45 protein-coding genes, 1 tRNA gene and 1 pseudogene (1 of these 47 running past the window's edge) are annotated in these 57,671 nt (G+C 67.6%); 14 read left to right on the top strand and 33 right to left on the bottom strand.

Annotation, left to right across the window (positions count from 1 at the left end; genetic code table 11):
- The 6 genes from MF609_RS09420 to MF609_RS09395 all read right to left on the bottom strand — a co-directional run.
- Positions 1-1,106 carry the 5' portion of a TonB-dependent siderophore receptor gene (locus tag MF609_RS09420; protein ID WP_242416063.1) on the bottom strand. 1,009 nt of this gene lie to the left of the window's left edge, so the window shows 1,106 of its 2,115 coding nt (coding positions 1-1,106); its start codon is at positions 1,104-1,106; the stop codon falls past the left edge of the window.
- 86 nt (positions 1,107-1,192) lie between these two features.
- On the bottom strand, positions 1,193-1,636 hold the full coding sequence (locus MF609_RS09415) for a GNAT family acetyltransferase (RefSeq protein ID WP_242416062.1): 444 nt from the start codon (positions 1,634-1,636) through the stop codon (positions 1,193-1,195).
- Complete coding sequence (locus MF609_RS09410) at positions 1,606-2,490, bottom strand: hypothetical protein (RefSeq protein WP_242416061.1); 885 nt, start codon at positions 2,488-2,490, stop codon at positions 1,606-1,608. Before MF609_RS09410 ends, MF609_RS09415 begins: the two co-directional genes overlap by 31 nt.
- Positions 2,491-2,564: 74 nt before the next feature.
- Complete coding sequence (locus tag MF609_RS09405) at positions 2,565-3,194, bottom strand: hypothetical protein (RefSeq protein WP_242416060.1); 630 nt, start codon at positions 3,192-3,194, stop codon at positions 2,565-2,567.
- A gap of 73 nt (positions 3,195-3,267) precedes the next feature.
- Positions 3,268-3,552 carry a hypothetical protein gene (locus MF609_RS09400; protein WP_242416059.1) on the bottom strand — a complete coding sequence of 95 codons (285 nt, stop codon included), beginning with the start codon at positions 3,550-3,552 and terminating at the stop codon, positions 3,268-3,270.
- Between the two features lie 115 nt (positions 3,553-3,667).
- Positions 3,668-4,408, bottom strand: a complete 741-nt coding sequence (locus tag MF609_RS09395) for a Bax inhibitor-1/YccA family protein (protein WP_242416058.1) — start codon at positions 4,406-4,408, stop codon at positions 3,668-3,670.
- Positions 4,409-4,525: 117 nt separating this feature from the next.
- Between MF609_RS09395 and thpR the strand changes: the two genes are divergently transcribed.
- From thpR to MF609_RS09375, 4 genes are all read left to right on the top strand, one after another.
- Complete coding sequence (gene thpR / locus MF609_RS09390) at positions 4,526-5,059, top strand: RNA 2',3'-cyclic phosphodiesterase (RefSeq protein WP_242416057.1); 534 nt, start codon at positions 4,526-4,528, stop codon at positions 5,057-5,059.
- 106 nt (positions 5,060-5,165) lie between these two features.
- Complete coding sequence (locus MF609_RS09385; protein WP_242416056.1) at positions 5,166-5,498, top strand: glycine zipper 2TM domain-containing protein; 333 nt, start codon at positions 5,166-5,168, stop codon at positions 5,496-5,498.
- Between the two features lie 78 nt (positions 5,499-5,576).
- Positions 5,577-6,002, top strand: coding sequence for an OsmC family protein (locus tag MF609_RS09380; protein ID WP_242416055.1), 426 nt, complete (start codon positions 5,577-5,579; stop codon positions 6,000-6,002).
- A gap of 152 nt (positions 6,003-6,154) precedes the next feature.
- A complete protein-coding gene (locus MF609_RS09375; protein ID WP_242416054.1) occupies positions 6,155-7,330 on the top strand; it encodes a glycosyltransferase in 1,176 nt (391 codons plus the stop codon).
- Between the two features lie 211 nt (positions 7,331-7,541).
- On the opposite strand, the gene MF609_RS09370 is transcribed toward MF609_RS09375, so the two are convergent.
- From MF609_RS09370 to yajC, 4 genes are read right to left on the bottom strand one after another with little or no spacing between them, the layout of a single operon-like run.
- Positions 7,542-7,907 (bottom strand): MTH938/NDUFAF3 family protein, encoded by a 366-nt coding sequence (locus MF609_RS09370; protein WP_242416053.1) that lies wholly within the window; start codon positions 7,905-7,907, stop codon positions 7,542-7,544.
- Positions 7,904-8,866: a protein translocase subunit SecF gene (gene secF, locus MF609_RS09365; protein ID WP_242416052.1), complete on the bottom strand. Its 963-nt coding sequence runs from the start codon at positions 8,864-8,866 to the stop codon at positions 7,904-7,906. The genes MF609_RS09370 and secF overlap by 4 nt, the downstream gene beginning before the upstream one ends.
- A 12-nt stretch (positions 8,867-8,878) precedes the next feature.
- Positions 8,879-10,471 carry a protein translocase subunit SecD gene (secD, locus tag MF609_RS09360; RefSeq protein WP_242416051.1) on the bottom strand — a complete coding sequence of 531 codons (1,593 nt, stop codon included), beginning with the start codon at positions 10,469-10,471 and terminating at the stop codon, positions 8,879-8,881.
- Positions 10,471-10,815, bottom strand: a complete 345-nt coding sequence (gene yajC, locus MF609_RS09355; RefSeq protein ID WP_242416050.1) for a preprotein translocase subunit YajC — start codon at positions 10,813-10,815, stop codon at positions 10,471-10,473. The genes secD and yajC overlap by 1 nt, the downstream gene beginning before the upstream one ends.
- Positions 10,816-10,975: 160 nt before the next feature.
- On the opposite strand from yajC, the gene MF609_RS09350 reads away from it, so the two are divergent.
- Positions 10,976-11,052 (top strand) — tRNA-Pro (locus tag MF609_RS09350).
- A 239-nt stretch (positions 11,053-11,291) separates the two neighbouring features.
- On the opposite strand, the gene MF609_RS09345 is transcribed toward MF609_RS09350, so the two are convergent.
- From MF609_RS09345 to MF609_RS09305, 9 genes are all read right to left on the bottom strand, one after another.
- Positions 11,292-12,308: an AAA family ATPase gene (locus tag MF609_RS09345; protein WP_242416049.1), complete on the bottom strand. Its 1,017-nt coding sequence runs from the start codon at positions 12,306-12,308 to the stop codon at positions 11,292-11,294.
- A gap of 70 nt (positions 12,309-12,378) precedes the next feature.
- On the bottom strand, positions 12,379-13,053 hold the full coding sequence (locus MF609_RS09340) for a response regulator transcription factor (protein ID WP_242416048.1): 675 nt from the start codon (positions 13,051-13,053) through the stop codon (positions 12,379-12,381).
- Positions 13,054-13,124: 71 nt separating this feature from the next.
- Positions 13,125-16,181, bottom strand: coding sequence for a TonB-dependent receptor domain-containing protein (locus tag MF609_RS09335; protein WP_242416047.1), 3,057 nt, complete (start codon positions 16,179-16,181; stop codon positions 13,125-13,127).
- A 244-nt stretch (positions 16,182-16,425) separates the two neighbouring features.
- Complete coding sequence (locus MF609_RS09330; RefSeq protein ID WP_242416046.1) at positions 16,426-17,793, bottom strand: sensor histidine kinase; 1,368 nt, start codon at positions 17,791-17,793, stop codon at positions 16,426-16,428.
- A gap of 62 nt (positions 17,794-17,855) precedes the next feature.
- A complete protein-coding gene (locus MF609_RS09325; RefSeq protein WP_242416045.1) occupies positions 17,856-23,150 on the bottom strand; it encodes a hypothetical protein in 5,295 nt (1,764 codons plus the stop codon).
- The gene (locus MF609_RS09320) at positions 23,147-25,588 is read right to left on the bottom strand and encodes a VWA domain-containing protein (RefSeq protein WP_242416044.1); all 2,442 of its coding nucleotides are present in this window, start codon (positions 25,586-25,588) and stop codon (positions 23,147-23,149) included. The genes MF609_RS09325 and MF609_RS09320 overlap by 4 nt, the downstream gene beginning before the upstream one ends.
- Positions 25,585-27,114 carry a BatA domain-containing protein gene (locus tag MF609_RS09315; protein WP_242416043.1) on the bottom strand — a complete coding sequence of 510 codons (1,530 nt, stop codon included), beginning with the start codon at positions 27,112-27,114 and terminating at the stop codon, positions 25,585-25,587. Before MF609_RS09315 ends, MF609_RS09320 begins: the two co-directional genes overlap by 4 nt.
- The gene (locus MF609_RS09310; RefSeq protein WP_242416042.1) at positions 27,111-28,022 is read right to left on the bottom strand and encodes a DUF58 domain-containing protein; all 912 of its coding nucleotides are present in this window, start codon (positions 28,020-28,022) and stop codon (positions 27,111-27,113) included. The genes MF609_RS09315 and MF609_RS09310 overlap by 4 nt, the downstream gene beginning before the upstream one ends.
- Positions 28,019-29,467: a hypothetical protein gene (locus MF609_RS09305; protein ID WP_242416041.1), complete on the bottom strand. Its 1,449-nt coding sequence runs from the start codon at positions 29,465-29,467 to the stop codon at positions 28,019-28,021. The genes MF609_RS09310 and MF609_RS09305 overlap by 4 nt, the downstream gene beginning before the upstream one ends.
- A gap of 77 nt (positions 29,468-29,544) precedes the next feature.
- Between MF609_RS09305 and MF609_RS09300 the strand changes: the two genes are divergently transcribed.
- Both MF609_RS09300 and MF609_RS09295 read left to right on the top strand, forming a co-directional pair.
- A complete protein-coding gene (locus MF609_RS09300; RefSeq protein ID WP_242416040.1) occupies positions 29,545-32,406 on the top strand; it encodes a M16 family metallopeptidase in 2,862 nt (953 codons plus the stop codon).
- An 11-nt stretch (positions 32,407-32,417) separates the two neighbouring features.
- Positions 32,418-33,272, top strand: a complete 855-nt coding sequence (locus MF609_RS09295) for an aspartyl protease family protein (protein WP_242416039.1) — start codon at positions 32,418-32,420, stop codon at positions 33,270-33,272.
- Between the two features lie 70 nt (positions 33,273-33,342).
- On the opposite strand, the gene MF609_RS09290 is transcribed toward MF609_RS09295, so the two are convergent.
- From MF609_RS09290 to MF609_RS09280, 3 genes are all read right to left on the bottom strand, one after another.
- Positions 33,343-33,987, bottom strand: a complete 645-nt coding sequence (locus MF609_RS09290) for a glutathione S-transferase family protein (RefSeq protein WP_242416038.1) — start codon at positions 33,985-33,987, stop codon at positions 33,343-33,345.
- 217 nt (positions 33,988-34,204) lie between these two features.
- On the bottom strand, positions 34,205-35,299 hold the full coding sequence (gene recA / locus MF609_RS09285; protein WP_198158514.1) for a recombinase RecA: 1,095 nt from the start codon (positions 35,297-35,299) through the stop codon (positions 34,205-34,207).
- A gap of 117 nt (positions 35,300-35,416) precedes the next feature.
- The gene (locus MF609_RS09280; protein ID WP_242416037.1) at positions 35,417-36,010 is read right to left on the bottom strand and encodes a hypothetical protein; all 594 of its coding nucleotides are present in this window, start codon (positions 36,008-36,010) and stop codon (positions 35,417-35,419) included.
- A 120-nt stretch (positions 36,011-36,130) separates the two neighbouring features.
- Between MF609_RS09280 and MF609_RS09275 the strand changes: the two genes are divergently transcribed.
- A complete protein-coding gene (locus MF609_RS09275) occupies positions 36,131-36,505 on the top strand; it encodes an STAS/SEC14 domain-containing protein (protein ID WP_242416036.1) in 375 nt (124 codons plus the stop codon).
- 38 nt (positions 36,506-36,543) lie between these two features.
- Here MF609_RS09275 and MF609_RS09270 read toward each other — a convergent pair whose 3' ends face one another.
- The 8 genes from MF609_RS09270 to dapA all read right to left on the bottom strand — a co-directional run bounded on the left by MF609_RS09270 (position 36,544) and on the right by dapA (position 47,947).
- Positions 36,544-37,692 (bottom strand): hypothetical protein, encoded by a 1,149-nt coding sequence (locus MF609_RS09270; RefSeq protein WP_242416035.1) that lies wholly within the window; start codon positions 37,690-37,692, stop codon positions 36,544-36,546.
- Between the two features lie 69 nt (positions 37,693-37,761).
- Entirely contained in the window at positions 37,762-38,115 is a 354-nt protein-coding gene (locus MF609_RS09265) for a response regulator (protein WP_242416034.1), read from the bottom strand.
- Between the two features lie 56 nt (positions 38,116-38,171).
- Entirely contained in the window at positions 38,172-40,559 is a 2,388-nt protein-coding gene (locus MF609_RS09260) for a hybrid sensor histidine kinase/response regulator (RefSeq protein ID WP_242416033.1), read from the bottom strand.
- A 290-nt stretch (positions 40,560-40,849) separates the two neighbouring features.
- Positions 40,850-42,916, bottom strand: a complete 2,067-nt coding sequence (locus MF609_RS09255; RefSeq protein WP_242416032.1) for a M13 family metallopeptidase — start codon at positions 42,914-42,916, stop codon at positions 40,850-40,852.
- Between the two features lie 240 nt (positions 42,917-43,156).
- On the bottom strand, positions 43,157-43,666 hold the full coding sequence (locus MF609_RS09250; RefSeq protein WP_242416311.1) for a DUF2062 domain-containing protein: 510 nt from the start codon (positions 43,664-43,666) through the stop codon (positions 43,157-43,159).
- A 61-nt stretch (positions 43,667-43,727) separates the two neighbouring features.
- Positions 43,728-44,210 (bottom strand): SsrA-binding protein SmpB, encoded by a 483-nt coding sequence (gene smpB / locus MF609_RS09245; RefSeq protein ID WP_242416031.1) that lies wholly within the window; start codon positions 44,208-44,210, stop codon positions 43,728-43,730.
- A 186-nt stretch (positions 44,211-44,396) separates the two neighbouring features.
- Positions 44,397-47,009: an ATP-binding protein gene (locus MF609_RS09240; protein ID WP_242416030.1), complete on the bottom strand. Its 2,613-nt coding sequence runs from the start codon at positions 47,007-47,009 to the stop codon at positions 44,397-44,399.
- Between the two features lie 53 nt (positions 47,010-47,062).
- A complete protein-coding gene (dapA, locus tag MF609_RS09235) occupies positions 47,063-47,947 on the bottom strand; it encodes a 4-hydroxy-tetrahydrodipicolinate synthase (RefSeq protein ID WP_242416029.1) in 885 nt (294 codons plus the stop codon).
- A gap of 78 nt (positions 47,948-48,025) precedes the next feature.
- Between dapA and MF609_RS09230 the strand changes: the two genes are divergently transcribed.
- From MF609_RS09230 to MF609_RS09210, 5 genes are all read left to right on the top strand, one after another.
- On the top strand, positions 48,026-50,065 hold the full coding sequence (locus MF609_RS09230; RefSeq protein ID WP_419723093.1) for a lytic transglycosylase domain-containing protein: 2,040 nt from the start codon (positions 48,026-48,028) through the stop codon (positions 50,063-50,065).
- Positions 50,062-50,544, top strand: a complete 483-nt coding sequence (gene greB / locus MF609_RS09225; RefSeq protein ID WP_242416027.1) for a transcription elongation factor GreB — start codon at positions 50,062-50,064, stop codon at positions 50,542-50,544. Before MF609_RS09230 ends, greB begins: the two co-directional genes overlap by 4 nt.
- A 23-nt stretch (positions 50,545-50,567) precedes the next feature.
- Entirely contained in the window at positions 50,568-50,921 is a 354-nt protein-coding gene (locus MF609_RS09220) for a hypothetical protein (protein ID WP_242416026.1), read from the top strand.
- A 105-nt stretch (positions 50,922-51,026) separates the two neighbouring features.
- Complete coding sequence (locus MF609_RS09215) at positions 51,027-52,673, top strand: cation:proton antiporter domain-containing protein (RefSeq protein WP_242416025.1); 1,647 nt, start codon at positions 51,027-51,029, stop codon at positions 52,671-52,673.
- A 32-nt stretch (positions 52,674-52,705) separates the two neighbouring features.
- Complete coding sequence (locus MF609_RS09210; protein WP_242416024.1) at positions 52,706-53,482, top strand: NYN domain-containing protein; 777 nt, start codon at positions 52,706-52,708, stop codon at positions 53,480-53,482.
- 163 nt (positions 53,483-53,645) lie between these two features.
- Here the strand turns inward: MF609_RS09210 and MF609_RS09205 are convergent, their stop codons facing one another.
- Together MF609_RS09205 and ettA are read right to left on the bottom strand one after the other, a co-directional pair.
- Positions 53,646-54,827: a sensor histidine kinase gene (locus MF609_RS09205; protein ID WP_242416023.1), complete on the bottom strand. Its 1,182-nt coding sequence runs from the start codon at positions 54,825-54,827 to the stop codon at positions 53,646-53,648.
- Positions 54,828-54,831: 4 nt separating this feature from the next.
- Positions 54,832-56,511, bottom strand: a complete 1,680-nt coding sequence (gene ettA / locus MF609_RS09200; RefSeq protein ID WP_242416022.1) for an energy-dependent translational throttle protein EttA — start codon at positions 56,509-56,511, stop codon at positions 54,832-54,834.
- 433 nt (positions 56,512-56,944) lie between these two features.
- Here ettA and MF609_RS09195 point away from each other — a divergent pair, with 433 nt between their 5' ends.
- Positions 56,945-57,190, top strand: coding sequence for a putative periplasmic lipoprotein (locus MF609_RS09195; RefSeq protein WP_055759905.1), 246 nt, complete (start codon positions 56,945-56,947; stop codon positions 57,188-57,190).
- A gap of 299 nt (positions 57,191-57,489) precedes the next feature.
- Here the strand turns inward: MF609_RS09195 and MF609_RS09190 are convergent.
- Positions 57,490-57,671: pseudogene (locus tag MF609_RS09190) on the bottom strand (sugar kinase); the annotation flags it as partial.

The raw sequence follows: 57,671 nt of genomic DNA, 5'->3' as shown, positions 1-57,671 counted from the left end.
CCGAACATCACGTCATGGGCGCGTCCGAACAGCGATACCGTGCCGGTGATGTTCGCATCGATCGTCAGGTTGCGGGCGAACGACTGGAACGCGCCGGGATAGCTGGCCATGCCGATGCCGGTCGCGCGGTCGGGATTGCCATAGACATAGAATAGCCGGTCATCCTCGTCGATCGCGCGGCGCTGCACGGTCAGCTTGGCGGTCCAGTTGCCGAAACGATGGGTGATATCGCCGAAGATCTGGCGATCGGTCACGTCGAAGCTCGACCATTCGGGGGCGGGATTGCTCGACCGGGCGAGATCGATGCGGGTGCCGTCGGTGTAATAAAGCGGGATAGCCCCCCACATCGCGCCACGGCTGCGATGGTTCTGATAGCCATAACCGGCGCTGACGACCGTGTCCGGGCCGATATCCGCCTCGACGATGCCATAGCCGGTCCAGCGGCGCAGGCCATAGCGGTCGAGATAGCTGTCGCCGTCGAGATAGGAACCGACCGCGCGGGCGCGGATGCCGCCGCCGCTGGTCACCGGCACGCTGACATCGCCGTCGAGGCGAAGCGTGTCGAACGAGCCGTACTGCGCGCTGGCCGAGGCGGCGAGGTCGCGGGTCGGACGCTTGCGGATGAAGTTGATGACGGCCGAAGGGTTGCCGGTCGACGACAACAGGCCCGGCGCGCCGCGCACCACCTCGATCCGGTCGTACATCGCGGTGTCGACCGATCCGTTCTGGATCTGGAAGGGAAATGGCAGGCCGACGCCATCGATCTGGAAGGTCTGGATGTCGAAGCCGCGCGCGGAATAGTAGAAGCGGTCGGTTTCCTGCGCCTGCACGTTCACGCCGGGCACGGTCGCCAGCAGCGCGTTGATGTCGTTGAGCTGGAAATCCTCGATCTGTGCGCGGGTCACGACACTGACCGACTGCGGCGTCTCGCGCAGCGACAGCGGCAGGCGCGTCGCGGTGCTTTGCGCCTTTACCGCATAATCGTCGCTCCCCTCGGTCCGGGTGCCGGTGACGACGATCTCCTCGGCCCGCTGTTGCGTGTCGTCCGAAACGGTCGGCGCCGGGGTCATGGCGGTGGCGGCGAGGAGAAGAGCGAAAGACGTCATCGAAACGGTCCCCAATTGGTATCGGGGTGCCGCTACGCCGGCTTTATCGCTTTTGCAAGTGACTATCAGTAACGTGAATGTTGCGATTACGTCGCAATGTCGAGAAACCGGCCGAGAACAACGACCTCCTGTCGTCCTAGCCCCAGCCGGTGATAGAAGCGGATCGCAGCGTCATTATCCGTTCGGACCATCAGTTGCAGCTTGGGCACCGACCGGTCGCGCAACCAGTGCTCGGCGGCGGCGAACAGCGCTGTGCCGATGCCCTGCCCCTGCAGATCCGGCCGGACGGCGAGATAGTAGAGCCAGCCGCGATGGCCATCATGGCCGACCATGACGCTGCCGACCGGCACGGCGGCGCGCCGGGCGACGAGAATGGTCGAGCCGGCACCGGCAAGGGCACGCGCAAAATCGGCGTCGGGGTCGTTCCACGGCCGGGTCAGGCCGCAGGCGTGCCACAGCGCGACGACCGCCGCCGCATCCGCCGACGTCGCGTCGGCGATCACCGGGCGATACAGGTGCTGCCGGCCCATAGCGCGGTCACCGCATCCTTCGCATCGTACAGCCCCGACAGGCCGCCGCTGGTGAATTCGCGACCGAGGCTGGTTTCCTCCACCGGGGCGTCGATCACACCATCGACATCGGCCTTTTTCGATCCGATCCCGACCCCGGCCATTGTCGTCAGCCCGCGCCCGCGTGCCGACCAGCCGACGAAGCGCCCGTCCTGGAAATAGACCGCGACCCGCGGATAGGTGGCGATGTCGAGCGGCCCTTCGCCGCATTCGGCGTTGCGCGAACGCTGGGGCAAGGCCTGGGTCGCGGCCTCGACCACGCGCAGCACGACCTCCGCCGGCGTGCCGAACGCCAAGGTCCGGCTGCTGGCTCCGGCCACCGTCTGCAACCCGTCTGGTGCAAGGTTGAGCGCGATCGCGTTGCGCGCGGCCGCTTCCGCCCCCGCAGGCGCATCGCAACGGACGAGGCGGACGGGACCGTCGACACCGGTCAGTTCCAGACTGCCGCCGCTGCCCAGCGCCAGGCGGTAGCGGCGCTGTTCGGTGATGCCGCTGCGGTCGCCGATCACGTCGACATCGACCGCGCCGGCATCGGCGGCGGTGATCGCACGGGTCGGCAGGTCACGGTCGCCCATGCGTACCGCGTTCGCGGCGATGACGACGCGACCGGTCCCGGCCGGGTTGGCCGCACAGGCCGTGCCGTCGCTGTCCCAGCTACCGACGAAGCGGGTCGGGATCGTTACCAGCGCTTCCGGCGTCGGCGTGGGCGCCGGCAGGACCGACTCTTCCTGGGTCATATTCGCGGGTGCCGGTGTCTCATCCGCCTGTCCGCACCCGGCCAGCAGCGCCAGTGCGCCGATCGTCCAACGCCGCATCCCGTTTCTCCCGCTAGAACTTCGGCGGCACGACTGCCGCAATCGCGACTTGGTGGGAAGAGGCAACGCGCCGGTCAGTGCGGCGCGGTCGCCGCATTGCCGACCGGCGTGTCGTCATTCGCGGCGGCCGGCGGCGGCAAGGTTGCGAAATAGGTCTTGGCCGGCAGTTCGATCACCGTCACCCGTCCGGCATTGGCATGTTCGACCGACTGGATGAAGGAGCGCGGCTTCTTCATCAGTTTCCTGTCCTCGACCACACTCAGCCCCGAACGGCGCGCCGCTTCGGCGACGAAGTGGACGCAGTTGCGCCGGTTGAGATTATAGTGCGAATCGCCGTTCGCGCCCCATTCTTCGATCAATGCCCGGACCGACGCATATTGCGCATCGCTCAGCACGACCGAGAAATGCGCGTTGCTCTTCGCGATATAGGATGGCTTGGGCCGATCGATCATCCCGCCGACCGATCCCATCAACAGTGCCGGCGTGATCGCCTTCGCCGTGAAGCCGTAGCTTTCGTTGATCGCCGGGCCGCCGGCATCGGGCGCGCCGGAAAAGGTGAAGAAGGCATGCGGGAAATTCTGGCCGAACTCCTGCGACCAGAAGGTGATGGTCACCGCCGCCTGTGCTGGTACGACGCTGCCCAGTGCCAGCAGCAACAGCGCGAGCGCGCGCAGGATCGGGCGGAGCAGGCGGTCGGTCGTCATGCTTCCCACATACCCAGCGCGGCGCGCCGGGACCACCCGACGCGCCGCGCAAAACCGTACAGATGGCGAAGGATCAGCCGTTCGTGCCCTGCCCGGTCCGCTTCGCTTCCTGTTCGGCGTCATATCCCGACGACGGTGCCGGACCGTCACTGCCGGGCTGCGTCGCCGAAATCGGGTCGGATGCGTCCATCGATTCGTCCAGTCCGCGATCGAGCCGCGCATCGGCGTCCGCCAGATCACCGGTCACCGCTCCGGCATCGCCCTGTGCCGGGGTCTTGGCTTCGCTCTCGTTGCCGTTCGGAGCCACCGACAGCGAATCCAGCGCCTTGTCGTCGATACCGTTGGTTTCGTTGGTCATATTCCCTCACTCCTTCCCAACCCAAACGAAACGACCGCGCCGCGCGTTCCGCCCAAACGAAAAGGCCCGGCAGTCGCCTGCCGGGCCTTCCTGGTCAGCTTGATGAACCGTCGGATCAGTCGCGGTTGCCGAGGAACGACAGCAGGAACTGGAACATGTTCACGAAGTCGAGATAGAGCGACAGCGCGCCGAGGATGACGGCCTTGCCCGCGAAATCGGTGCCGGCGACCTGGAAATACATCGCCTTGATCCGCTGCGTGTCATAGGCGGTCAGGCCGGCGAACAGCAGCACACCGATCGCGCTGATGACGAGGCTAAACATGCCCGACTGGAAGAACAGGTTCAGCAGCGACGCGACGATCAGGCCGACCAGACCCATGATCAGGAACGTGCCGAAGCCGGTCAGGTCACGCTTGGTCGTGTAGCCATAGAGGCTGAGCGCCAGGAACGCGGTCGCGGTCGAGAAGAAGGTCAGTGCGATCGACGCGCCGGTATAGCGCAGGAAGATCGTCGACATCGACAGACCCATCACCGCCGCAAAGGCCCAGAACAGCCCCTGTGCCGCGCCGGTCGACAGACGGTTGATGCCGAAGCTCATGACCATCACGAAGATCAGGGGCGAGAACATGATGAGGTATTTCAGCGCGCCGGGCTGGTAGAACACCTGTGCGGCCGGCGAAGCGTCGCCGCCCCACGAGAACAACAGCGCGACGATGCCGGTCAACAGCACGCCCGAAGCCATGTAGTTGTACACCGAGAGCATATAGGACCGCAGCCCCGCATCCCGCGCCATGTCGGTCGTGCGATTGCGCGTGATCGGTGCGGCCGTCGTCCGGGGATCGGACCAGTTCGCCATTGTAAACTCCTCTTCCCGGCACACATGCCGGATGTTCGAAATATCGTCCGCACGGGGTGCGATTTCAAGGCAAACGCGGGTAGCAACATTTTGTTACGCTACCGGGAGGATCGACGCATGCACCGCCTGTTCATCGCCCTGCGCCCGCCGCCAGCCATGCGTCGGAAATTGCTGGACATCATGGACGGCGTCGACGGGGCGCGGTGGCAGGATGACGAACAGCTGCACCTTACCATCCGCTATGTCGGCGCGGTCGAGCGGCCCATCGCCGAAGATATCGCCGTCGCGTTGCAGGCGGTGCATGCCCCTGCCCTCGACCTCGCGCTGGCCGGCGTAGGGCGGTTCGATACCGGGTCGCGTGGCCGCGCATTGTGGGCCGGGGTGACGCCGCACGACGCGGTCGCGGCGCTGCATCGGAAGGTCGATCATGCGCTGGTCCGTGCCGGGCTTCCCCCCGAAGGCCGCGCGTTCCTGCCGCACATCACCCTTGCCCGACTCAAGCGGTCGTCGGGGCCGGTCGAGAGCTTCCTTGCCGCGCACGCCGCGCTGACGTCAGCGGCGATGCGGTTCGACCATCTGGTCCTGTACGAAAGCCATCTCGGCCCGGACGGCGCATGGTATGAACCGGTCGCACGCTACACGCTCGCCTGAACGGCGTCCCGAACCTGAACGAATGCCTGTCGTTTCGTTCATGAAACCGTCATGGCGGGGATGCGTTAAGGGGCCACATCAGGATTACGGACGAAAGGAACATTCCATGCGCAATATCATGATGGCGCTGGCCGCCGCCTCGCTGCTGGCCCCGGTCGGACCGACCTTCTCGAAGCACGGCATTTCGGTCGGCAAGACCGAAGCCGAAGCGCAGCGTCGCTACAAGTATCGCGAATGGCGCGGTCGGGATGGCCGTCGTTACTGCCGCAAGGAAAACGGCACCACCGGCCTGGTCGTCGGCGGCGTCGCCGGTGCGCTGGTCGGCCGCACGATCGACACGCGTGGCGACCGCACGCTCGGCACGCTGCTGGGCGCCGGTGCGGGCGCGCTGGCCGGTCGCGAGATCGAGCGCAGCGGCAGCCGTGGCCGTTGCCGTTGAACCATATACGGTTTGACGAATTCTGAGGGGCGGGTCCGGCGACGGGCCCGCCCCTTCTTCATTCGCAAAGGTTTCGCCATGATCCGCAGTGCATCCGCCCGTTACGAAGGCCTCGGCAAGGACGGCAAGGGCCATGTATCGACCCAGTCGGGCGTGCTGTCCGAACAGCAATATGGCTTCAACACCCGGTTCGAGGATGGCAAGGGCACCAATCCCGAGGAACTCATCGCCGCCGCCCATGCCAGCTGCTTCACCATGGCGCTGAGCTTTGCGCTGGCCGGCGCCGGTTTCAGCGACGGTACGCTGGAGACGACGGCCAAGGTGACGCTCGACAAGGATGGCGACGGGTTCAAGGTGACGAAGTCGGCCCTGACGCTGACCGCCAATGTCCCCGGCATCGATCAGGCGAAGTTCGAGGAAATCGCGGCGGGTGCCAAGGCCGGCTGCCCGATTTCCAAGCTGCTGAATGCAGAGATTACGCTGGAGCATACGCTGACAGTCTAAGGCGATTCGTATCCCCGCGCAGGCGGGATTCCAGGGTTACCGGACGCGACGGTTACGTTGCTGGCTCTGGATCCCCGCCTGCGCGGGGATACGTCGGAGCGCTTACGTCTTTTCGCGAAGCCTTCACCCTTTCGCGCTACACCGGTCCCACGATGTTGCGCGTCCTGACCCTCGCCACCCTGTTCCCCGATGCCGTGCGGCCCAATTTCGGCGTGTTCGTCGAACGCCAGACGCTGGGGCTGGCCGCGCTGGACGATGTCGAGGTGCGGGTGGTCGCACCACTGGGTATCCCGCCCTTCCCGCTGTCGCTGCACCCCGGCTATCGCACGCTGTCCGGTCTGCCGCAGCAGGAGGTTTGGAAGGGCCTTGCGGTCGACCGACCACGATTCCTGAACCTGCCCGCGACCCAGGGACGCTTCCACGTCGCGGCACTGGTCCGGCGACTGGTTCCGCACCTGACCCGGCTGCGCGCGCGCTTCGCGTTCGACGTGATCGATGCGGAGTTCTTCTTTCCCGACGGCCCGGCCGCGATCGAACTGGGCAAACGATTGGGCGTACCGGTATCGATCAAGGCGCGCGGGGCAGACATTCATCATTGGGGCTATGCGCCCGCCACCGCCCGACAGGTTCGCGCCGCCGGCAACGCCGCCGACGGATTGCTGGCGGTATCGCAGTCGATGGCCGACGATATCGCCGCGGCCGGAATCGATCGGCCGGTCCGTGTCCATCGCACCGGCATCGATCGCACCCGCTTCGGCGGTATCGATCGCGCCACCGCCCGGCAACGGCTCGGGATCACCGGCCCACTGGTCGTGTCGCTGGGCGCGTTGATCCCGCGCAAGGGGCATCGGATCGTGCTGGACGCGGTGGCGGCGCTACCGGGGGTCGGGCTGTGGATCGTCGGCGGCGGGCCGGATCACGCCGCGCTGGAGGCGCGGATCGCGGAGCTGGGCTTGGGCGACCGGGTGAAGCTCACCGGACCGATAGCGCATGGTGACCTGCCCGATCTGCTGGCGGCGGCAGACGTCATGGCGCTGGCGTCGTCGTCGGAAGGGTTGGCGAACGCCTGGGTCGAGGCGCTGGCCAGTGGCACGCCGATCGTGATTCCCGATGCGGGTGCCGCGCGGGAGGTCGTGACGCTACCGGCGGCCGGCCGAATCGTGGCGCGTGAAGCGAGCACCTTCGCGCAAGGGATCGCGGCTGTCCTGTCGCAGACGGTCGACCCGTCAGCGACGAAGGACGTGGTCGATGCGTTCAGCTGGGAACGCAATGCGGTGGAGTTGCGCGAGCATTTACGGGGGCTGGTCGCGGCTCGGCGGTCAGTTTAACCGGCCCCGTTCGCTCGCCAATCAACAGCATCTGCCCCTTCGTCACCCCGGGCTTGACCCGGGGTCCCGCTTTTTTGCGGCGCCAAGAAGAAGAATAAGAAGCGGGACCCCGGATCAAGTCCGGGGTGACGGTTGTGGTTGACGGGCGCACCGATCCATCAGCTTGCGTGCGACCGGGCTGCCGGACTGCCGCGGCTCCCTATCGCCACCCTCAAAGCGGATAGAAGGCCGCCGCGATCTGCCGGCCTTCGTCGCGGAGCACGCCCCACGCGCGTGCCGCCGCGCGGCTGTCCATCGCCTCGATCCCCAAGCCAAGCGCGTCGAGCTGGCGGACCAGCGCGCGCGGCGGCTGACGTAGCGTCGCGCCGGTGCCGAGCAGCAGGAACTCCGGCTGCATCGCGAGCACCGATGCCAGCGCGTCGGCGTCAAGGTCCTCGAACGCCGGCGGCTCCCACAGATCGGCGCGCTGCGGGGTCATCAGCAGCGCGGGATAGATACCGTCGTCGACCCGGAACCCGGCGGCGGTCAGCCCGGAGACGACCGGGCCGTCGCCCTTGCGGACCCGGTCGATCTTCACCGCGACGCCTTGCCCGGTGCGATGTCCTTGACCGTGCCCTCACCCACCGGCGCACCGGGCTTCAGCCCCAGCGTGATGAGCAGCGACGACGACACATAGATCGACGAATAGGTACCGACGATCACGCCCAGAATCATCGCGGCGGTGAAGCCGCGCAGCACATGGCCGCCGAACACGATCAGCGCGGTCAGCGCGAGCAGGATGGTCAGCGAGGTCATGACGGTTCGCGGCAGCGTTTCGTTGACCGACAGATCGATCAGCTCGCGCATCTCCATCTTGCGGAACTTGCGCATATTCTCGCGGATACGATCGTCGATCACCATCTTGTCGTTGATCGAATAGCCGATGATGGTCAGCACGGCGGCAACGATGGTCAGGTCGAACGCGAACTGGTCGCGGAACAGCGCGAAGAAACCGAGCGTCATCAGCACGTCGTGGACGATCGCGACCGCCGTCGACACGCCGAACTGCCATTCGTAGCGGAACCACGAAAAGATCGCGATGCCGACGATCGCCAGGACGACCGCGAGGATACCGTTCGTCACCAGCTCGCCGGACACCTTGCCCGACACGGTCGAATAGTTGCTGAAGGTCGCACCCGGAAATTCGGTCGACAGGGCGGTCTTCACCCGTTCGACCAGTCGGTCGGTCGCGCCTGAATCCCCCTCTGGCACCGGCAGGCGGATCGACACGACATTCGGGTCGCCGAACTGCTGGATCGCGGGTTCGCCCACTCCCAGCCGCTCGATCGTTGCCCGCACCTTGTCGATGGCGGGCGGCGAGGCGAATTTTTCCTCGATCGCGACACCGCCCATGAAGTCGACGCCGAAGTTGAGGCCCCGCACGAACACCAGCCCGACCGCCAGGATGCTGAGGATCAGCGTCACGGTGAACGCGATCTTGCGCACCGCGACGAAGCGGATGTTGGTGTTGTCGGGAACCAGCTTGATGAGACGCATGACGGCTGGGCCTTAAATGGTGATGTCGGTCGGACGGTGGCGGCGCATCCATCCGGCGACCAGCATCCGCGTGAAGGTGACGGCGGTGAACACCGAGCTGGCGATGCCGAGCAGCAGCACGACCGCGAAGCCGCGGATCGGACCGGAGCCGAGGATCAGCATGATCCCGCCGGCGATAGCGTGGGTCACGTTCGCCTCGAAGATCGTGCGGCTGGCTTCCTTGTAGCCCAGTTCCAGCGATTGCAGCACGCTGCGCCCGCGTCGCCGCTCTTCGCGGATGCGTTCGTTGATGAGGACGTTCGCATCGACCGCCGTACCGATGGTCAGCACGAAGCCGGCGATGCCGGGCAGCGTCAGCGTGGCGTTCAGGAACGCCATCACCGCGATGATCATCAGGATGTTCAGCACGACCGCGATGGTCGAATAGATGCCGAACCGGCCATAGGTCATTACCATGAAGACGATGACGGCGATGGTCGCGATGATCGCGGCGGTCACGCCCGCCTTGATCGAATCGGCACCCAGTTCGGGGCTGACGGTGCTTTCCTGCACGACGGTCAGGTCGACCGGCAGCTTGCCCGAGCGCAGCGCGATCGAGAGCTGGTTAGCCGAATCGACGGTGAAGCCGCCGCTGATCGTGGCGCTGCCACCCAGGATCGGTTCGTTGATGTTCGGCGCGGAAATGACCGAATTGTCGACGATGATCGCGAACGGCTTGCCGGTGTTTTCCTGCGTCACCTTCGCGAAGCGGCGACCGCCCTCCGCATTGAAGTTGATCGTGACATTGGGCTGGCCGTTCTGGTCATAGGTCTGGCGCGCATCGGCCAGCTGGTCGCCCGAGATGATCGTGGTGCGCTTGACCGCGATGCCGCCGCCCTGCGCCGGATAGGGCAGGATCTGGCTGCCCGCCGGGGCCTGTCCACGCGCGACGGCGGCGGGATCGGCGGTCAGGTCGACGAGCTTGAATTCCAGCCGTGCCGTCTTGCCGAGCAGGTCCTTCAGCGCCTTCGGATCGGAAAGGCCGGGCACCTGCACGACGATGCGGTTGCTGCCCTGCTGGATGATGGTCGGTTCGCGGGTGCCCAGTTCGTCGATGCGGCGGCGCACGACCTCGGTCGCGTCCTTCATCGCATTTTCGACGGCGAACTTCAGGCCCGCCTGGGTCGGGGTCAGCACGAAGCGCGTGGTGTCGCGCACCTCAATGTCCCATTCGCGCTGGCCGGTCATCCCCGCCCCGCCGCCGGTCAGGCCCAGCAGCTTTTCACGCGCGGCATCGACCTGCGCCGCGTCGCGGACCATGAAGCTGATCTGCCCGCCGCGCGTCGAAATGTCGCCGACCGCGACGCGCGGGTTGCGGCGCATTTCGGTCGCGATCATCTCGCGCATCGCTTCGACCCGCGTCGCGGCGACGTCCTGCGTCTGCGCTTCCAGCAGGATGTAGCTGCCGCCGGCCAGATCGAGACCGAAGTTGATCGTCGGCGTCGGCACCCAGCCGGGCAGCTTCGCGCGCGTCGCTTCGGGCAGCAGGCTCGGCACCGCGAACAGCGCCAACAGGATCACGGATGCCCAGATGGCGATCCGTTTCCAGCGGGGAAAGTCGAGCATCAGTCGTTCGCGGGCTTGGCGCCGGCGGGCGGCGTGACTTCGGCGATGGTCGCCTTCACCACGCGGACGCGGGTGTTCGCGGCGATCTCGACCTCGACGAACGCGTCCTCGACCTTGGTCACGCGACCGATGATGCCGCCGGCGGTGACGACCTGATCGCCGCGCTTCACGGCGGCAATCGAGGCCTGCAGCGTCTTCATCCGCTTCGACTGCGGACGGATCAGCAGGAAGTAGAAGGCGACGAAGATCAGCAGCAGCGGCGCGATGCCGACGAGCGTGCCGAGGAAACCACCCGATGCCGCGGGGGCGGCAGCGGTCTGGGCGAAGGCGGAAGGTACGAGCATTGCTGGCCTGAATGTCCGAGATAGCGGACGCCGCGGACACGGCATCCTGATTAACTGCGGGCAGCTATCATCTGCACGGGTCCCACGCAACATTTGCCCGTGCCGACGCTTCGGGCTTGCATGGCGCGCAAAGCCGCCCTAAAGGCACGCCCTCTCTGATCGGGGCGTAGCGCAGCCTGGTAGCGCATCACACTGGGGGTGTGGGGGTCGCAGGTTCGAATCCTGTCGCCCCGACCAGAGAGATTGGCGATTTCGATATCGCCCGCAGCCGGCCCGTAGAGGCCGAGCGATACCCCCGATATCATCCTGGCCCGACGCAGCACGCGAATCGCCGGCCGAACGAGCACACCGCTCCGCCAAGGGCGCGCGCCCTCGACATTACGGACCGGCACCTTGCAGCGCAGGTTTAGGCTGTTCTCACCACCGAAAATCAGGGCGCGGACCGATCGACGATCACGACCGGGACCGCCGGTCGATCAAGCCGGTATTACCGGTCGCGATACCGTTCGCAGTATGTCGTCGATCAGCTGTTCGGTCCCGTCGCCGCGCGCCATCGCCTGATAATTGACGAGGACCCTGTGGCGCAGCACCGGGCGGGCGATCGCGGCGATGTCGTCGCAACTGACGGCGAAGCGGTTGTCGAGCAGGCACTGCACCTTGGCCGCGAGGATCAGCCCCTGCACGCCACGCGGCGATGCGCCGAGCGCGACGCCGTGCGTCACCGATTCCGGCGCATAGGCACTCCCCGGCTGCGTCGCCATGACGAGGCGGATGGCATAGCTCTTCGCAACCTGCGGCACCGGCACCTGCCGGACGACGTCGCGAAGCGCACACAGCGCAGCGGCGTCGGTGACCGGATCGATCGCCACCGGGTCGCCGCCGGTCGTCCGGTCGATGATGGCGTGATATTCGGCCTCGGTTGGATAGCCCACCAGCAGCTTGAAGAGAAAGCGGTCGAGCTGCGCCTCGGGCAGCGGATAGGTACCTTCCTGATCGACCGGGTTCTGCGTCGCCATGACGCAGAACGGCTCGGGCATCCGGATCGTGCGGCGCCCGACGGTCACCTGCCGCTCCTGCATGACCTCGAGCAGGGCCGACTGCGTCTTAGGCGTCGCGCGGTTGATCTCGTCCGCCAGCACCAGATTGGCGACGATCGGCCCCTGCTCGAACGTCAGTTCGTGCCCGCCGCCATCGGTCTCGGTCAGCATGGTCGTGCCGATAATGTCGGCCGGCATCATGTCAGGGGTGAACTGGATACGCGAGAACGGCAGGGCGACCGCGCGGCTGATCGAATTGACCAGCATCGTCTTGCCCAGCCCAGGCACCCCTTCGAGCAGGACGTGCCCCCCGGCCATCAGCGCGGTCAGCACGCCATCGATGACGTCCTCCTGCCCGACCATCATCCGCCGTACCTGATCGCGGATCGCGCGGAAGGTGGTCCGAAAGGCTTCGGCCCGTTCACGCGCCAACGGGGCCTGATCGATCATCTGCATGGATTAGCGGCCTTGGAAAAAGGGAAGACGCGCCGGTCGTGCCACGCCCGGCTTGCAGGGGCCTTGCACGTCAGCCGCCCTTGGTCAGTTGATAGCCGACACCGCGCACCGACAGGATCTTCACCGCTTCGGTCTTGGTCGCCAGCACCTTGCGCAGGCGCGAGATGATCGATTCGAGCGAGTTGCCGTTGACGAACTTGTCATAGCCATAGACCCGCGTCTCCAGCGCCTCGCGCCGGACCAGCGCGCCGTCGCGCGCCATCAGCGCGGCCAGCACCAGCGCCTCGGTCCGGCGCAGCGACATCGGCGCGTCGTTGACGAAGAAGCCGCCCCCTTCGACATCGTGCAGGATCGGGCCGAACCGGCGCGTCTCGCGCGTCTTGCGCAGATCGTGGCGCAATGCGGCGCGGATGCGGGCGACCAGTTCGCGCGGCTCGAACGGCTTGGCGATATAGTCGTGGGCGCCCAGTTCTAGCCCGGTGACCTTGTCGTCGATCCCGGCCAGCGCCGACAGCAGCAGAAAACGCTGCGGCCGGCGCTGCGCCGTGGCATAGCCGATCAGGGACACGCCATCGCCATCGGGCAGCAGCCGGTCGAGCAGCACCAGGTCGAATTCGTTGCCGAGCAGCGCGTCCTGCGCGATCGCGAGCGTTTCCGCCCGGTCGACGACAAAGCCCTGTCGTTCCAGATAGGCGGTCAGCGTTTCGGCGACGTCGCCATCGTCCTCGACAAAAAGCAGTCGCATCCCGGCAGCCTACAGACGCTGGCCAGCGAAGGCGAGGTCGGCAACGTGCCGCAGCGGTTGCCGACCCGGCATCAGAAGTTCGCCCGCGCCGTCAGGACGACGCTTCGCCCTTCGATATTGTAGCGCGCCGTGTCGTAGGGAAGCGAATCGACGACGGTGAACGGCGCATCGGCCTTCAGGATGTTGCGTCCGGCCAGTTGCAGGTTGAGCCGGTCCGACACTACCCACGACACCGACAGGTCGACCGTCGTCAGCGGCTTTACCCGGGTGATGAGTTCCGGGTTCCGCTGCTGTCCGGCCGCGAAGAACGACATATAGTCGTTCAGATAGCTGGGCGTGTGATAAACGAACAGGTTCGTGCTGACCTTGTCGATGTTCCACTGCAGCGAGCCGACGACCTTGTACCTGTCGACGCCGAGGATACGGCCGCGCTGATCGATCTTCTGATCCTCACGCAACGCGATGGTTTCGGCGACCATGTTGTCGACATAGACGATCTTGGGCTGGAACGACCCGACGTCGGTATTGAACAGGTAGCTCGCCTCGTAGGTCATCGATTCATAGTTCGACCCGATGATGTTGTAGCGGACGAAGTTGAACTGCGTGACCTTGCCGTTTGCCGCACGCGGATAGAAGAGCGGCATCTTCAGAATTTCGACCTGCGGCAGGAAGGTCCCCAGATCCTGGATCGTTCCGAACTGATCGCGGATGCGATTGCGATTATAGGTCACCGCGACGTTCAGGCCCGACAGCGCGCCGCTGGGCAGCCACGATATGCTGTAGATTTGCTGCCGCGACCGTTCCGGGCGCAGATCGGGGTTCGCGGCGTTCACCTGCGGAACGGCATAGGACCGCCCGTTGGAGAAGCGCAGGCAATCGGTGGTGCATTTATAATAGGGGTCGTCGGTGATCGTGGTCTGCGTGATCCGCCCGCCATTGACCGAATAGAGCTGGGTGGGCGGCGGTGCCTTGAACCCGCGGGTGAACTTGGCGCGCACGTCGATCGTGTTCGTCGGCGACCACAGCAGGCCCCATGCCGGGGTCGTTCGGCTGAATTCGTTCTTGCCATAGATGATCTGCCCCCCGTTATCGACGGGGACGTTGTTCACGGTGCCGATCGCGCCATTGCTGCTGGTGATGTCGCGGCGCAGCGCCATGTTGAAGATCAACCGCTTGGCCAGTGGCAGGTCGTAACCGCGTCCCAGGATGGGCAGGTTCACCTCGGCAAAGGCCGCGCGCCGTTCGGTGACCGGATCGGGTCCGGCAAGGTTGCTGACGGCGGTATTCTTCAGCCCGTTGCGCGAATATTCGGCACCGGCGGCATAGGTGACCGTCCCGCCCGGCAACGCGAGCAGCTGGCCGGTCAGCCGTGCCTCGATATTGTCCAGCTTGCTGCCGAGATCGTCGACGACATAGGGATAGAGGAACGTGCGGATGTCCGCCCCGCCCCCGGTCGCGCCCCGCCGCCACGGATTGAACGCCACGTTCGGATCGGTGCTGGTCAGCGCCCGGCACTGACGATCGAACGCCGCCTGATAGGCGTCGCGCTGGTTCGCCGGAATCCGGTTGTTCGCCAGCAGGAAGCTGTAGCAGGAATAACCGGTGGGTGACTTGGCATCGGTGCTGAAGCCGACGATCGATCCGATCTCGTCGCCCGACCCCTGCGTCGAGCTTTCGGATTTGGTATAGACCAGCTGGAGCTTGGCCGCCTTGCCGAAATCATAGCTGATGCCGCCATTGACGTTCCAGCTGGCCGAGGTGTTGGCGATTTCGGCCGGGACCAGCGATCCGTCTTCGATTTCGCTCTTCGGGAAGTAGTTTACCTGACTGGCCCACGAGAAGGAACTGAGACCGAAGGCGGCGAAGGGGTTGTAGTATTGGCCGGGGGCCAAGCTGACACTAAGCCCGCGGAACAGCCCGCTCGCCTGCGTATTCTTCGACCGCGAATACAGGCCGGTCGCAAAGATGCTGAGCCGGTCGGTGATCTTCTGATCGAAGGTCAGCGTACCGCTCACCGTACGCGTGCGGGGACCGGCGAATTCGGGGACGAAATCGCGGCTGGAATTCAATCCGACCTGGATCAGGTCGGATCGTTTCGGTGCGCCCGTGAAGCCGGCCGGCACGGTAAGCCCGGTCTGCGGCGAAACCTGCTGACCGGTACGCGGGTCGAACACGGCGGGCTGAATGGCCGTGCCCGGTTCGGTCCCCGAGGAAAAGCTCCGCTTGTCATAGTTGCTGTCACCGCCGAACCGGGGCGCGTAGTTGTTGGTGACATAGCCGGTCCTGGCGTTGACGACCGGTTCGATCGCACCGAACTCGACGCTTGCCGACAGGTTGCCGCTGCCCCATCCCCGCCCGGTGTACACGCTGATCCGGGTATCGCGGGCACCCGAACTGGTTTCCTTGCGCGACGCCGAAATGGTCGTGCCGACGTAATTCTTCTTCAGGATGAAGTTGATGACGCCGCCCATCGCATCGGCACCATAGATTGCCGACTGGCCGCCATTGCTGATCTCGACCCGTTCGATCGCCGTCAGCGGAATGCCGTTCAGGTTGACGAAACCCTGCTCGATCCCGGCCGCCCCCGCGATGCGGCGACCATTGACCAGCACCAGCGTATTGCCCGCGCCCACCCCGCCCAGATTGGCGGCGGACACGCCCAGCGCGCCGACCGGCGACACCACCGGCCGTCCGCTCATGCTGGTCAACTGCCCGCGCGAACGATCATTGGTGACCGCCCCGATGGTCGCCACGTTCTGCGGCAGGGTACGGATCAGTTCCTCGACGGTGGTGACGCCGCGGTCGCGGATTTCCTTGGCATCGATGACGGTCAGGCGCTGGGTCTTGTCACCGTCGCGCAGGCGGCTGCCGGTGACGAGGATATCGTCGCTGCCCTTGGTCTGTACGATCACCGGGGTTTCGAAACGGCGCAGTTCGTTGGTCGCGCCCGGCTGTTCGGTCGCGGCGGCCTGCGCCTCGGCATTGCGGCGCGCCTCTTCCTCGTCGGCGGCGTCGCTGTTCTGCGGAACCGGAACCACTCCCTTCAGGCTTTCCGCCTGATTGGACGACGGCGCCGATGCCGATGTCTGCGCGACGGCCACCCCGCCCGTGGCCAGATAGGCAACCACCGAACACGCGTGCAACAAACCCCATTTCTGCATGACCGTACCCCCCGAGATACCGGACCGATCGCGCCGAAGGACGGTTTCGCGGTTCTTCCGCTGAAATGCCTGCGCTCGTCGATCCTGATGCAGCGAACCTGCGCGCCCTGCCTTGCACCAACCTTGCACCCGGGGATTTGTTTATGTCGCTATCGGGTGCAAGTGCGAAACGGAATGGCGATTGGTCCGGTCATCGCAGGCCGGATGATGCTCAAATGCGAAAGGCAATCGTGAAAACCGCGCCGCCGCTGTGCGCGTTGCAGGCGCGAACGGTTCCGCCATGCAGGCGGACGATCGCCGCCACGATCGCCAGGCCCAAACCATAGCCGCGCCGGCTGGCGACCGGACGGACAAAGGGTTCGAACAGGGTGTCGGGATCGACCAGGCCGATGCCGTGCCCATGATCGCGCACGATCACCTGCCCTCGCGCATCCACGCTCACCTCGACCGCGGTGCCCGCCGGCGCGAAGGACACCGCATTGTCGATCAGGTTCGCGATCGCCGATTCCACCAACGTCGCGTCACCGGGAATTTCCAGCGTTTCGACCGCGTGTTCGAACGCCAGCGTGACGCCAGCCCCTTCGGCGACAGGCGACCGGCCTCTCAACACCTTGCGCGCCGATGCGACCAGATCGACGAAGCCGGTCACGTCGCGACGATTTTCGATGCTCATCAAGGTCAGCAGCTGATCGACGAGCCGGGTCAGGCGACGGACATCGCCGATCAGCTTTTCCTTCAGCTGCCCCTCCTCCATCAACTCCAGCCGGGTCCGCAGCACGGTCAACGGCGTGCGCATCTCATGCGCGGCGGCGGACAGGAAGAAGGTCGCCTGGCCCTGTGCCGCATTCACCTGCCGAATCAGATCGTTGACCGCGCGGACCAGTGGCAGCATCTCCGTCACCACCCCCTTTTCGGGGAGGCTGGTGTCCAGCCGCTGCGGGTCGATCGACCGCGCGAGCCTGGCGACGCGGCGGATCGACAGCATGTGCAGGGTGAACGTCAGCGCGAAGATCAGGAACACGCCCCCCGCCGCGAGGAGGAAGTTGCCGCTGAACGCCCAGAGCCATTTCAAGCGGATTTCCTGCGGTCTCCGTTCCGGCAGGGGGACCGGGTGGCGCAGCCCGCGATATTCGTAATAGGATAGGGTATCGCACATCCGGAATGTCGCGAAATCCTCGGCCCCATCGTTGCGAACGATCCGTTCGCCCTGACTGCACATCCCGGGATCGCGCATCCGTAGATGTACCTGTTCCAGTGTGGCATAGCCGAACCGGGTGAAATAGGCGGGCGGCGCGTTGCCGAAGGACCGGTCGCCGGCCCGGATATGGTAGCGGAAGCCGGGGTTACGCGCCTCGACCTGACGCAGGAATGGGTCATCCGCGATCGGCGGGGTGGCGGCGGGATCGTCCCGGGTGGCGAGGATGAAGTTGTTCAACGTGCGACGGAGCTGTTCCCGCGTCGCGTCGAGGGGGGCCGGACGCTGCCCCTCGGGTGGAATGTCGCCGAGCGGGCGGACGACGAAGGTATAAGCGCCCCAGCCGAGGAAGATCGCGGTCAGCACCACCATCTGCGCGAACATCGACTGTCGCCATGCCAATATCCGCCCCAGCACTACGCATTCCCCCGTACCGGCGGCGATGGCTAGCCCGTCTTGCAGCCCTCCAACGACGGCAAGCCGGGCAGATCGCCCCCATTGGGTCCCAGTTTCCGCTTTTCGAACCGATGTGCAAGGTCCGCGTGTATACGGCACGCTGCCATGCGATCGGGCCAGGCATCGAGGATCGCGACCGTCCGTGCCATCGCCTTCACCAGATCGTCGACATTGTCGAGCGGGCCGGCGGGATAGAGCATCTGGAGGAAGGCGGCGGTCAGCCATGCCTGCGCACGCGGCAGGTCGCCGGCGAGCGCATAGAGCCGCGCCATCGCGAGCCGGTCGTCGGTCGCCAGCACCGGCATCCGCCGCAGCCGGGCGTCGAGTGCCGCCAGATCCCCTTGGTCGAGCGGTACCTGCAGGCGATCCGCCAGTGCCACCAGACGGCGGATCACATCGGCATCGCCCCGACCGCTGCGGAGATCGGCGAGCAAGGTGGCAAGCGCCGCTGCGCCCTGCCCCTGTCGTACCGGACCATAGGCGCCGACCGCATAGAGCAGTTGCTGCCGCGCCTGATCGGCAGGTGCCATGACGCGGGGATAGCGTTGCAGTTCGGCCGTCATGTCCGGTCGGGCCAGCAAAGCCGCTGCCGCGCCATTGCCCATCGTCCCGGCCGCGAGCGTCTGGACCAGCGCCCGGCGTCCGCGCGCGGTATCGCCGTCCGCCGCCAACGGGAGCGACTGCCGCCACAGCGCCCGCAGCTTTTCGGGGGGCGTAGCGGGATCGTGCGCATCTACCTGCAACAGCGGCGCGAGCTGCCGGTCGTCACCGGCCATACCGCTGATATCCGGTCGCCCCTCACGCCGCAGGAGCGCGACGACCGCCGGCTGTGCGGGGAATTTGCGGGCATAGGCGTCATACACCTTGCCGAACAGGCCGGCAGGACGGGTACTGCGCCCTTGTAGCATGCGGGAACGGTTGAGCAGCTGCGCGAGGGCGTCGGGATCGTCGGGGTCGACCCCGGCGGCGTTGGCGACCGCCGTTGCGCGTTCGCCCTCATCGAGCAGCCGATACACCAGTGCCAGCATCGTCGCCGCCGTCCGGTCGTCCGGTTCGGCCTGCACCTGTGCCTCAAGCAGCGGTGCGAGCGCCGCCCAGTCGGCGCGTTCGACCTGCAGCGCGAGCAGCCGTTCGCGATAGGTGGGATTGGCCGGGTCGAGCGCGATCATGCGCCGCGTCAGCGCCAGACGCTGCTCAATCCCGATCTTCGCATCGCCGGCGACGAACCGGCGGTAAACGGTCGCGGCTGCCTGTGACGTGGGGTGGGGATCGGTGAGGAACGCATCGACTTGCTGGCGTTCGATATCGGGAAAGCGGGTTTCGATCGCGCGGTCGATCCGGGCAACCTGTTGCCCGTTCGCGCGCGCACCGTCCGCCAGCGTCGCCAGCGCGACGAACGCCCCCTGCCGGTCTCCGGCATACCAGCGTTCCAACACCGTCGGGAGCAGCGCACTGTCGCGATAGGCGGCCGCAACGCCCCGTGCCGCGTCGAGGACGGTGGCCCGGTTGGCCGGGGGCGTGTCGAACAGCAGCAGGCGACCGACCAGCGGCATCCCGCTGCGTGCCTGCGGATCGCGCACGATGGCGATATCGCGCGCCAGGATCGCCGACAGTCGCCGCTGCTGCGCATCGTCGAGCGGTCGACGCAACACCGCGTCGAGCGCGAGATCGCCGAGCTGCGAATCGCCCTCGCCCCGCGCCAGGCGCACGACCATGCCGTCATAGAGCGCGATCAGCTGGTCGGACGAGAAGCGGTCGATCCATTCGCTGCCACCGCTCGTGGCATTGCGCGACGCGCGCAGGCTGATACCCAGCGGTCGGTTGTTCTGGCGAATGGTCAGCTCGACCAGCTCGTCGGGGGCCAGCAGTTTCGCCCCGGCGATCCGTTCCAGCCGCTCGAACCGGTCGGGAGCGGCGCGGAACAGGTCGAACAGGATCGCGTCACGGGCCGTCGAGCGTTGCAGCGGGGCGAGGATCAGCTCGCGCGAGCGCTCAGGCGGCAACCGGTCCATCGCGTCCGCCACCAGCAGCAGATAGAGCGGCTGACGGAACGAGGACGCTTCCGCGCCCGGTGCCCGCGCCGCTTCCTCTTCAGCCAGTGCCGCCGCCAGCATCGTGGTTGCCGCGGCCTCATCGTTCCGCGACAGGGCAAGAATGAACGCCAGCTCGCCGTTGCCGGTATCGTCCGCCTGCACGCCGAGCGCGGCAAGCGGCCAGTCGGCGGCGTCCGGCAATGCCGTTGCCGCGCGCCCGGTCAGATGGGCGTGCAGCGTCGCTGCCCGTCGATACGCGGAGTCTGCGGCGAAGCGGCGGTCGAGCGCTGTGTCCCATCCGGCGAGCGCGGCATTGCCCTGCCCGGCATCGACGATACGCTGCCCCAGATCGGCCAGCAGGGCGAGCCGCGGATAGTCCGCCAGGATCGCCGGCGATGCCGTCCCGACCCGCGCCAACTCCGTTTCGAACCGGCGGTTCAGGTCGGTCAGCAGCGTGTCGTCGCCGGCCATCGCGTCCGGCGCATTCAGTAACAGCCCCTCGACCAATGTCGGATAATAGCGCCGCACGTCCAACCCGCGTTCGTCGCGCGCGCCAAGCGGCACGGCAGGCTGACGCGCCAGCAACGTCCGCAGCCCGCGCCCATACCAGTTGCGGGCAAGCGCCGTCTGTCCCGCGCGTTCGTGCAGAATCGCGGTCTTGACCAGCAAATCGAAATTCGCCTGATCCTGCAACAGCGCCCGGGCATAGTTGGCCAGCGCCTGGCGCGGGCGACCGGCGGCGGCATAGGCATCGCCCTTCGCCTCGTCGACATTCACCAGCCCGCCCATGCCGCTCATCATCGCAAAGGCGCGTTCGGCACCGGCCTCGTCGCCCTGCGCCAGCAACGTGCGCGCCAGATCGGCGTAGAGGTCGGGTGGAAAGGACTTGCCGAGCGCCAGCAAGCGACGGGCATAGACCAGCTTGCGATGCGGATCGCCGATCATCGCCACGCTGCCGCCGTCACGGACGCCGCCGCCGCTGAGCGTCGCCAGCTCGCGCAGCACATAGCCGCGCCGTTCGCCCGCACCGGCGACGCCCGCTTCCGTCGCGCGAAGCTGCAGGTCGATATCGGCGTCGGTCGCGGCGATGTCGGCAAGCAGCCCGGTCAGCCGCGGCATCGCACCGTCCGTGGCGATGCGTTCCAGCACGCGCCGCTTCGCCCAGGGGACGACCGGCAGGACGGCGGCATCGTCGGGATCGGCGGCGGCGACCGTATCGATCAGCCCGTCGATCGCCGCGACGAAGGCCGGCCCATCGCCGCTCCGCTCGGCCGCATATTGCAGCAGCGCGATCGCCTCGCCCCGCCGGTTCTGGCGCGCCAGTTCGGCGGCGAGCCGGCCCAGCGCCTCGCCATCCTGCGGTGCCGCCGTCCATGCGCGGCGCAATTGCTCGATCGCCTGCGGCTTCAGGTCGGCTTGCGCATAGACCGTCGCGCGGAACGCCGGGCTGTCGCTGGCGGTCAGCTGCGCCATCAGCGCGTCGAGTTCCGCCTGCCGTTCGGCCGTGGGGATCGCACCGGCATCGTGCCGTAGCCGCGTCAGGATCAGCTGCCGGACATGCGCGTCGCGATTGGCCGGATCGACCGCGATCAGCCGTTCGAGCGTCGTGGCGAGGCGGTCATAGTCGTGCATCCGCGCATAGAGTTGCGCCATCCTGTCGAGGCCCGCCGCCTCCCCCGCGCCACTGCGCGCGGCGAAGCGGCGGATCGCATCGGCCGCCGCCTGCCGGTCGTCCTGCGCCAGCCGCAACGCGACCAGCAGGTCGATCTCGCCCGTGCGCAACCTTCCCGCGTCCAGCCGCGTCGACAGGGCACGGGCCATCGGTTCGAGCTGTCCGGTCCGCTTCGCCAGCGCCACGATCTGCCGCTCGATCGCGCTGCGCCGGGCGGGCAGCGTGGTATCCGCCCACAATGCCTGCCATCGCCGAAGCGCATCGGCATCGTCGCCGGTGGCCGCCGCCAGCTGCGCCAGGCGCGTGCGAAGGTCATAGCCCGTAGCACCGCCCCGTCCCTCGACCTGTCGCAGCAGCGCCAGCGCCTCCGCCGGGCGCCCGAGCCGATCATAGCCATCGGCAATATCGAGCAGGAGCAGCCCGCGCGGATCGGCGCGGCGGACCGCCTCCAGCTCGGCCAGCGCCTGTGCCGTGTCGCCGCGGTCGAGCTGGGTTTCGAACAGGAACAGGTGCGTCGCGGCGGCGACCGCCGGATCGGTGGCGATGCCCGCCAGCATCGCCACCGCCTGATCCTGCAATCCCATCGCGATCATCGCCTTCGCCCCGGCGGTCAGCACGTCGACGCGCCCGCGATTGGCGACAAAGAACCGGCGATAGGTCGCGACGGCCTCCGCCTCGCGTCCCTGCACCAGATAGGATGCGGCCAGCCGGGCGGTCAGATCGCTCTGGCGCGGATCGGCGGCGATCAGGCGGCGATATTCGGCCTGCGCCGCCGCCGGATCGCCCGACTGGTCGAGCAGGCCGCCCAATCGTGCTCGGAGCGCCGGGTCGGTCGAGCGGGCGATGCGCGCGATCGCGGGCGCGGTCCGCCCGAGTTCGAGCAGCACATCCACCATGGCCTGGGCGACCGCCGGCCCTTGCGGACGCTGCGCGAGGAACGGCAGCACCGCCGCCAGATCGCCACCGGTCCGGTACGCCTCCACCAGCAGCGCCAGCGCATAGCGTTGGTCGTCCACGGTCGTCGCCATCGCCAGCGCGCCCTGTGCCGCCTGTTTCGCTGCGGTCGCGTCGCCCGCCGCCAACGCCCATTGCGCCGCAGTCAGTCGCGCGGCCAGCGTCGTGCCCTCTCCCGCGAGCGCCAATGCCGCTTTGGGGCGTCCGAGGAGCGCGAGCAGTTCGGCCAGCCGCTGTTGCGCGTCGCGCGGCTGCTGCGCGGCATAGGCGGTCAGGCTGTCGGGACGGCGTAGCGCGGCGATGATGGCGAGGCGCAGTTCGATCCGTCGCCGCAGCGCCGGATCGGCGGTCGGCAGCACCTGCCGGTACAGCGCGCCGGCATCGGCGACGCGCCCCGCCGCGTCGAGCAGCTCGGCCTTGAGCAGCGATGCCGCCGGATCGGTCCGCGTCGCCAGTGCGGCCAGTGCGCCCGCCGGATCGCCAGCGCGCCACGACGCCTCTGCTGCGACGACGTCGGACCGGGCAGCGGGCACCGCGGTCCGTGCCGCCGCGAGAGTGGGGCCGGTCAGGCTGGTCGACAGCGCGAAGGCGAACAGCGCGCGCCTGCGAAAGCGGGAAGCGTTCATCGGGCACCTGTTGGGTGGCGCGCGGGCCAGCGGCGATAGCCGACCTCGGCAAGATAGAGGAGAAGCGCCAGCAGCGTAAGCCAGGGCCAAAGGTCCGTCGCGCGCCACCCGGCAACGGGTCGGGCCGGGCCGGGATCGGCGGCGGGGTCGGTGCGGTGCCAGCCACCCGTCCGCTGCGACAGCTGGGCGAGCGGTAGTGCCATCGTGCTGGCCATCGCTTCCTCGGCGCGGATGTCGGACGCGGCGGCATCGGCGGCGCGGACGACCGTCGCACCGTCGCGGACCTCGATCCGGGCAGGCTGGCGGTTCGGCAGGGCGAGTTCCGCCTCGAACAGGCCCGGAGTGCGCGCCTCGACACCCTCGATCCGGCGCAGCGGTCGCCCGGCCGCATCGACCAGCCACATCGCCGGCACCGGCCCCGCCGTGTTACGCTGCGCCGTAATCCGCAACCGGTCGAACCGGCGGCTGACGGCGACCGTCATGTCCGACCGGGTGCGCGCGGTCATCGCGACGACGCGCGCGAGCCAGCGACCATAATCGCCCCAGTTGCGCCAGCTTGCCGTGCCGCTGCCCAGCGGTTCGGTCATCAGCGCGGTCACGCGACCGCTGCCGACCTGCCATGTCGCGAGGACCGGATCGCCGTCGCCGGTCTGCAGCAAGGTCGTCGCCTCGGGCCGGGCGCGGGTGCGGACATAGGCCGATAGCGGCGGTGGTGCGGTGAGCCCCTGCCCGTCCCACCAGCCCGCCGGCCCCACCGCCCGCAATTCCACGCTGCCGCTGCGATAGGCGGGTTCGGGCGTCGTCTGAGGCTGTTTGAAGTCGAGTTCGACCAGGCTGAACTCGTCGGGAATCGAATAGAAGCGCCCGCGCCCGATCCGTGCCCAGTCGGCCATGCTCTGTTCGTCGTCGACCTGCCCGCCGACCGCCACCGTCGAGATGTTGATCCGGTTCTCGGCGATATGCCGCAGCAGTTGCTGGTAGCGATCCTCGGCCACGCCCCCGTCCGAAAGGACGAGGATATGCTTGTAGCGCGCGTCGAGGTCCTTCAGGCCGTAGAACGCTTCCTGCAACGCCGGGAACAGGACGCTCGCCCCCTGTGCCTGCATCCGCGCGATCGACCGGTCGATATCGGCCAGGTCGGTCGCATGGTGCATCGGCACCGACCATTGGCGTGCGCCATAGAATTCGACGACCCCGACCCAGTCGTTCGGCGTCAGCTTGGCCACCGTCCGTCGTGCGACCTGCTTGGCGAGTTCGAGCCGCGCACCCTGCATCGATCCCGAACTGTCGATCACCACCGCCAGCGCGACGCTCGGGCGGATCTGCCGGTCCTGTTGCCGCGCGGTCACCGGCAGCGCCGCCCCCAGCGGCGCCTGTGCATAGCCGCCCGCGCCGAACGCGGCCATGCCGCCGGTCACGAGCAACCCGGTGCCATGCCGTGCGACCGCGCGGTTCAGCCGCTGCTGGGCCGCCACGGGAAAGCGCGCGGCGGGCAGGTCGTCCACCAGCACCACAGGCCAGTCGGCCGGATCGAACGCCGCCGTCGCAGGACGCCGATCGACCGCGATACCCAGTCCGAGCAACCGCTGGAGCGAGGCCGCCGCACCCTGCTGCCGTTCCCCCAGATATAGCAGCCGCAGCGGGTCCTGCGCCGCGGCAAGCGCATCGAACTGCACGCGCCCGTCGAGCGCCACGCGCAGCGGCAGGAAGCCCGCGCGACCGGCGGGAAGATCGACGGCGACGCGGGTCGGACCGTCGGCGACGAACGGCGCGCTGGCACCGATCCGCCGCTCGCCCTCGAACACCGTCAGGCGGTGCGTGCCGCCGTCGCCCTCGACCGTCACGTCGAGGTGCAGTTTCTCGCCGACCCGGGCCGGCGCGACCGCAACGTCGCTGACGAACGCGGAGCGCGGGGCGAGCGGCACGTCGATGCTGTTGACCGGGATGGCCCGCGCGGCGAACGCGTCGACCGCCGCCTGCCAATGCGGATCGGTCGACCGGCCGTTGCCGATGAAGGTCACCGCCGCGCCCGACCCCAGCGCGATCCGGTCGAGCGCGACGCCGAACGCCGTCGACAGCGACCCGTCGGTCACGATCCGGGCGGGCGGCAGGCCGGCAGGCCCCGCCCGCCCGCCGATCTGGATCAGCGTGCGGCGTGCATCGCCGGGCAGGGTCGCCACTATCTTTGCCAATGCCGCTCGCGCCGCCGCCTGCCCCGATGTTCCCAGCGCCTCACGCTGGTCGAGGATCAGCACCTGTTCGCCTGCCCCCACCCGCCGGACGACGCTTGGCTGCATCATCGCGACGACGATACACGCCAGCACCGCCGCCCGCCATGCCAGCCGCCCCCAGCGCGGCCGCGCGCGCATCGGCCACCACAGCAGCGGCAGCAGCAGGAACAGCCATGCGGCGACCGGAAAGAGGAAGGTGACGCTCATGCCATCCTGCCGCGCTGGACCAGCCACCATTCGACGCCGAGCAGCACCAGCGCCGCCGTCAACAGCCCGAGGACCGGCAGATCGGGCCATCCCCTCCCGTCAAGCGGCTGCACCTTGCCGGGCGCAGGCGCAGCGGCGGCGAGCGTCGTGGCGCGGTCGGTCAACGCCGCCGGATCGTGCGATTGCCATGCCGATGTCCCGCCCAGCCAGTGGAGGCTGCGCGAGACCAGCAGCGGCATTGCCGCGCTGTCGACGAACGGCGTGTCGGGCGCGAACACGCTGCTCCAAATTCCAACCCGCCGCTCGGTCGCATCGCGCAGGTCGACGCCGATCGGTCGACGCAGTGCGTCGGCCAGCGCGGCGGCATCGACCTCGCGCAGTCCCAGTTCGTCGAGCCGCGCGGCAAGATCGCCACGCGCCGCCTCGCCCGGCCCGGCGAACACGAACGCCTGTCGCTGGGCGGGCGGGTCGGCGATCGCCAGCACGGGCAGCTTCGCCTGTTCAACCGCGCGGTTGTCCCCGATCGCAACCTGCGCCTGTGCCAGCGGCACCACCGTCAGCGACGCGTCGGCGGCCACCGCCGCGCGGAGCGTCGCCGGCGTTCCCGCCAGCAGGGCGACCCGCAACGGCCTGCGGTCGGGCAGGCGCAGCGACGCTGAATCGTCGGCCCCAAAACCATCGCCCGGCGCCAGGGTAACGCCGACCCGCTGCCCCGCGGCGTCGATCTCGGGCAGCAGATAGCGACCATCGCCCAACGGCTTGAGTCCGGGCGGATCGAATGCTCGTTCGTCGAGCGTCCAGTGCAGGTCGGCCGGCGACGGCACCGCCCCGTTCGCCGCCGCGACCGCGACCAACAGATCGGCCTTCGCCACCGCGCCCGAGCGGGCCGGTTCGACGCCCAGCGCGACGATACCCCGGTTCCCCGACACCGGATCAGGCAGATAGCCATAGGCCACCCGGCCGTCCCGCACCGGCGATCCGCCATAATAGCGGACCTGCACGTCCGCGGCATTCGACAGCCAATCGGCGAAGCGCGAGGGTCGCGCCTCCGGGTGCACCATGTCGAGCCGCCGCGACAGCAGCGACACGCACTCGCCCGGCAGCAGCAGCCGCGTGGCGACCGCATCACCCAGCACGACTTCGCGCCGGTCGGCCGCGACCGCGCGGACATCGGCGAGCAGCGCCCGCTTCGCCGCCGCCCATCGACCGCCGCCGGTCAGCAGCGCGCTATTGTCGAGATAGAAGAACTGCCGCCCCAACCCCGCCGCCGGACCCGCTTGCGGTTGCGCGGCGGCGATCCATAGCGACAGGGCGATGGCGAGGATCAGCAGAAAGGCGGGCCAATGGCGAAACCGCCCACCCAGCACCCGTGCCGGCGTATCGCGCATCGCCTGCGCCCAGAGAGCCGCGGCGGGCAACCGCACTACCCGTCGCTGCGGACGCAATCGCTGCAACGCATAGACCAGCGCCGCCAGCCCAATCGCTCCAGCCAGCACCAACGGCCATCCGAACGTCGCAAAGGTCATAGCGGCGCGCCACCCTGCAGCAGGTGCGGCACCAGCTGGTCGATCACGTCACCATCGGCATCCAGCGCGATCAACGCCGCCCCTTCGCGCCCCGCGAAGCCGTGCAGCCGGTCGGTGAAGGCGCGATAGGCCGCGCGGTAGCGCGCGATCAGGTCGGGCGACACCGTCACCGCCGCACCGCCGTCCCGCTCGCCATCGTCGATCGTCACGTCGCCGTCGAAATCGGCCAGCAACGCAGGATCGGCATCGCTCGCCCGCGTCATCTGTACCAGCAGCATCCGGTGCTGCACCAAGCCCAGCGCGTCGACGACCGCCTCGATGCCTTCGTCGTCGAAAAAGTCCGATACGACGATCAGCAGTCCGCGCCGCAGCCGCATCGCCGCCAGTTCGCGCAGCGCCGCCGCCAGCGCGCCACGCCCTGCCGCCGACTGGTCGGCGAGCAGCCGTGCGACGCGCGGAATGGCACCCTTGCCCGATACGCCCTTCACCGCCATGGTCATGCGGTCGGCAACGGTCAGCAGCGTGACTGCGTCCTGCTGACCCAACGCGATGGCGGCGAAGGCCAGCACGGACTGCATCGCCGGTACGATCCGCGGCGCGGCTTCGACGAACATGCTGCCCGACAGGTCGAGCAGGATATAGACCGGCAGGTCCTGCCGTTCCTCGAACACCCGCACGAACGCCTTGTTCAGCCGGCGGTAGATGTTCCAGTCGATCGCGCGCAGGTCATCCCCCGCGACATAGGGTTTGAAATCGGCAAAGTCCGATCCCTGCCCGCGCGCCGCCGTGCGCTGATCGGCCAGCCGCCCGCCCTTTTGCGCCGCGGCGATGCGCAACCGCAGCGCGTCGATGCGTTGCAGGAACGCCGGATCGAACAATTGTTCGAAGCTGGGCCCGGCGACGCTCACCGGTCCACGCCCGTGCGACGAAAATAGCGTTCGAGGACGCGATCCTCCTGCGCCGACCGTCCGGCGTGGCGGATATGCCCGACCTGCCCCCGACCGGCACCGCGATCCTGTGCCGCGACGATCCCGGCCGCCATGGTCCGTGGCGGTGCCGCACGCGTCGTGCTGCTGACCGCACCGGCATTGACCGTGCCGATCAGCCGGTCCTGCATCGGGACGGCGAGCATCAGCGTGGTCGATCCGCGCGCGCGCTTCGCGCCCTCCGTGCCGTTGCCGCGCGTCGATCCCTGTTGATTGCCGTTGTTGTTGCTCGACTGGCTGCCCGAGCCATTGGCCTGCGACCCCGACGACTGGCGGCTGCGCGATCCCGACCCCTGCTGGGCCTCCTGCCCGCCAGCACCGCGCGGTGCTGCGGGAGGGGTGCCGGGAAGGGCGCTCCCCGCGCCGCCCTGCCCGCCCATCGCCGGCGTGGCACGGCTTTCGGGTGCGCCGATCGCAGTGCCGCGCGCGCGATCCGCCGCATCACCCGGTGCACGTTCCGCCGCATCGCCGCGCCCCTGCGGCACGTCGCCGGTCGCCATCGCGCCCGATGCGGCCCCGCCGGCCGCACCGGACCCGCCCGGGGACAGCGACGCCGATCCCGCATCGCCCTCGGACGGGCTGGAAACGGCATTCGATCCGCCCGGCGCGGCGGCACGGTCGGCGACCCCGCCCGCAAGCGATCCGGCGGGATGCGCGCCAGTCATGCCTGAAGCCCCCCCCGGCCCGGCAGGCGCAGCGTTGCGCAGCGCGCCGTTCGGGCCGGACGCTGCCGCCCCACCGCGCGCCGCAGCGTTCGTCGGCGCATCCCGCGACAGCCCGATTGCGACCGCAACATGCCGCAACGTCGTTGCCACCGGCCCGGCGCTGGCCTCCGTCATGGCCGGACGCACCAACATGGCGGCGATCAGCAGCAGCAGCGCAGCGGCCAGCATCGCCAGCGTCCGCCGGATATCGGATCGCGTCGCCTCCTGCACGGATATCCCGACGGCCGCCGCGCGGTCGAGCCATGGCGCAGCCTCGGCCAGAGCGGCTGCCCGGAAGGGGTCACGCGGCGCGTCGAGGAACTCGGCGGTCGTGGCCGCCCGGTCCTTCATCCCCGCCGCACCATCGATCAGCGCCAGCGACGCGCCGCGATCGGCACGCAGCCGTGCGATCCGCGCACAGGCTACGGCGGCGAGGACGATGAGAGGGACCAGCACGGCGATCGACAGCGCGGGCACGACCGCGAGCGGGGTGACGAATGCCAGCAACACCAACAGCGCCGGCGCCGGGATCGCAGCCGCGGCGGCGACCGGCAACGCGCCGACCATCGCGTCGCGACGCCCCGCCGCGACCAGCGCGCTGCGCCCCCGATCCGCCAGCATGTCGAGCCGCCGGTGCAGCAGCCCGTCCGATCGTTCACCCATCCGCGCTGAACCCAGCCCCTTTCATCCTGTCGTCGAACGAAAATCTAGGCGTACAGCCTTGCACCAACCTTGCTGCCGTGCCGCTTCCGCGACGCCATGTCGGTCGTGGCGGTCGCACCATCTGCAAGGCTGATGCAAGCAAGTCGTGGTTCCTGACGATCCTCGGCATCGCGCCACATGGGATCTGCATCGTGAAAGCTTCGAACCGCGTTACCTTTGCCCTGTTGCTGGCCGGTGCGGCGCTGCTGTCCGGTACGGCGGTGGTGGCGCAGACGAAGCCGGTGCCCGTGGCGTCCAAGGGCACCGAGGTGCCGTTCGACCGCTTTACCCTGCCCAACGGGCTGACCGCGATCGTGCGGACCGATCATAGCAGCCCATCGGTCTTCGTCGGCATCTGGTACCGCACCGGTTCGCGCGACGAACCGCCGAGCAAGACCGGTTTCGCGCATCTGTTCGAACATCTGATGTTCCAGAGCACCGCCCACCGGCCGCAGGAATATATGGCCGCGTTGAAACAGATCGGCGCGATCGGCGCGAACGGCGTTACCCGGACCGACCATACCGCCTATTTCGAAACCGTGCCGACCAACGCACTCGATTCGGCGCTGTGGCTCGAATCCGACCGGATGGGCTATCTGGACGGCGGCATTACGCAGGCGTTGCTCGACGAACAGCGCCGCGTCGTGCTGAACGAAAAGCGGCAGGGCGAATTGCGGCCGGAGGAAATGGCGTGGCGGCATTTCCTCACCGCCTTCTATCCCGCCGACCATCCTTATGCCCACCCGACCATCGGCTCGACCGCCGATATCGAGGGCGCGACGCTCGACGACGTGAAGCAGTGGTTCCAGAGCCATTACGGTGCCGGCAATGCCGTGATCGTCCTGTCGGGCGATATCGATGCCGCGACCGCGCGCGAAAAGATCACCCGCTATTTCGGCGGCATCCGCGCGGGCACGCCGATCAGCCGGCCGCTGCAATGGGTGCCGTCGCTGACGGCCAACCGACGCGACCGCCTCTATGGTGAATTCGGCAAGACCAGCATCGCGCGCAGCTGGCCGGTCGCCAGTGATTCCGGCCGCGACTCCACCTTGCTGCTGCTGGCGGCGCGGGCGATGACGGGAACACCCGATGCACCGCTGGTCAAGGCGCTAGTCGCCGAGGCGGGTGTCGCGACGAACGTCACCGCGACCGTCAGCGAAAGCGAACTGGGCAGCGTGCTGCGCGTCGCGATGGACGTCGCCCCCGGCGTGTCGGTGGACCGCGCCCGCGACGCGCTCGACGCCGCGATCGCCGTCTATGCCGAGCAGGGGCCGCCGCCCGAACGGCTGCGCAGCATCATCGCGGCGACCGACTCCGTGCTGCTGCGCGCGCTGGAGGACAATGGCGCAACCGGCAACTGGTTGGGCGAAGGACAGGTCGCGCAGGGCGATCCGGCCTATTTCCTGCGGCAGCGCGACTGGATCAACGCCGCCCGCCCCGACGAGGTCCGCGCGGTCGCCGCCCGGTGGCTCCGCAAACCCTATTACGAGCTGGAGACCGTACCGACGCCGGCACCCCGCGCGCCCGGCCCCGATGTCGACCGCAGCGCCATGCCGTCGCCCGGCGCATTCAAGACGGCCATCGCCTTTCCGACCGTCACCACCACGACGCTCGCCAACGGCATGACGCTGGTGGTCGCACGGCGCCCCGGCGTGGCGATGGTCGACCTGCGCCTGCAATTCCCGACCGGCACCGCGACCGACCCGAACACGCCCCCCGCCGTTGCGGCGCGGGCGTTCGACCTGCTCGGCAAGGACGCGCATGCCGCCAGCGGAGAATCGGTCGAGCGGAGCCTTTCCCAGCTGGGTATCCAGCTGAGCAGCGGTGCCGGCGAATGGGCCAGCGGCGTGAACTGGAGCGTCGCGCGCGACCGCCTTGCTCCGTCCTTCGCGCTCGTCGCCGACATCCTGCGGCGGCCGACCTATCCGCAGGCGGCGGTGGCCGACGCGAATGCCGCCATGCGCAGTGCCGCCGATGGCTATGACCGCAACCCCAGCGAGGCGGCGGTGCCGCTGTTGCAGCGCGCGGTCCGGGGCGCGGGCGATCCGCGCGCTACGTTGCCGACCGCGCAGGACAGCGTCACCCGCGCCGCGCTGGTGGCGTTTCAGCAGCGGCATATCGTCCCGGCCGGCACGACGCTGTTCCTGGTCGGCGACGTCGCCCCCGAACAGGCGAAGACGCTGGCCGAGCGTTATTTCGGCGACTGGCGATCCGCCGCGCCGCCGCCACCGCCTACGACGCTTTCGGTCGCATCCGCCCCGCCGCGCCTGATCCTGGTCGACGCGCCCGGCGCGGCGCAGAGCAGCATCGCTGTCGGCACGGTCCTGCCCCCGTTCGACCCGGCGCTGAATGCCGCCGAAACCCTCGCCGCCGCCGCGGTGGCCGATATCGGCAGCGGCCGGCTGAACGCCAATCTGCGTCAGGCAAAGGGCTGGACCTATGGCTTTGGCGGCGGGATCGACGACGCCCCGATCGGCAACCGGCTGTTCGTCGCGCAGGGCACCGTCCAGGCCGATCGTACCGCGGAAAGCCTGTCCGAACTGCGCCGCGAATTTGCCGACCTCGCCGCCCGCCGCCCGATCACCGCCGCCGAACTGGACGTGCACCGCACGGCGATGATCCGCACCGCCGCGCTGCGGTTCAATCGCAACGATGCGTTCCTGAACGCGCTGGTGACGTCGGGCACCTATCGCCTGCCCTATGACCGTGCGACCACCGCGGAGCAGCGGTTGAACGCGGTGACGCCGCAAGCGGTACAGGCGCTGGCCGCCCGCCTGTTCCGGCCCGATGCCATGACCTGGGTCGTGATCGGCGACCTGACATCGATCGAACCATCGATCCGCGCCCTGGGGCTGGCCCCGGCGGAGGTGTGGGACGTCCATGGTCGCAAGCTTCGCTGAGGAATCCTGACATGCCGTTGCTGTTGCCCGTCATTGCCCTGTACGCCGCCGCCCCCGCCGAAGTGCCGCTGCAGCACGACAGCCGTGGGCGGCCGGTGATGACCGTCGCTATCAACGGGCACGGACCGTTCCCGATGGTGGTCGACACCGCCGCCCAGACCAGCCTGCTGACCCGCGCACTGGCCGAGGAGCTGAAGCTGAAACCCCTGCCCCACAGGATGCAGGTGACGGGCGCGACCGCGACCGCCGCCGCCCGGCTGTACCCGGTCGAGCGGATGACCAATGCGCTGATCGATGCCGGGCGCGTCGCGCTGGTCGAACTGACCAACAGCGGCGACACCGAGGCCCGCGGCATCATCGGCATGGAGTTCTTCGGCAATCGCCGGTTGCTGGTCGACCGATCAACCCGGACCATCGCCGCGCTGCCCTCCGGCCCGGCCGGACCGGGATATGCGACCATCGCCGGACAGGCGACGCCGGAGGGGTTCGTCGCGGTCCCGCTGACGCTCGACGGCGTTCGGATACCGGCGGTGATCGACAGCGGCGCGGCGGTGACCGTCGCCAATGCGGCCGCGCTTCGCCTGCTGGGCTGGGGCGAGAATGATCCGCGCCTGGGCGATGGCGGCGAGATACGCGGGGCGTCCGCCGGGGGGCAGAAAATCCGCAGTGCCCGGATCGGCAAGCTGTCGATCGGGCGGATCGCCTTGTCGAACGTACCGGTGATGATCGCCGACGACGGCAATGCGGTACCGTCGATCCTCCTCGGCAGCGATCTGCTGAACCTGTTTCCCGGCTATGCCATCGATTTTCCAAGGCGGGAGTTGCACATCAAATTGCCGCCCAAACCCGCCGCCCCCACCCGATAGGCGCTTCTCCAGCTCCCGCTACCGGGCTGCAGGATCGCCAGCCGACGCCCGCGATCCTGCCACCGATCCGTCAGGCATAGGCATAGGCGCCGCCGGCCGCGAGCGCGGCGCGATAGGCCGGGCGGGCGTGGATTCGGTCGAGCCAGGCGATGATGTGCGGGCGCGATGCGTCGAGGCCGGCGCGATTGCGTGCCGCCTCCAGCGGAAAGCTCATCATGACGTCGGCGGCGGTCATTGCCTCCCCCGCGAACCAGTCATGGCTGGCAAGGTGCGATTCGACATAGTCGAGATGGACGTCGATCATCGGCTGCACCTTCTTCTGCGCGGCCTTGCCCAGCAGCGGCACCCGGCCGAGCACCAACTTGACCAGCAGCGGGGGCATCAGCGATCCTTCGGCATAATGCAGGAAATGGCGATAGTGCAGCGCGTTGCGGCGATGCGCGGGCATCCCCAGCCTGCCATCGGCCTTTTCGACCAGATATTCGACGATCGCCCCGGTTTCGGCGACGACCAGCGATCCGCCGGCCGCGCCGGCGTCGCTGTCCTCGATCACCGGCGACTTGCCGAGCGGGTGGACACGGCGCAGTTCGGGCGGCGCCAGCATCGTCGCCTTGTTCCGCTCATAGCGCTTCACCGCATAGGGAAGGCCCAGTTCCTCCAGCAGCCAGAGCACCCGCTGCGACCGGGAATTTTCGAGGTGGTGGACGACGATCATCGGTGAATTCCCAAGGCGTTGCGGAGCATTGAGGACGCAATGCGACAGGGCGCGATCGGTTGCAGGGGATCGGGCGACGTCCGGCGCGGAAGTTGGCGAAGGTTGCGGGTTTCCTATGTTTGCGGCGACCCCGCCCCTGCAAAAAGATTGCTATTTTACAGCAGCTTGAACTGCCCCAGACGGCAATCGGGCGGCACGTTGGCCGCCCGATGTTGGTTTACATGTCGTCGTCGCCGTCCTCGGCATCGGGGCCGGTCATCATCTCTTCGGCGACCTTTTCGGTCCGCTGCCGGATCGATGCCTCCAGCTTGTCGCGCAGTTCGGGATGCTCAGTCAGGAAGGTCTTGGCATTTTCCCGTCCCTGCCCGATCCGCACGCTGTCATAGCTGAACCACGCGCCCGACTTCTCGACGAGGCCGGCCTTCACGCCCAAATCGAGGATCTCGCCGATCTTCGAAATGCCCTGTCCGTACATGATGTCGAATTCGACCTGCTTGAACGGCGGGGCGACCTTGTTCTTCACCACCTTCACGCGAGTGGCGTTGCCGATGATCTCGTCGCGATCCTTGATCTGCCCGGTGCGACGGATGTCGAGCCGGACCGACGCGTAGAATTTCAGTGCGTTGCCGCCGGTCGTCGTTTCCGGATTGCCGTACATCACGCCGATCTTCATGCGCAGCTGGTTGATGAAGATCACCATGCAGCGCGAGCGGCTGATCGAACCGGTCAGCTTGCGAAGCGACTGCGACATCAGACGCGCCTGCAGGCCGACATGGCTGTCGCCCATCTCGCCCTCGATTTCGGCGCGCGGCACCAGCGCGGCGACCGAATCGACCACCAGCACGTCGATCGCGTTCGAACGGACCAGCGTGTCGGTGATTTCCAGCGCCTGTTCGCCGGTATCGGGCTGCGACACGATCAGTTCGTCGATGTTGACGCCCAGCTTCTTCGCATAGACCGGGTCGAGCGCGTGTTCGGCGTCGACGAACGCGGCGGTGCCGCCATTCTTCTGCGCCTCGGCGATGACGTGCAGCGCGAGCGTCGTTTTCCCCGAGCTTTCCGGCCCGTACACTTCGATCACGCGCCCGCGTGGCAGGCCGCCGACGCCAAGGGCGATGTCGAGGCCGAGCGATCCGGTCGAGATCGCCTCGACCTGCATCGCTTCCTTCTGGCCCAGCTTCATCGCCGAACCCTTGCCGAATGCCCGGTCGATCTGCGCCAGCGCGGCGTCGAGCGCCTTTTGCCGTTCGCCCGCCGCCTTGTCGTTCGCTGCCGCCATCTTGCTATCGACCGCCTTCAGATTTGCCGCCATGTCCAGCCTTTCGCGTAGAGCAACCGCGCCGAGGGTTCAACGCGCCTTGTTGGATTTGCATGTATTCGTTTTGTTCCTGTTCCGCAAGGGGCGCGCGGGCGGAACATGCACGCGGTATCAGAGCGGCCTGCCGTCCTTGCCCAGCAATTCCATGCGATAGGAACAGCCATAGAGCGTCTTGCCCGGCAGTGTGCTGACATTGCTGATCGAACGGGCGATGGTGACGTGACTGCCGAAGGGATCGTCGGCGCTCGCGGGCACGGTCCGGTCGACGATCACCTTTTCGCCCAGGAACTTGCGAAAACCGTCTGCCGGCGGGGCGATGCCCAGTTCCTTGTACATCGCCTCCGCATCGGCGGCGTTCGCGATCCCCTCCTCCCTGGCTACCATCGCCGGATCGGCCACGTCGAGGATCGCGACGATGCCCGACGACGAAAAGGCGATGCGCCGGGTCGACCATTTGCCGGCGACCGCGATCGGCGCGGGCAGTTCATATTCGTCGAGCATCGGATTGCCGCCCGCGACCTTCCGCCAGCCCCGCTTGCGTGCGATCTGTTCCTCGCCGGTGATGGCGAAGGCGAAGCCGTTATAGCTCGGCACGTCGAGCCTGCATTGCAGCGCATCGACCTCACTGATGGTCGTCGGGTCGAAATCCTCTTCGGCCGGGCCGGCGGTGACGGCGATCAGGGCGGCGAGCAAGGATATCATCATTGCTCGAACGTAACGTATACCGCAGAGTCGACGCAACGCCGGTTCGGCCAGCGGCCAAGCGTTCCATCCTTCGTTAACCGGGCGGCGATAGGCAGGCCGTGGCAAATAGAGGCCTGCTCAATGTTCAGCGTAACGGTCGACCTCGAACGCGGCTGTGTCGAGACGTGCATCCGTGGATTCTGGACCCCCGACCTGCTCGACGATTTCTCGGCGGCCCTGGCCAAGGCGATCATCCAGGTACGCGCGACCGGCCGCGCGCCGGTCAGCCTGTGCGATTACAGCGATGCCACGGTGCAGCGCCAGGAGGTCGTCGCCGGCTTTGTCGAGATGATGAAGAACCCCGCCGTCCGCTCCCGCCGGGTCGCGGTCTATACCGGCCGCGTCCTGGCCAAATTACAGGCGGAACGCGCCAATCTCGACCATGCCGAGTTCCGGTTCTTTACCGACAAGGACGAGGCACGGGCGTGGCTGTTTGAGGAACGAGTCGAGGGCTGAGGGTCGCCCGAGGATCGAAGCGTTTCCGAACCATTGCCTTAGCTGGACGTCGCGGTCGCCTCTGCGACACGTCGCTTTTGCGCCGCGGTCATCGCTTCGGTTTCGGTCAGATCGATGATGTGAGTCGTCAGCCGGCCCATCCGCTGCTTGATGCGCGATCCGGTCGGAGTGCCCATCGTCGCGCGGATGGTGAACCGGTCAACCCGATAAATGCCTGGAGTTCCTGCCGGAACCGTGAGGCTGGCATAGCGGCGCGTGGATACCTGTCGCAGAACGGCGCCTTCCCATTGGCCAAGACCCGAACCTTGCAGTATCTCCGCACCATCGGTTCGCCCGTCGGGTCGAATCCAGTAACCGACATCGGCGAACCGGATGCCGGAATCATTCCAGCCGTTCGTTACGATGTCGGTATCCACGTTCAAATCCTCGACCGGCTGGGAAAACAGCAAGGTCGGGCGCTGCGAATCGTCCCGTGGGATACTGGCCACCAGCGCGTCGATTGCACCGGAGTCGCCCTTTCGCAGGGCGATTCGGCTTTTCAGGACATCGCGCAGGCGGGCAAAATCCGCCTTGGCAGGCCCGGCAATCGCAACCGAATGGTCGGCGAGTTTCGCAGCACGTCCGTCGTCCCGCTGGGCAAAGGCCAGCCATGCCCGACGATATGCGGCACCGGCCGCAATCCCGGGGTGCCCCGCCTCCAATGCAAGCCGTTCGACTTTGGCCAGATTGTCGGACGCAGTGGACAGGTTGCCTGTACCCATCAATGCATCGGCAAAGCTTATCTCTTCCAACAGGGTGCCGGGCACGCTCGGTCCGACATGGCGGCGCAGAAGTTCGACATTGGTTCGCGCCGCGGTCTTCCACAGGTTGCTGTCACCCTCATGCTCGGCCACGGTCGCAAGGGTCGCGTACAAGCTAGACACCGGGCCGGGCAGTTGCTCTGCATAAGCGCGATTACGGCGGATCGAACGCTGCAACGTTTGCCGCGCCGCCGCATAGCGGCCGGCCGTAAATTGTTCGACCGACGCCTGTAGAGAGGCTTCGACATCCTCGGCCGGCGGACATTGGCGCGCGATGCAGGCGGCAAGCGCGTCGGTCGCACGGTGGCCGACGACGACGATCTCCTCTACGGGAGCGGGCGGCGGGGTGGTCGTCTGAGCGACCGCAAGGAGGATCGGCAACAGCATGACGTACATGCTCACCCGATCGTCCGATCCTGTCAATCGACTATCGGCACCGTTCCGGCGCCGCCCGCCTTACCCCAGGTCGTTCAGCGCCTTTTCGACCGCGTCCATCGTGAATGGCTTCGACAGGACCGGGCGATCGCGGTGGGCGGGTTCGATCGTGTCGCCCGATCCGCCGGTCGCCAGCACGAAGGGGATGCCCGCCGCGGCCAGCTTGTCCGCGACCGGCCAGCTCTTTTCCCCGCCGCGCAGATGGACGTCGAGGATCGCGCCGTCGACGCCGCCCCGCTCGATCGCCGACACGGCCGACGCCACGCTGTCGGCCGTTCCGGCTACGGTGCGGCCCAGCATGTCGAGGAAATCCTCGAGCATCATGGCGATCAGGGGTTCGTCCTCGACAAGGAGGATACGGGCAGGCGACGTCATACGCCCCGGTCCTTAGCGGTCAAAGCGGGAACACCGCAACCGATTTCGTCGAAGCGTCAGGACTTTGCCAGCGCATCGCGCGCCGCCGTCGCCAGTTGTTGCACCGAAAAGGGTTTCGGCAGGAAGGAAACCTGATCCAGATCAATCGACCGGCGCAACTGTTCCTCGGCATAGCCCGACATGAACAGGATCGGCAGCGTCGGATAGACTTTGCGGACATGGCCGACCATCGTCGGGCCGTCCATCGTCGGCATGACCACGTCGGAGATCAACAGGTCGATATGCGGCCGGTCGGCGAGCAGTTCGAGCGCCGCTTCGCCATGTTCGGCGGTCATGACGGTATAGCCCTGCCGCGTCAGCGCGCGTTCGGCGATGGCGCGGACCATGTCCTCGTCCTCGACCAGCAGGATCGTGCCCGATCCCCAGGCGGGTTCGGCCGGCTCGCTCTTCAGCTTCGGATTGGTGCCGAGGCGCGGCGGTTCGGCGGCGGCGGCATGGACCGGCAGGTGAATGACGAAGGTCGACCCCTGCCCGGGGCGCGATTCGGCGAAGATGTAGCCGCCCGACTGCTTGATGATGCCATAGACGGTCGACAGGCCGAGGCCGGTGCCCTTGCCCACTTCCTTGGTCGTGAAAAAGGGTTCGAAGATCTTGGGCAGCACGTCGGCGGGAATGCCGGTGCCGGTGTCGGATATCTTGAGCGTCACATAATCGCCGACCGGCAGCACGTCGTCGTCCATCGCGCGCACTTCCTGCGCGCTGGTCGCCAGCGTCTCGATGGTCAGCACGTTGCGGTTGCCGCCCTGCGAGAGCATCGCGTCGCGGGCATTGACCGCGAGGTTGACGACGACCTGTTCGAGTTGTCCCGGATCGGCGCGGACCGAGCCGAGGCCGCGCCCGTGGTTGACGACCAGTTGCACCGTTTCGCCGAGCAGGCGCTTGAGCAGGTTCGACACCTCCGAAATCACGTCGGGCAGCTGAAGCACCTGCGGCCGGAGCGTCTGCTGGCGCGAGAAGGCGAGGAGCTGGCGGGTCAGACTCGCCGCACGGTTCGAATTGGCGCGAATCTGCTGGATATCGTCGTAATCGCTGTCGCCGGGCGAATGGCGCATCAGCATCAGGTCGCAATGGCCGATGATCGCGGTCAGGATGTTGTTGAAGTCGTGCGCGACGCCGCCGGCCAGCTGGCCGACCGCCTGCATCTTGGTCGCCTGCGCCACCTGTCGCTTCAGCTTGCCCTCCTCGCCCGTGTCGCGCAGCGACAGGACGACGGCGGCCTCACCCAGCCCGCGCGCGCCGGCGATCGAGAGCGCGACCGGCTCTTCCGACCGGTCGTTGAGGCGGACGGCCATGTCGGCGCTGTGCTGCGCGCCGCCGGCGAAGCGGCGGACGGCATCGGCGAGCGCGGCCTTGTCCTCGCGCACGACCAGGTCGCCCGGATAGAGCGGCGGCGCGACCGGGTTGACTCCGGTCGCGCGGATGAAGGCGTCGTTCATGTGCAGGAAGCGCCCGTCGCGGTCGACCAGCGCCATGCCGACCGGCAACAGCGAGACGAGCGCGCGGACCTGCGCGGCCGATCCCGGTGCGGCGATCGGCATCAGGCCGACGGGTGCCTCTTCCTCGTCCAGCATCGCGACCAGCATCGGGCCGGCGGGATCGTCGACGAATGGCACCTGCACGATGCGCAAGGGGTCGCCGCCCAGCCCTTCGCGGTCGAAGCGGACCCGACCCCTGCTGTCGGTGACGAGGAAGCGGGCGAAATCGCGGCCTTCGATCGCGGCGTCCTCGTTCCCGACGGCGCGGGCGCGGAACACGCGGTTGGCGGCACGGATGCGGCCATCGGCGCTGAGCAGGGCGACCATGACGCCGGCATTGCCCAGCCGCTCGCCGGCATCCCCCGCGATCATCGCGCGCATCGTCACCGCTTCCGCAATGGCCTGCCCGCCCTCGAACCGCCAGACGAGCATCGCTTCGCCGGCGCGGGTGAGCGTCGCGATCAGCGGGGCATCGCCCTGTCGCACGGTGGCCTTCGCCTCCCCGTCGCGCCAGGCGGCACGCGCCGCGCCGGCCAGTGCGCTGCCGTCGACGCCGTCGCCCAGCACGCCGGGCGGGGTGGGATAGCCGCCGAACAGCGTGGCATAGCGATCGTTCGCGCATACCAGCCGCCCGGCCCGGTCGGTCACCGCCAGTGCGTGCGGGCTGACCGCCGCCAGCGTCTGCGCCAGCGACCAGTCGATCACCGGCTCGGCGACCGCGCTATCGCTGGACCAGCGGCGCAGGCCGAGCGCCACGCCCGACAGCAGGATGGCGGCGGCGACGAAGCCGATCGCGACGGGCACGCTGCCGATCGTCCACAGGACAAGCGCCGCGGCAATGCCGCCGGCGACCAGCGCACTGGCGAGCGGCAGGACCGGTGAAGCGGCGGACGGGGATTTCGACAGCATAGGGGCTGTTGCGGTGCTTCGGGGGGCGACGTCAAGCGGTGCGTCGGGTGATCGGGCGCGGGGGTGCGATCGGGAGAGGTCCGGCGGGGTATGGTGCCCGTGGCAAAAGCGTACCCCGGCGTAGGCAGGGGTCCAGGGCCCGGATAGCCAACGTCAGCCTACCTGGCTCTGGACCCCCGCCTGCGCGGGGGTACGGCTTTGGATTGGGGCGGTTCCCCTACCTCAAGCCGTACCCCGGGGGAGGCCGGGGTACGGTCGAAAGTCGGGGTTCAGTCGGAACGCCCCTGCCCTTACCAGATACGCACGCGCTTTTCGGGCGACAGGAACAGATATTCGCCCGTCGTCGGCTGATAGCCCTGATACCAGGGGTCGAGGTTGCGCACGACCCAGGCGCGCTGTTCGGACGGGCTGTGCGGATCGGTCAGCAGCCGCTGGCGCAGGTTCGCCTCGCGGTAGCTGCGGCGCCACACCTGTGCCCAGCCGAGATAGAAGCGCTGTTCGGGGCCGAAGCCGTCGATCACCTTTTTATCGTTCGGATAGGCATGGGTATAGGCGTCCCATGCGGCGGTCAGGCCGGCCAGGTCGGCGATGTTCTCGCCCAGCGTCAGTTCGCCCTTCACATGCATTCCGGGCAGCGGCTCATAGGCGTCATACTGCTTGACCAGCGCGGCGGTGCGTTCGTCGAAGCGCTTGACGTCCTCGGCCGTCCACCAGTCGGTCAGGCTGCCGTTGACGTCGTACTTGCGGCCCTGATCGTCGAAATGGTGGCTGATCTCGTGCCCGATCACCGCGCCGATCGCGCCGTAATTGACCGCCGGATCGGCGTTGGGATCGAAGAAGGGCGGCTGCAGGATCGCGGCGGGGAACACGATCTCGTTCATCACCGGGTTCGCATAGGCGTTCACGGTCATGGGGGTCATGAACCATTCCCACTTCTGGATCGGTTTGCCCAGATGCTGCACATTGTAGCGCTGCTGCCACTGGTTCGCGCGCAGCATGTTGCCGAACGCGTCGCCGGGCGTGATGGTAAGGTCGCTCATGTCGCGCCACTGGTCCGGATAGCCGATCTTGGGCGTGAAGGCGGCGAGCTTCGCGCGTGCCTTCGCCTTGGTTTCCGGCGCCATCCAGTCGAGATTGTCGATCCGGCGGCCCATCGCCTCGGTCACGTTGCGGACCAGTTCGTCCGCCGCCGCCTTGGTAGCGGGCGGGAAATACTTCGCGACATAGGCCTTGCTGACATCATCGGCGACGGCGTCCGCCGTGAAGTCGACCGCGCGCTTCCAGCGTTCCTCCTGCTGCGGCGTACCCGACAGGACGGTGCCGTAGAAGGCGAAATTTTCCTGGTCGAACGCCTGGGGCAGCACGCCCGAGAAGCCGTCGAGCGAGCGGAGCAGCAGCTGGTCCTTCAGCACGCCGAGCGGGGCCGCGCCGATCACCTTCGCCATGCCGGTGAAGGCGGTCGGCTGCGCGACGATCACGTCGGTCGTGTTCGCCCCCAGCCCGCGGAAATAGGTGGCGAAGTCGAAGCCCGGCGCGCGACGCTGCAGCTCGGCGACGGTCATCTTGTTATAGGTCTTGTTCGCGTCGCGGCTTTCGATCCGCGTCCAGTGCGCCTTCGCGATCTGGGTTTCGAGCGCGACGACCGCGGCGGCGCGGGCGGCGGCGTTCGGCTCGCCCGCCAGCGTCAGCATCTTGGCGAGGTGCGCCTCATAGGCCTTGCGCTGTTCGACCAGCTTGGCATCGGTCGAGAGATAATAGTCGCGGTCGGGCATCCCGAGGCCGGCCTGCGCGGTCTGCAGCGCATAGACGGTCGGCTGCTTGTCGTCCGGGCCGACATAGGCCCCGAACGGCCCGCCGACGCCGGCCTGCGACGCCTTGGCCGCGAGCGCGGCATAGCCGGCCTTCGACGTGAGACCCTTGATCTCGGTCAGCCATGGCTGGATCGGGGCCAGCCCCTTGGCCTCAATCGCCGCCTGGTCGAGATAGGTGGCATAGGCGACGCCGATCTTGGAATTGGGATCGCCCTTCGCCGCGTCGAGCAGTTCGCGGGTGCGCGTCTTGGACAGGTCGTCCAATGCGGTGAACATGCCGTAGTTCGACTTGTCGGCCGGGATCGGGGTGATCCTTTCCCAGGTGCCGTTGGCATATTTGTAGAAATTGTCGCCCGGCTTCACGCTGCGGTCCATGCCGGCCACGTCGAAGCCGAAATCGCCGATCTCGGGCTTGGGGGCGGGCGCTGCTTCGGGTGCAGCAGCCGGGGTGGTGGCGGCGGTTTCGACCGGGCCGGTCGGCGTGGTCGCGCAGGCCGACAGGGCGGACGCCGCAAGCAGGGTGGTGAGGACGAAACTACGCCGCATCGAATAAGCCTCTTCGTATCGGGTGATACCGCAATGCTGCACCCGGGCTTATCGATCGTCAATATCTGGTTTGCTGGACGTCCTCTCCCGTTCGGTTCGAGCAGCTTCGAGCCTGTCGAGAAGCGTCCGTCGAGAACCCTGCGTTTGGGGTAACCCCTTCTCGACTTCGGTTCTCGACAGGCTCGAACCTGCGCTCGAAGCAAACGGAGGAGGAAATTGGTGGTAAGTTGGAGGGAAAGATCAGGCCTGTACCCCATGCCCACGCCGCTTCCATTTGGCGGCAATCCATGCCCGCCAGCCGAGTGCGGCGATGGCATAGCCCAGCACCGCGCCGATCACCGAACACACCACCATGCCGAGCGCGGTGGCCGGCCCGACCTCCGCCACCAGCCATTCGAGCCAGCCCGGTGGTGCCTTTACCGCGTCGCCGATCGGATCGCCTGGCACGACCTTGTCGAGGTGGAGCAGCCATGCCCCGACCTTGTAGTAGAGGATGAACAGCAGCGGCGTCGTGATCGGGTTGGTGAAGAAGGTGGTCAGCGCCGCCGCCGGCACATTGGCGCGTAAAGGAAGCGCGAGTACGGCAGAAGCGGGGATCTGTCCCAGCGGGATCAGGATGCCGGTGAACATGCCCAGCGCAACGCCGCGCGGGACCGAGCGGCGGGTGAAGCGCCAGAGTTCGGGGGCGAGGACGCGGTGCGCGACGGGCCGCAGGAAGCGGTTCGCCTCCATCGATTCGCGGGTCGGCATGTTCGCGGCGATCCAGCGCAACGCACGCGCGCCCAGCCGCCGGTCGTCTTCGCCCTGCGGTTCAGCCACGGTCGCGGAGCAACCTTCCCTGTTCACGCTTCCAGTCCCGCTCTTTGATATGCTCGCGCTTGTCGTGGTTCTTGCGACCCTTGGCCAGAGCCAGCTCGACCTTCGCGCGCCCTTTTCCGTTGAAATACACCGATAGCGCGATGAGCGTCATGCCGTCGCGCGCCACCGCCCCGTGCATCTTGTTTATCTCGCGTTCGTGAAGCAGCAGTTTACGCGGGCGGCGCGGTTCGTGGTTGAAGCGGTTGCCGTGGCTGAATTCGGGAATGTTCGAATTGATCAGGAACACCTGCCCGTCGCGGACATCGGCATAGCTTTCGGTGATCGACCCTTCGCCGAAGCGCAGCGACTTCACCTCGGTACCGGTCAGGGCGATGCCGGCCTCGTACACCGTGTCGATCTCGTAATCGAACCGCGCGCGGCGGTTTTCGGCGACGGTTTTCTTCTTGTCGAACAACTGGGGACGCGGACGGCTCATGGAGCGGACATAGGGTGTCGGGGGGCGAAGGGGAAGCACCGCAACCGCTCCTCCCCATATATGGGGAGGGGGACCGCCGCGAAGCGGTGGTGGAGGGGGTTGGCCGCGCAACGCAGCGGTGCCGTACGCGGACACCCCCCTCCACCATCCTGCGGACGGTCCCCCTCCCCGTGCCGGGGAGGATCTTTACGCGTCCAGTGCCTCGCGCACCTTTCTTGCCAGTTCGTCCACGCCGAACGGCTTGGGCAGCAACCGCGTGCCCGGATCGAGGACGCCGTTATGCACCACGGCATTGCGGGTATAGCCGGTCGTGTACAGCACGCGCAGCCCCGGCCGCATCGCCTGTGCGCGGTCGGCCAGCTCCCGGCCGGTCATGCCCGGCATCACCACGTCGGTGAACAGCAAGGTGACGCGCACCCCCTGTTCGAGCAGTTCCAGTGCCTCCGGCCCGTTCGACGCGTGCAGCACGCCATAGCCCAGGTCGCGCAGCACCTCGACCGAGAAGCTGCGGACGCGCGATTCGTCCTCGACCACCAGCACCGTCTCGCCGGGATTGCCGCGGCGGACCGGCTCGATCGTCGTGCGCGGCGTGGGGGTCGGCGTCTCGCCATAGAAACGCGGCAGGTACAGGCGCACGGTCGTGCCGACGCCCGGTTCGGAATAGATGCGTACATGGCCGCGCGACTGGCGGACGAAGCCGAAGACCTGGCTGAGGCCGAGGCCCGTGCCCCGCCCGACCGGCTTGGTGGTGAAGAACGGCTCGAACGCCTTGGCCAGCACGTCGGGCGCCATGCCGGTGCCGGTGTCGGTGACCGCGATCATGACGTACTGGCCGGCGGCCATGTCGGCTTCCCGCGCATAATCGTCGCCGACATGGGCGTTGGCGGTCTCGATGGTCAGCTTGCCGCCATCGGGCATCGCGTCGCGGGCATTGACCGCCAGATTGACGATGGCGTTCTCCAGCTGGCCCCGATCGGCCTCCGCGCGCCACAGGCCGGCGCTCAGCACCGTTTCGACCGCGATCGGTTCGCCGAGCGTCCGGGTCAGCAACTCGGTCAGGTCGGCGACCAGGCGGTTGCCCTCGACCGGTTCGGGCGACAGCGGCGACTGGCGCGAAAAGGCGAGCAGCCGCTGCGTCAGCGCGGCGGCGCGGGTCGCCCCGTCCTTCGCCGCCTCGACATAGCGCTCCACATCGCCGCGCCCGGCAGCGATCCGCCGTTCGATCATGTCGAGGCCGCCGATGACCACCGCCAGCATGTTGTTGAAATCATGCGCGATGCCGCCGGTCAGCTGGCCGACCGCCTCCATCTTCTGCAACTGGCGGACCTGCGTTTCGGCGGCGGCGCGGGCGCTGGCGGCATTGTGCAGTTCGGTCGCGACGCGTTCGAGCTGTGCGTCCTGCCGCCCGACCTTCGCCTGCAGCCGGAGGAGCGCGTCGGCGCGCTGGACGGTGACCCAGCTGATTTCGGCCACTTCCTGCAACAGCGCGATCTCACCGGGCAGCCAGTGGCGCGGCGCGCCGTGGCCGACGATCAGCAGCCCCTCCAGCCGGCCGTCCTGCCGCAACGGCACGCCGAGGCCGGACACGGCGGAATAGGACGACGCCTCGCTCGCGACGAAGGCCGGGTCGATGGCGAACTCGTCGGACACGATCGTCCGTCCCGCGCGCAGCAGCGCGGTGTTGCTGGGGCCGAAGCGGTCGAGCGAATGTTCGCCGGTCAGCAGCGGCAGCACGCCGTCGTTCCATCCGGCCATGTAGCGCACGCGGTTGGCCGCCACCCGCGCAAAGGCGATGCGATCGACCTGCAACCATTCGCCCAGCGCCCGCGCGGTGAAGCGCATGATCGCATCGGGATCGGTCGCGGCACGTTGCCGGGCGCTGAGCGACAGGACGAATTCGCGCTCCGCCTTCGCCGCCAGCGCGGCCAGCTCCGCCTGCTTGCGGTCGTCGATATCGTAGCTGACGCCGGGAAAGCGCAGCGGACGGCCGGTATCGTCGAAGGTGCAGCGCCCCTGCGCCGAAACCCAGCGGCAATTGCCGTCATGGTCGATAACGCGATATTCGGCGACCAGCGTCCCGTTGCCGGACGGGTCCATCGCGCGTTCGATGGCGCGCTGCGCCTCGGGCAGATCGTCGGGATGGATACCGCGAAAGAAGGTCGCGATCGGCGCGCCCTGCTCCGCGACCGCCGGATCGACATTATAGAGCAGCGCGAACCGCGCATCGGCGCGGATCATATCCGCCTGCACGTCCCAGTCCCACGCACCGATATTGCGCCCGGCGGTCAGGGCCAGTTGCAGGCGTTCGTCGGCGGCGGCGCGTTCGCGCTCCGCCACGACGCGCGCCGTCGTCTCCCCGGTCACGCACAGCAGCCCGGCGATGCGGCCCGCATCGTCGAACACCGGCGAATAGGTGAAGCTCCACCAGCTATCCTCGGGCTCGCCGGTGCGGGCGAGGTCCAGCTTCATGTCGGTCGCGACGACATGGCCGCCGGCCATGGTCTTGTCGACCAGCGGGATCAGTTCTTCCCAGATATTGGCCCAGACGACATCGAAGCGCTCGCCCAGCGAACCGGCGATCCGCACGCCGAGCAACGGGCGATAGGCGTCGTTGTAGAAACAGCGCAGCTCCGGCCCCCATGCCAGGAACATCGGCGTGGGGCAGGACAACATCATCGCCAGCAGCGACCTGAGCGATACCGGCCAACCCTCGATCGGGCCGAGCGGATGGGCCGACCAGTCGTGCGCGGCGATCTCCGCGCCCGTAACCGTTTGAATCGCAAGGGGTCCGTTTGGCATATGCACCACGTGTTAGGCCTGCACAGCCGCTACGGCAACGGGGCGGTGCGCGCTCAGCGGATCAGGCCGGCATGGGCGAGCGCGGCATCGACCGCCGCCTGCGACGCTTCCGACGCGGGCGTCATCGGCAGGCGCAGGTCGGTCGGGAAGCCCGGACGGACCCGGCCCAGCGCATATTTGACCGGCCCCGGCGACGCATCGCTGAACAGCGCCGCGTGCAGCGGGAACAGCCGGTCCTGGATGGTCAGCGCGCGGGCATAGTCGCCGGCGGCGCAGGCGTCCTGGAATTCCGCGCACATCGCCGGCGCGACATTGGCGGTGACCGAGATCGCGCCGACGCCGCCCATCGCCATGAAGGCCAGCGTCATGTCGTCATTGCCCGACAACTGGGCGAAGCCGGTCCCGCACCGCATCCGGTGTTCGGCGACGCGCGCCATCTGGCCGGTCGCGTCCTTGATGCCGACAACGACGTCGGGGAACGCCTTCACGATGCGCTCGACCGTTTCGACATTGATGTCGGTGATGGTGCGGCCGGGTACGTTGTAGAGGACGATCGGCAGGCCGCCCTGCGACGCCAGCACCTCGAAATGGCGGAACACCCCCTCCTGATTGGGGCGGTTGTAATAAGGGGGCACCAGCAGCGCGGCGGCGGCGCCGGCGGCCTTGGCGGCATGGATGTGGTGCAGCGCGACGGCGGTGTCGTTCGACCCACAGCCGGCGATCACCGGCACCCGGCCGCGCGCCTGATCGACGCAGACGCGCACGACATGGTCATGCTCCTCGATCGTCATCGTCGCCGCTTCGCCGGTGGTGCCGCAGGGGACCAACGCGCTCGACCCGCTCTCGATCTGCCAGTCGACGAGGGCGCGGAACGATGCTTCGTCGAACCGACCGTCGGCGAACGGGGTGACGAGCGCGGGAATCGAGCCGGAAAACATGGAAAACGCGCTCCGCAGACTGGGATTTGAGCCGAAAAGGTGGCGACAGATAGGGCGGGCTTCCATATCATGTCCAGTATGCTGACCACCGTGTTCAAGAGCGCGTTCCTGCTCACCGGCGTCGCGAGCGCCGCCATGGCCGCCGGGATGTTCAATCCCGCCGCGCAAATCTCCGTTCAACCGCAGCCTGCACCGATAGTGCAGCCGCTGCCCGCCCCTGCCCGACCGATGGTGCAGCCGGTAGCGCAGGCGCAAGCCTACGACCCGATTCAGCCGGTGCTGGCCGACTGGAAACGGTTGCAGCAATCGGACAATTATCCCTTCACCGACTATGCCCGCTTCCTGCTGGCCCATCCGGGATTTCCGGGGGAAACCAGCCGGCGCGCGGCGGCGGAGACGGTGCTGGCCGATGGCGCGCAGGACCCGGCGACGGTGCTGCGCTTCTTCGATCGCTATCCCCCGCTGACCGCCGCCGGACGGCTGCGCATGGCGGAAGCGCTGGCGGCGAGCGGGCGGATGGCGGAGGCGCAGGAGGCCGCGCGCGCCGCATGGCGCCGGGGTGCGCTACGTACCAATGACGAAACGAAGCTGCTCGGCCGGTTCGCGTCCGCCCTCACGCCGCAGGATCACGACGCGCGGATGGACCGGTTGTTGTGGCAGAATGCGACGACCGCCGCAGGCCGGCAGATCGGCTATGTCTCCGCCGCGATGCGCCCGACCTTCGACGCGCGCATCGCGTTCCGCACCAATGCGTCGGATGCCAGCGTCCGCGGCGAGCAGCCGGGCGTCGACCGCGCCGATCCGGGCTATATCGGCGACCGCGCCAGCTGGCTGCGCGCGACCGGCCAGTCGGTGGCCGCACGCTCCTACCTCGCCCAGCCGCGCCGCCTGTCGCGCAGCCCCGGCGATGTCGAGGAATGGCTCGAGGTCCTGCTGACCAATGCGAAGGCGGCGCAGGCGGACAGCCAGTTCGACCTCGCCTATCGCATCGCGTCGCAGATCGACGACGCGTTCCCGGCAGGCACGGTCATCGCCGATGCGGCCTATGGCGAGCGCGACGACTATACCAGCCTTGCCTGGCTGGCCGGCACCGTGGCGTTGCAGAAGCTGAACCGGCCGACCGACGCGACGGGCATGTTCGCGCGCTATGCCAGCGGATCGCGCACGCCGACCGTCAGGACCAAAGGCTATTACTGGGCAGGCCGCGCGGCGGAGGCGGCGGGCGACCGCGCCACCGCCGATCGCTGGTATGCGCAGGCCGCCGATCTGGGCGACCTGTATTACGGACAACTTGCCAGCGAACGCATCGGCCGGCCGCTGCGCGCGCCGAGCGACACCGCCGATCCGGCGGCGATCCCGGCGGCGGTGCGTGCGGCCTATATGAACAGCGACGTGGCGAAGGCGACCCGCTATCTCGGCCGCACCGGGCAAGTTGCCGATCAGGGCCTGTTCGTCCGCAAGATCGCGGAGGATGCGCGCAGCGACACCGACCATGCGCTGGCGGTCGAGCTGGCCAAGGCGGTCGACCGCCCCGACCTGGCCGTGATGGTCGGGCGCAGCGCGCTGCTGAACGGGCATAGCGACTATACGCTGGCCGGATACCCATCGGTCCCGGTCACCGCATCGCAACGCGACCAGTTCACGCTGATCCACGCCATCGCGCGGCAGGAAAGCCAGTTCGACCGCACCGCCGTCAGCCGCACCGGCGCGCGCGGGTTGATGCAGCTGATGCCGGCCACGGCCCGGGAAACGGCGGGGAAGCTGGGGCTGTCTTACAGTCCGTCATCGCTGAACGACCCGTCGTACAACATGGCGCTGGGGTCGAGCTTCATCCAGCGGATGCTCGATTATTACGGCGGCAGCTATCCGCTGGCGGTGGCGGCGTACAATGCCGGGCCGGGCAATGTGAACAAATGGCTGCGGGCCAATGGCGACCCGCGCATGCCGGGCGTCGACGTGATCGACTGGATCGAGAAGATTCCGTACAGCGAGACGCGCGGTTACGTGCAGCGGGTGCTGGAAAATGCGGTCGTCTATGACCTGATCCATACCGAGAAGGCGCGGTCGCGCGGGCCGAACAACCTTAGCTGGTATCTTGGGAAGAACCGTCCGGGATGAGCGAGCCGCGTCCGAACTATATCACGCCGACGGGCTATGCCGTGTTGAAGGCCGAATATGACCAGCTGCTGGGCGAGGAACGGCCCAAGCTGGTCGACGTCATCGCCTGGGCCGCGGGCAATGGCGACCGGTCGGAAAATGGCGACTATATCTATGGTCGCAAACGGCTCCGCGAGATCGACCGGCGGCTGGGCTTCCTCGCCAAGCGGATGAAGGCGGCGCGGGTCGTCGACCCCGCCGCCCAGACCGAACGCGGCCGGGCATGGTTCGGCGCGACCGTCACCATCGCCGACGAAGATGACAATCACCGCGTGCTGGAGCTGGTCGGCGATGACGAGGCCGATGCCGGCAAGGGGCGGATCGGGTGGAACTCGCCGATGGCGCGCGCCCTGCGCGGGAGCGCGGTCGGCGACGTGCGGACCGTCGCGCTGCCCGCCGGTGCCAAGGAATATGAGGTGATGGCGATCACCTATCCGTAAGCCGATGGGGTCGGGGGAGCGAGATGCGGTTGATGGCAATGGTCGGCGCGGTGCTGTTGTCGGGCTGCGGTGGCCCCCCGACGCAGGAACCGACGGTGCGCGTCGAGACTCACGGCGCGAAGGCGCAAACGGACAGCCTCCCCTCCCCCAAACCTGTCCTTCCTGCCGATGTCGTCGCCTTCCGCCTGAAGCGCGACGAATGCGACCATCTGCGCGGCGAGGAGCCGACCGGGCCGGCACGCGCGGCATTCCTGAAATATGGCATGGAGCGAACCTGCACCGGTACCGACGCCGCCCTTCGTGCGCTGCGCCAGCGCCATGCCCGCGACCCGGCGGCGATCGCCGCGCTCGCGGGATATGAGGACGACATCGAATGACCCCGCGCCGCCCCTGCCATTGACGGGCAAGCAAATTCGGTACGTCGGCGAACCCAAGCGCGCTGCCGTCCGTTCGCTAGTCAACTAACCGGCCTAGGAGACGCAATGCCGCATTACACGCCGCTGATCGGAACCATCGTCACCGCATTGGTCGCAGCGTTCGCGCTGGGTGCGGTGGCGCTCAAGCTGCGCGTGTCGCCGATCGCCGGCTATCTGATGGCGGGCGTGTTGATCGGCCCGTTCACGCCGGGCTTCGTAGCGCATTCGGGCATTGCGACCGAACTGGCGGAGATCGGCGTCATCCTGCTGATGTTCGGGGTCGGGCTGCATTTCTCGCTGAAGGACCTGTTGTCCGTCTGGCGCATCGCCGTGCCGGGCGCGATCGTGCAGATTGCCGTCGCGACGACGATGGGCTGGGGCCTGTCGCAGTTTCTCGGCTGGTCGCTGATGGCCGGGATCGTGTTCGGGCTGGCGCTGTCGGTCGCGAGTACCGTCGTCCTGCTGCGCGCGCTGGAGGCCCGCGCGCTGGTCCAGACCGAGCGGGGACGGATCGCGGTCGGGTGGCTGATCGTCGAGGATCTGGCGATGGTGCTGGCGCTCGTCCTGTTGCCCGTCGTGGCCGCCGCAGTCGATCCGGCCAAGGCCGCCGCGCCGGGTGCGATCTTTACCGCCATCGCGATGACGCTGCTGAAGGTTACCGGCTTCGTCACGCTGATGCTGGTGGTCGGGCGGCGGGTAATCCCGTGGGCGCTGCACTGGGTGGTGCATACCGGTTCCCGCGAGTTGTTCCGGCTGGCGGTGCTGGCCATTGCATTGGGTGTGGCGTTCGGGGCGGCCCTGGCGTTCGACGTCTCGTTCGCGCTCGGCGCGTTCTTCGCCGGCATGATCCTGGGCGAGACGCCGCTCAGCCGGCGGGCGGCGCAGGAAACGCTGCCGTTGCGCGATGCGTTCGCCGTACTGTTCTTCGTGTCGGTCGGCATGTTGTTCAATCCGCAGGTGCTGGTCGAACAACCCGGACCGTTGATCGCGACGATCGCCATCATCGTCATCGGCAAGTCGGCGGCCGCCTTTGCCATCGTCCGCCTGTTCGGCCATCCCAATCGGACGGCCGCGACCATCGCCGCCAGCCTTGCGCAGATCGGCGAATTCTCGTTCATCCTCGCCGGCATCGGGACCAGCCTGAACATCCTGCCGAGCGAGGGCCGCGACCTGATCCTGGCGGGGGCGATCCTGTCGATCATGGTCAATCCGTTCCTGTTCGGCGCGGTCGCCGGACGGGGCGAGGAGCCGGGGCCGTCGCAGGCGCGCGAGGCGGCGCGGGAGGAAGCGCGCGAGGATCATGTCGTGCTGATCGGTGCGGGCCGGGTCGGGCGACTGATCGCGGAAGGGCTGCGTGAGTCGGGCCGCGCGTTCGTCGTGATCGAGGATCAGGCCGATACCGCGCGCACGGCGCAGGCGCATGGCTGGAGCGTGGTACTGGGCAATGCGCTCGACCCCAATGTGCTGCGCGATGCCGGCGTGGCGCAGGCGACCAAGCTGCTGATCGCCATTCCCGGCGGGTTCGAGGCGGGCGCCATCGTCCAGCACGCGCGCGGCATGAATGCCGACCTCTACATATTGTCGCGGGCGCATTCGGCGGAGGAAGTGCAATATCTCACCCGCCACGGCGTCGACCAGGTCGTGCTGGGCGAGGAGGAACTGGCCCGCACCATGTTGCGCCGGGCCGAGGAACAGCGGTTGCAGGAGGCATAGCCGCCGCCGCCCGGACAGGATAGACGAACGCCATGGCCAATCATCACGCCCCCACCGGCAACGTCGCGTTGCTGATCGATGCCGACAATGCCGGCGCCGCCTATCTCGATTCCGTGCTGACGGTGCTGGCCGAGTTCGGCACGGTCAATGTCCGCCGCGCCTATGGCAATTGGGAGAAGCCGGGCCTGAAGAGCTGGAAGGCGCTGTTGATGCGCCACGGTATCGAACCGTTCCAGCAGTTCGACATCACCAAGGGCAAGAACGCCACCGACATGCGCATGACCATCGACGCGATGGACCTGCTGCTGCGCGGCCGGATCACCGGGTTCGGCATCATGTCGTCGGACAGCGACTTCATGCCGCTTGCCCAGCGCATCCGGCAGGAAGGGGTGCCGGTCTATGGCTTCGGCACCGACCGCACGCCCGAAGGGTTCCGCGAGAGCTGCACGCGGTTCATCGATGTCGCGTCGCTGGATGTCGAGGACGTGGCCAACATGCCGCTGCCCCCCGCGATCGGCGGCGTTGCCGCGCCGGCTGCCACCCCGGCGGCCAAGCCCGCGCCTGCCCCGGCGCGCAAGAGCCAGAAGGTCGATGCGTCGCTGGTGAAGCTGCTGTCCGATGCCTATGACGCGTCGAAGGTCGACAAGCGCGGCTTTGCCAGCCTGTCCGAAGTCGGCCAGCGCGCGGCCAACCGGTCGAGCTTCGACACGCGCAATTACGGGTTCAAGCGGTTGTCGGACCTGATCGAGAAGGTGAAGGAGTTCGAGGTCGAGCGCCGCGATACCGGGGTGTTCGTCAAGCGGGTGTGAGGGGGGGCGGCCTCCCCCTTTCCTGACCCACCCCGTTTGCTTCGAGCAGGTTCGAGCCTGTCGAGAACCGCCCGTCGAGAAGCCGGTGTCACAAGCAGGCCGTTCTCGACAGACGCTTCTCGACAAGCTCGAAACTGCTCGAACCGAACGGGTCGGAAGTGGCCTACACCGCCTCGGGCAGCGGTATCGCGAACGTCACACGCGTTCCCGGTGCCGCATCGTCGAACGTCAGCGTGCCGCCCAGCTGCCGCGCCAGGCTGGACACCATCCGCATCCCCAGGCTGGTCGGGCGCGCCGCGGTCGGATCGAACCCCGCCGGTAGCCCCTGCCCGCGATCGACGACCTCCATCCGGAGTTGCCCGTCGTCGCAGCGCGTCTCGATCGTGACCGTGCCGCCGCCCTCGCCATAGGCATATTTTATCGCGTTGGTGACCAGTTCGGTCAGCAACAGCCCCAGCGGGATCGCGGTATCGCCGCTGACGACCAGCGGCGCGATGTCGCACTCGATCGCGTGGTCGGGCGCCTGTTCCCGCAATTGCTCGACGATGCCGCACAGCAGCCGGTCGAGCGCGACGACGCCCACGCGGTCGCCCTGCCACAGCTGGTCGTGCGCCTGCCCGATGGCGACGATCCGCGCCTGCGCATCGCCCAGCATCCGCTGGACGCGCGGATCGTCGTCCTCGCGCATCTGCAGGTTGAGCATGGCCGACACCATCGCCAGGCTGTTCTTGACCCGGTGCGATGCCTCGCGCGTCAACAGTTCCTGATGCTCGATCGCCGCGCGCAGCGATGCTTCGGCCTCCAGCCGTTCGATGGCGACGCCGATCAGGTTGGCGAAGCCCTGCATGAAGGCGAGGTCGTCTTCCTCGAACCGACCGTCCTGGCGGCTGTCGACCTCCAGCACGCCGAAGCGGCGGCCATTGGCCTCGACCAACACGTTGATCGCGCGCTTGACCCCGTGATCGGCCATGAAACCGGGCGTGCGGAAGCGCTTTTCGTCGCTCAGATGGTTGGAGATCACCGCCTCACCGGTGCGGAAGGCGAAGCCGGCGGGCGAGGCGAGATCGTCGCCCATCTCCGCCTGCCCGACGACACCTTCGTCCCAGCCGATGCCGGCGCGGACGATCAGCGCGCCGCCCTGATCGTCATGGTGCAAAAACTTGGCGAGCCGCGTCCGCATCCCGCGCGCGGCAAGTTCGACCGCCGCCCGGACGATCTCGTCGATATCGCGGCTGCGCAGCGCGATGCCGCCGAATTCGGCGAGAATGCGCTGCTGGTCGAGGCGATAGCGGATCGCATCGGCGGGATCGTCCGACCCCGCCCCGTTTTCTTCCACTACCGCCATCGGATCAGCGCGTCAGCTTCTTGTAGGCGAGGCGCGTCGGACGATCCGCCGCATCGCCCATGCGGCGGCGCTTGTCTTCCTCATAGGCTTCGAAATTGCCCTCGAACCATTCGACATGGCTGTCGCCTTCGAACGCCAGGATGTGGGTGCACAGGCGGTCGAGGAAGAAGCGGTCGTGGCTGATGACCACGGCGCAGCCGGCGAACGACTCCAGCGCTTCTTCGAGCGCACGCAGCGTTTCGACGTCGAGGTCGTTGGTCGGTTCGTCGAGCAGCAGGACGTTGCCGCCCTCCTTCAGCATCTTGGCTATATGGACGCGGTTGCGCTCACCGCCCGACAGCTGACCGACCTTCTTCTGCTGGTCCTGCCCCTTGAAGTTGAACGCGCCGACATAGGCCCGCGTCCCCAGCTCCTGCTTGCCGAAGCGGAACACGTCGAGGCCGTCCGACACTTCTTCCCAAACGTTCTTGTTCGGGTCGAGGTCATCGCGGCTCTGGTCGACATAGCCGAGCTTCACCGTTTGCCCGACCTCGATCGACCCGCCATCGGGCTGTTCCTGGCCGGTGATGAGCTTGAACAGCGTCGACTTGCCCGCGCCGTTCGGCCCGATCACGCCGACGATGCCGCCGGGCGGCAGGTTGAAGTCGAGACCCTCGAACAGCAGCTTGTCGCCATAGGCCTTGGTCAGGCCCTTGGCCTCGATCACCTTGCCGCCAAGACGCTCGGGGATCTGGATGAGGATCTGCGCCTTGCCGACCGCGCGGTTTTCCTGGTTCTTGACCAGTTCGTCGAACGCCCGGATACGCGCCTTGGACTTGGTCTGGCGCGCCTTGGGCGTCTGCCGCATCCAGTTGAGTTCGTCCTGGATCGCCTTGGCCTTGCCGGCTTCCTCGCGCTCTTCCTGCTCGAGCCGCTTGGCCTTCTTTTCCAGATAGCCGGAATAGTTCGCTTCATAGGTATAGTAGCGACCGCGATCGAGTTCGAGGACCCAGTTGACCACGTTATCGAGGAAATAGCGGTCGTGGGTCACGAGGATCACGTTGCCGGTATATTCCTTGAGGTAGTTTTCCAGCCAGCCGACGCTTTCGGCGTCGAGGTGGTTGGTCGGTTCGTCGAGGAGCAAAATCTGGGGCTTTTCGAGCAGCAGCTTGCACAAAGCGACGCGGCGCTTCTCACCGCCCGACAGGTTCTCGACCGAGGCGTCGCCCGGCGGGCAGCGCAGTGCCTCCATCGCGATTTCGAGCTGGTTGTCGAGGCTCCAGCCATCGACCGCGTCGATCTTCGCCTGCAGCTCGCCCATTTCCTCGAGCAGCTTGTCGAAGTCGGTATCGTCCTTGGGATCGCCCATTTCCGCCGAAATGGCGTTGAAGCGATCGACCAGGTCCGCGACCGGGCGCACGCCGTCCTTGACGTTTTCCATCACCGTCTTGGTCGGGTCGAGCTTCGGTTCCTGCGGCAGGTAACCGACCTTGATGCCCTCGGCGGCCCAAGCCTCCCCGGTGAATTCGGTGTCCATGCCGGCCATGACCTTCATCAGGGTCGACTTGCCCGCGCCGTTCGGGCCGATGATCGCGATCTTCGCATCGGGCAGGAACTGCAAGTGGATATTGTTCAGGACCGGCTTGTTGGCGCCGGGGAAGGTCTTGGTCAGACCCTTCATCACATAGCTGTACTGCACGGCCATTGCCGAAGGCTCCGTTTCGAATATCTGAAGGTGGTATCAAAGGTTCTGGCGCGATGTAGCGACGGGGCGGCGAATTGGCAACGCGGCCACCATGGACCGAACGGCGGCGGCGCCGGGCCGATTCGCAGCGATTTGCGTCCCTGCCCGCCGAAGGTTTCGATAAACTTTACGCAAGATGACGGCAGCGGGCGGGACCGTCCCCGCCATGCGTTCGCAGGCGCAACATGACGTAGCGGCAACGGCGGAAATCCGGGTAAAAACGAACGGTTTCGTCGGTTCGTCGCGCCGCTACCACGGTCCACCATTGGTCGCAAAGCCGCATTCTTGCCACAATTGGAGATTGACGGCGGCTGCGAAGGCGCTATTGCGGCAATCTCGCGACGGCGGTGACGCCGGGATATTCGCGAAATGGAATTTTCTGGGAGTAACCCGAATGAAGAAGATCATGCTCGTCGCCGCCGCTGCCGGCCTCCTCTCGGTCGCCGCTTGCAAGAACACCCCGACCGACAACGCTGCGGACGCAGCTTCGGACAACCTGGAAATGCTGGCGGACAACCTGGAAGCCCAGGCTGAGAACACCTCGAACGAAGCAGTCGCTGCCGACCTGATGAACGCTTCGGAAAACGCCGAAGACGCTTCGGACGCGATCGAGAACGCCGCCGAGCACAACGGCATGTAATTCCCGTTCCCGCGCTTATGTGGCGCGGGAAACCGGAATTCGGAAAGGGGCGCCCCGGCAACGGTGGCGCCCCTTTTCTTTGGAATACAGCGGGTCGTTACGCCGACAGCATCACCGTGGCGCGATTGCGGCGCGATTACGACACATAGGTTAAGGAATGTTGCGTGTTGCGGTGCCGCATTCCGGCGTGCTCGCGCAGTTGGCGAACGCCATCGGAGCGCCTGCTGGCATATCCTATGGACAGCGTTCGGCGGCAGCCGTGCGAGTCCCTCGCCCGCGCGAAGGAACGGCCGTGATCGTCAGCGCCGAACGTCCAGCCCGCCGGCGAGGAATGCGTCGATATCCGCTTGACGGAACAGGCTGAAATCGCCGGGCAGCGAATGTTTGAGCGCCGCAACCGCGAGCCCCCAGTTCGCCGCCGTCGCTTCGTCGCGATCCGACATCAGCGCGTGCAGCACGCCGCTGGCAAAGGCATCGCCCC

It is taken from the genome of Sphingomonas panni, from assembly GCF_022664435.1.
Lineage (GTDB): Bacteria > Pseudomonadota > Alphaproteobacteria > Sphingomonadales > Sphingomonadaceae > Sphingomonas > Sphingomonas panni.
Note: the sequence above shows the minus strand (reverse complement) of the source record. Positions and strands in the feature narration are given on the sequence as shown.

Excerpts from the sequence above, each read along its gene's own strand:
- MF609_RS09250 (WP_242416311.1), bottom strand. The coding sequence starts at position 43,666 with ATGCCGACCCGCGAATCGATGGAGGCGAACCGCTTCCTGCGGCCCGTC.
- thpR (WP_242416057.1), top strand. The coding sequence starts at position 4,526 with ATGCACCGCCTGTTCATCGCCCTGCGCCCGCCGCCAGCCATGCGTCGG.
- yajC (WP_242416050.1), bottom strand. The coding sequence starts at position 10,815 with ATGCTCGTACCTTCCGCCTTCGCCCAGACCGCTGCCGCCCCCGCGGCA.
- MF609_RS09205 (WP_242416023.1), bottom strand. The coding sequence starts at position 54,827 with ATGGCGGTAGTGGAAGAAAACGGGGCGGGGTCGGACGATCCCGCCGAT.
- MF609_RS09280 (WP_242416037.1), bottom strand. The coding sequence starts at position 36,010 with ATGATGATATCCTTGCTCGCCGCCCTGATCGCCGTCACCGCCGGCCCG.
- MF609_RS09215 (WP_242416025.1), top strand. The coding sequence starts at position 51,027 with ATGCCGCATTACACGCCGCTGATCGGAACCATCGTCACCGCATTGGTC.
- MF609_RS09325 (WP_242416045.1), bottom strand. The coding sequence starts at position 23,150 with ATGAACGCTTCCCGCTTTCGCAGGCGCGCGCTGTTCGCCTTCGCGCTG.
- MF609_RS09260 (WP_242416033.1), bottom strand. The coding sequence starts at position 40,559 with ATGCTGTCGAAATCCCCGTCCGCCGCTTCACCGGTCCTGCCGCTCGCC.
- MF609_RS09395 (WP_242416058.1), bottom strand. The coding sequence starts at position 4,408 with ATGGCGAACTGGTCCGATCCCCGGACGACGGCCGCACCGATCACGCGC.
- MF609_RS09220 (WP_242416026.1), top strand. The coding sequence starts at position 50,568 with ATGCGGTTGATGGCAATGGTCGGCGCGGTGCTGTTGTCGGGCTGCGGT.
- MF609_RS09230 (WP_419723093.1), top strand. The coding sequence starts at position 48,026 with ATGCTGACCACCGTGTTCAAGAGCGCGTTCCTGCTCACCGGCGTCGCG.
- MF609_RS09195 (WP_055759905.1), top strand. The coding sequence starts at position 56,945 with ATGAAGAAGATCATGCTCGTCGCCGCCGCTGCCGGCCTCCTCTCGGTC.
- MF609_RS09320 (WP_242416044.1), bottom strand. The coding sequence starts at position 25,588 with ATGAGCGTCACCTTCCTCTTTCCGGTCGCCGCATGGCTGTTCCTGCTG.
- MF609_RS09375 (WP_242416054.1), top strand. The coding sequence starts at position 6,155 with ATGTTGCGCGTCCTGACCCTCGCCACCCTGTTCCCCGATGCCGTGCGG.
- dapA (WP_242416029.1), bottom strand. The coding sequence starts at position 47,947 with ATGTTTTCCGGCTCGATTCCCGCGCTCGTCACCCCGTTCGCCGACGGT.
- MF609_RS09290 (WP_242416038.1), bottom strand. The coding sequence starts at position 33,987 with ATGATCGTCGTCCACCACCTCGAAAATTCCCGGTCGCAGCGGGTGCTC.
- ettA (WP_242416022.1), bottom strand. The coding sequence starts at position 56,511 with ATGGCCGTGCAGTACAGCTATGTGATGAAGGGTCTGACCAAGACCTTC.
- MF609_RS09305 (WP_242416041.1), bottom strand. The coding sequence starts at position 29,467 with ATGGGTGAACGATCGGACGGGCTGCTGCACCGGCGGCTCGACATGCTG.
- MF609_RS09210 (WP_242416024.1), top strand. The coding sequence starts at position 52,706 with ATGGCCAATCATCACGCCCCCACCGGCAACGTCGCGTTGCTGATCGAT.
- MF609_RS09240 (WP_242416030.1), bottom strand. The coding sequence starts at position 47,009 with ATGCCAAACGGACCCCTTGCGATTCAAACGGTTACGGGCGCGGAGATC.
- secD (WP_242416051.1), bottom strand. The coding sequence starts at position 10,471 with ATGCTCGACTTTCCCCGCTGGAAACGGATCGCCATCTGGGCATCCGTG.
- MF609_RS09265 (WP_242416034.1), bottom strand. The coding sequence starts at position 38,115 with ATGACGTCGCCTGCCCGTATCCTCCTTGTCGAGGACGAACCCCTGATC.
- secF (WP_242416052.1), bottom strand. The coding sequence starts at position 8,866 with ATGCGTCTCATCAAGCTGGTTCCCGACAACACCAACATCCGCTTCGTC.
- MF609_RS09315 (WP_242416043.1), bottom strand. The coding sequence starts at position 27,114 with ATGACCTTTGCGACGTTCGGATGGCCGTTGGTGCTGGCTGGAGCGATT.
- MF609_RS09340 (WP_242416048.1), bottom strand. The coding sequence starts at position 13,053 with ATGCGACTGCTTTTTGTCGAGGACGATGGCGACGTCGCCGAAACGCTG.
- MF609_RS09415 (WP_242416062.1), bottom strand. The coding sequence starts at position 1,636 with ATGGGCCGGCAGCACCTGTATCGCCCGGTGATCGCCGACGCGACGTCG.
- smpB (WP_242416031.1), bottom strand. The coding sequence starts at position 44,210 with ATGAGCCGTCCGCGTCCCCAGTTGTTCGACAAGAAGAAAACCGTCGCC.
- MF609_RS09295 (WP_242416039.1), top strand. The coding sequence starts at position 32,418 with ATGCCGTTGCTGTTGCCCGTCATTGCCCTGTACGCCGCCGCCCCCGCC.
- greB (WP_242416027.1), top strand. The coding sequence starts at position 50,062 with ATGAGCGAGCCGCGTCCGAACTATATCACGCCGACGGGCTATGCCGTG.
- MF609_RS09330 (WP_242416046.1), bottom strand. The coding sequence starts at position 17,793 with ATGTTCGCGCAGATGGTGGTGCTGACCGCGATCTTCCTCGGCTGGGGC.
- MF609_RS09345 (WP_242416049.1), bottom strand. The coding sequence starts at position 12,308 with ATGCAGATGATCGATCAGGCCCCGTTGGCGCGTGAACGGGCCGAAGCC.
- MF609_RS09410 (WP_242416061.1), bottom strand. The coding sequence starts at position 2,490 with ATGCGGCGTTGGACGATCGGCGCACTGGCGCTGCTGGCCGGGTGCGGA.
- MF609_RS09255 (WP_242416032.1), bottom strand. The coding sequence starts at position 42,916 with ATGCGGCGTAGTTTCGTCCTCACCACCCTGCTTGCGGCGTCCGCCCTG.
- MF609_RS09400 (WP_242416059.1), bottom strand. The coding sequence starts at position 3,552 with ATGACCAACGAAACCAACGGTATCGACGACAAGGCGCTGGATTCGCTG.
- MF609_RS09380 (WP_242416055.1), top strand. The coding sequence starts at position 5,577 with ATGATCCGCAGTGCATCCGCCCGTTACGAAGGCCTCGGCAAGGACGGC.
- MF609_RS09385 (WP_242416056.1), top strand. The coding sequence starts at position 5,166 with ATGCGCAATATCATGATGGCGCTGGCCGCCGCCTCGCTGCTGGCCCCG.
- MF609_RS09275 (WP_242416036.1), top strand. The coding sequence starts at position 36,131 with ATGTTCAGCGTAACGGTCGACCTCGAACGCGGCTGTGTCGAGACGTGC.
- MF609_RS09270 (WP_242416035.1), bottom strand. The coding sequence starts at position 37,692 with ATGCTGTTGCCGATCCTCCTTGCGGTCGCTCAGACGACCACCCCGCCG.
- MF609_RS09405 (WP_242416060.1), bottom strand. The coding sequence starts at position 3,194 with ATGACGACCGACCGCCTGCTCCGCCCGATCCTGCGCGCGCTCGCGCTG.
- recA (WP_198158514.1), bottom strand. The coding sequence starts at position 35,299 with ATGGCGGCAAATCTGAAGGCGGTCGATAGCAAGATGGCGGCAGCGAAC.